Origin of the sequence: Streptomyces sp. NBC_01433 (assembly GCF_026340105.1) — a bacterium.
Classification (GTDB): Bacteria; Actinomycetota; Actinomycetes; order Streptomycetales; family Streptomycetaceae; genus Streptomyces.
This window is the reverse complement of sequence record NZ_JAPEPM010000001.1, coordinates 4,867,728-4,925,254: the sequence shown is the minus strand read 5'-3', so window position 1 is coordinate 4,925,254 and position 57,527 is coordinate 4,867,728. Positions and strand designations below refer to the sequence as shown.

52 protein-coding genes (2 of these 52 cut by a window edge) are annotated in these 57,527 nt (G+C 72.1%); 18 read left to right on the top strand and 34 right to left on the bottom strand.

What is annotated here, in order from left to right; genetic code table 11:
• Positions 1-126 carry the 5' end (the start) of a pyridoxamine 5'-phosphate oxidase family protein gene (locus tag OG413_RS22150; protein WP_266808077.1) on the bottom strand. It extends 432 nt beyond the left edge of the window, so 126 of the gene's 558 nt are visible here — the first part of the coding sequence; the start codon lies at positions 124-126; its stop codon lies off the left edge, out of view.
• Between the two features lie 145 nt (positions 127-271).
• Positions 272-841: a HutD family protein gene (locus OG413_RS22145; protein ID WP_266808075.1), complete on the bottom strand. Its 570-nt coding sequence runs from the start codon at positions 839-841 to the stop codon at positions 272-274.
• A 166-nt stretch (positions 842-1,007) separates the two neighbouring features.
• Here OG413_RS22145 and OG413_RS22140 point away from each other — a divergent pair, with 166 nt between their 5' ends.
• Complete coding sequence (locus OG413_RS22140; RefSeq protein ID WP_266808073.1) at positions 1,008-1,925, top strand: rhomboid family intramembrane serine protease; 918 nt, start codon at positions 1,008-1,010, stop codon at positions 1,923-1,925.
• Positions 1,926-2,106: 181 nt separating this feature from the next.
• On the opposite strand, the gene OG413_RS22135 is transcribed toward OG413_RS22140, so the two are convergent.
• The 3 genes from OG413_RS22135 to OG413_RS22125 form a co-directional block, all read right to left on the bottom strand.
• Positions 2,107-3,585 carry a glutamate synthase subunit beta gene (locus tag OG413_RS22135; protein ID WP_266808071.1) on the bottom strand — a complete coding sequence of 493 codons (1,479 nt, stop codon included), beginning with the start codon at positions 3,583-3,585 and terminating at the stop codon, positions 2,107-2,109.
• The gene (gene gltB, locus OG413_RS22130) at positions 3,578-8,152 is read right to left on the bottom strand and encodes a glutamate synthase large subunit (RefSeq protein ID WP_266808070.1); all 4,575 of its coding nucleotides are present in this window, start codon (positions 8,150-8,152) and stop codon (positions 3,578-3,580) included. The genes OG413_RS22135 and gltB overlap by 8 nt, the downstream gene beginning before the upstream one ends.
• Positions 8,153-8,628: 476 nt before the next feature.
• On the bottom strand, positions 8,629-9,363 hold the full coding sequence (locus tag OG413_RS22125; protein WP_266808068.1) for a VIT1/CCC1 transporter family protein: 735 nt from the start codon (positions 9,361-9,363) through the stop codon (positions 8,629-8,631).
• Positions 9,364-9,641: 278 nt separating this feature from the next.
• Between OG413_RS22125 and OG413_RS22120 the strand changes: the two genes are divergently transcribed.
• The 7 genes from OG413_RS22120 to OG413_RS22090 are packed head-to-tail and all read left to right on the top strand — an operon-like array spanning position 9,642 to position 17,608.
• Positions 9,642-10,799, top strand: coding sequence for an ADP-ribosylglycohydrolase family protein (locus tag OG413_RS22120; protein WP_266808066.1), 1,158 nt, complete (start codon positions 9,642-9,644; stop codon positions 10,797-10,799).
• The gene (locus OG413_RS22115) at positions 10,796-12,187 is read left to right on the top strand and encodes an ADP-ribosylglycohydrolase family protein (protein ID WP_266808064.1); all 1,392 of its coding nucleotides are present in this window, start codon (positions 10,796-10,798) and stop codon (positions 12,185-12,187) included. Before OG413_RS22120 ends, OG413_RS22115 begins: the two co-directional genes overlap by 4 nt.
• Positions 12,132-13,316 (top strand): ADP-ribosylglycohydrolase family protein, encoded by a 1,185-nt coding sequence (locus OG413_RS22110; protein WP_266808063.1) that lies wholly within the window; start codon positions 12,132-12,134, stop codon positions 13,314-13,316. Before OG413_RS22115 ends, OG413_RS22110 begins: the two co-directional genes overlap by 56 nt.
• Positions 13,313-14,680, top strand: coding sequence for an ADP-ribosylglycohydrolase family protein (locus OG413_RS22105; protein WP_266808062.1), 1,368 nt, complete (start codon positions 13,313-13,315; stop codon positions 14,678-14,680). The genes OG413_RS22110 and OG413_RS22105 overlap by 4 nt, the downstream gene beginning before the upstream one ends.
• Positions 14,677-15,561, top strand: coding sequence for a ribokinase (gene rbsK / locus OG413_RS22100; RefSeq protein WP_266808060.1), 885 nt, complete (start codon positions 14,677-14,679; stop codon positions 15,559-15,561). The genes OG413_RS22105 and rbsK overlap by 4 nt, the downstream gene beginning before the upstream one ends.
• The gene (locus OG413_RS22095; protein WP_266808058.1) at positions 15,558-16,757 is read left to right on the top strand and encodes a CaiB/BaiF CoA-transferase family protein; all 1,200 of its coding nucleotides are present in this window, start codon (positions 15,558-15,560) and stop codon (positions 16,755-16,757) included. The genes rbsK and OG413_RS22095 overlap by 4 nt, the downstream gene beginning before the upstream one ends.
• On the top strand, positions 16,754-17,608 hold the full coding sequence (locus tag OG413_RS22090; protein ID WP_266808056.1) for a CoA ester lyase: 855 nt from the start codon (positions 16,754-16,756) through the stop codon (positions 17,606-17,608). The genes OG413_RS22095 and OG413_RS22090 overlap by 4 nt, the downstream gene beginning before the upstream one ends.
• Before the next feature lie 32 nt (positions 17,609-17,640).
• Here OG413_RS22090 and lgt read toward each other — a convergent pair whose 3' ends face one another.
• From lgt to hisI, 11 genes are all read right to left on the bottom strand, one after another.
• Positions 17,641-18,657, bottom strand: a complete 1,017-nt coding sequence (gene lgt, locus OG413_RS22085; RefSeq protein WP_266808054.1) for a prolipoprotein diacylglyceryl transferase — start codon at positions 18,655-18,657, stop codon at positions 17,641-17,643.
• Positions 18,658-18,756: 99 nt separating this feature from the next.
• Positions 18,757-19,590 carry a thioredoxin domain-containing protein gene (locus tag OG413_RS22080; protein WP_266808053.1) on the bottom strand — a complete coding sequence of 278 codons (834 nt, stop codon included), beginning with the start codon at positions 19,588-19,590 and terminating at the stop codon, positions 18,757-18,759.
• Between the two features lie 76 nt (positions 19,591-19,666).
• On the bottom strand, positions 19,667-20,488 hold the full coding sequence (gene trpA / locus OG413_RS22075; protein ID WP_266808052.1) for a tryptophan synthase subunit alpha: 822 nt from the start codon (positions 20,486-20,488) through the stop codon (positions 19,667-19,669).
• Positions 20,485-21,720: a tryptophan synthase subunit beta gene (trpB, locus tag OG413_RS22070; RefSeq protein ID WP_266808051.1), complete on the bottom strand. Its 1,236-nt coding sequence runs from the start codon at positions 21,718-21,720 to the stop codon at positions 20,485-20,487. Before trpB ends, trpA begins: the two co-directional genes overlap by 4 nt.
• Positions 21,721-21,857: 137 nt before the next feature.
• Positions 21,858-22,055, bottom strand: a complete 198-nt coding sequence (gene trpM / locus OG413_RS22065) for a tryptophan biosynthesis modulator TrpM (RefSeq protein ID WP_266808049.1) — start codon at positions 22,053-22,055, stop codon at positions 21,858-21,860.
• A 29-nt stretch (positions 22,056-22,084) separates the two neighbouring features.
• Positions 22,085-22,894, bottom strand: coding sequence for an indole-3-glycerol phosphate synthase TrpC (gene trpC / locus OG413_RS22060; protein ID WP_073725349.1), 810 nt, complete (start codon positions 22,892-22,894; stop codon positions 22,085-22,087).
• A 115-nt stretch (positions 22,895-23,009) separates the two neighbouring features.
• Positions 23,010-23,423, bottom strand: a complete 414-nt coding sequence (locus tag OG413_RS22055; protein ID WP_266810295.1) for a DUF2752 domain-containing protein — start codon at positions 23,421-23,423, stop codon at positions 23,010-23,012.
• Positions 23,424-23,734: 311 nt separating this feature from the next.
• Positions 23,735-23,986: an HGxxPAAW family protein gene (locus OG413_RS22050; RefSeq protein ID WP_266808047.1), complete on the bottom strand. Its 252-nt coding sequence runs from the start codon at positions 23,984-23,986 to the stop codon at positions 23,735-23,737.
• Between the two features lie 107 nt (positions 23,987-24,093).
• Positions 24,094-24,768, bottom strand: a complete 675-nt coding sequence (locus tag OG413_RS22045) for a TIGR02234 family membrane protein (protein ID WP_266808045.1) — start codon at positions 24,766-24,768, stop codon at positions 24,094-24,096.
• The gene (locus OG413_RS22040) at positions 24,768-26,276 is read right to left on the bottom strand and encodes an anthranilate synthase component I (RefSeq protein ID WP_266808043.1); all 1,509 of its coding nucleotides are present in this window, start codon (positions 26,274-26,276) and stop codon (positions 24,768-24,770) included. The genes OG413_RS22045 and OG413_RS22040 overlap by 1 nt, the downstream gene beginning before the upstream one ends.
• Positions 26,277-26,287: 11 nt before the next feature.
• A complete protein-coding gene (hisI, locus tag OG413_RS22035) occupies positions 26,288-26,668 on the bottom strand; it encodes a phosphoribosyl-AMP cyclohydrolase (protein ID WP_266808041.1) in 381 nt (126 codons plus the stop codon).
• Between the two features lie 85 nt (positions 26,669-26,753).
• On the opposite strand from hisI, the gene OG413_RS22030 reads away from it, so the two are divergent.
• Positions 26,754-27,386: a TIGR03085 family metal-binding protein gene (locus tag OG413_RS22030; protein ID WP_266808040.1), complete on the top strand. Its 633-nt coding sequence runs from the start codon at positions 26,754-26,756 to the stop codon at positions 27,384-27,386.
• Positions 27,387-27,695: 309 nt separating this feature from the next.
• Here the strand turns inward: OG413_RS22030 and OG413_RS22025 are convergent, their stop codons facing one another.
• The 11 genes from OG413_RS22025 to hisD all read right to left on the bottom strand — a co-directional run bounded on the left by OG413_RS22025 (position 27,696) and on the right by hisD (position 39,228).
• Positions 27,696-29,084, bottom strand: a complete 1,389-nt coding sequence (locus OG413_RS22025) for a helix-turn-helix domain-containing protein (RefSeq protein ID WP_266808039.1) — start codon at positions 29,082-29,084, stop codon at positions 27,696-27,698.
• Positions 29,085-29,209: 125 nt separating this feature from the next.
• Entirely contained in the window at positions 29,210-32,110 is a 2,901-nt protein-coding gene (locus OG413_RS22020) for a LuxR family transcriptional regulator (protein WP_266808037.1), read from the bottom strand.
• Positions 32,111-32,325: 215 nt separating this feature from the next.
• A complete protein-coding gene (locus tag OG413_RS22015; RefSeq protein ID WP_266808035.1) occupies positions 32,326-33,255 on the bottom strand; it encodes an alpha/beta hydrolase in 930 nt (309 codons plus the stop codon).
• A gap of 188 nt (positions 33,256-33,443) precedes the next feature.
• Positions 33,444-34,199, bottom strand: a complete 756-nt coding sequence (gene hisF, locus OG413_RS22010; RefSeq protein WP_266808033.1) for an imidazole glycerol phosphate synthase subunit HisF — start codon at positions 34,197-34,199, stop codon at positions 33,444-33,446.
• The gene (locus OG413_RS22005) at positions 34,196-34,594 is read right to left on the bottom strand and encodes a RidA family protein (RefSeq protein ID WP_266808031.1); all 399 of its coding nucleotides are present in this window, start codon (positions 34,592-34,594) and stop codon (positions 34,196-34,198) included. Before OG413_RS22005 ends, hisF begins: the two co-directional genes overlap by 4 nt.
• The gene (gene priA, locus OG413_RS22000; RefSeq protein WP_266808029.1) at positions 34,591-35,316 is read right to left on the bottom strand and encodes a bifunctional 1-(5-phosphoribosyl)-5-((5-phosphoribosylamino)methylideneamino)imidazole-4-carboxamide isomerase/phosphoribosylanthranilate isomerase PriA; all 726 of its coding nucleotides are present in this window, start codon (positions 35,314-35,316) and stop codon (positions 34,591-34,593) included. Before priA ends, OG413_RS22005 begins: the two co-directional genes overlap by 4 nt.
• Positions 35,316-35,957 (bottom strand): imidazole glycerol phosphate synthase subunit HisH, encoded by a 642-nt coding sequence (gene hisH, locus OG413_RS21995; RefSeq protein ID WP_266808027.1) that lies wholly within the window; start codon positions 35,955-35,957, stop codon positions 35,316-35,318. The genes priA and hisH overlap by 1 nt, the downstream gene beginning before the upstream one ends.
• A 10-nt stretch (positions 35,958-35,967) precedes the next feature.
• Positions 35,968-36,135, bottom strand: a complete 168-nt coding sequence (locus OG413_RS21990; RefSeq protein WP_266808025.1) for a hypothetical protein — start codon at positions 36,133-36,135, stop codon at positions 35,968-35,970.
• A complete protein-coding gene (gene hisB / locus OG413_RS21985; RefSeq protein ID WP_266808023.1) occupies positions 36,132-36,728 on the bottom strand; it encodes an imidazoleglycerol-phosphate dehydratase HisB in 597 nt (198 codons plus the stop codon). The genes OG413_RS21990 and hisB overlap by 4 nt, the downstream gene beginning before the upstream one ends.
• Positions 36,725-37,900, bottom strand: a complete 1,176-nt coding sequence (locus OG413_RS21980; protein WP_266808021.1) for a histidinol-phosphate transaminase — start codon at positions 37,898-37,900, stop codon at positions 36,725-36,727. The genes hisB and OG413_RS21980 overlap by 4 nt, the downstream gene beginning before the upstream one ends.
• Complete coding sequence (hisD, locus tag OG413_RS21975) at positions 37,897-39,228, bottom strand: histidinol dehydrogenase (RefSeq protein ID WP_266808019.1); 1,332 nt, start codon at positions 39,226-39,228, stop codon at positions 37,897-37,899. The genes OG413_RS21980 and hisD overlap by 4 nt, the downstream gene beginning before the upstream one ends.
• Positions 39,229-39,375: 147 nt before the next feature.
• On the opposite strand from hisD, the gene OG413_RS21970 reads away from it, so the two are divergent.
• From OG413_RS21970 to ybaK, 4 genes are all read left to right on the top strand, one after another.
• Entirely contained in the window at positions 39,376-40,977 is a 1,602-nt protein-coding gene (locus OG413_RS21970) for an oxidoreductase (RefSeq protein ID WP_266808017.1), read from the top strand.
• 222 nt (positions 40,978-41,199) lie between these two features.
• Entirely contained in the window at positions 41,200-42,240 is a 1,041-nt protein-coding gene (locus tag OG413_RS21965) for a hypothetical protein (RefSeq protein WP_266808015.1), read from the top strand.
• A gap of 5 nt (positions 42,241-42,245) precedes the next feature.
• Positions 42,246-42,998: an LON peptidase substrate-binding domain-containing protein gene (locus OG413_RS21960; protein ID WP_266808013.1), complete on the top strand. Its 753-nt coding sequence runs from the start codon at positions 42,246-42,248 to the stop codon at positions 42,996-42,998.
• A 29-nt stretch (positions 42,999-43,027) separates the two neighbouring features.
• The gene (gene ybaK, locus OG413_RS21955) at positions 43,028-43,531 is read left to right on the top strand and encodes a Cys-tRNA(Pro) deacylase (RefSeq protein ID WP_266808011.1); all 504 of its coding nucleotides are present in this window, start codon (positions 43,028-43,030) and stop codon (positions 43,529-43,531) included.
• Positions 43,532-43,875: 344 nt separating this feature from the next.
• Here ybaK and OG413_RS21950 read toward each other — a convergent pair whose 3' ends face one another.
• From OG413_RS21950 to OG413_RS21935, 4 genes are all read right to left on the bottom strand, one after another.
• Positions 43,876-44,547, bottom strand: coding sequence for an ABC transporter permease (locus OG413_RS21950; protein ID WP_266808009.1), 672 nt, complete (start codon positions 44,545-44,547; stop codon positions 43,876-43,878).
• Between the two features lie 147 nt (positions 44,548-44,694).
• On the bottom strand, positions 44,695-45,510 hold the full coding sequence (locus OG413_RS21945) for an ABC transporter permease (protein ID WP_266810293.1): 816 nt from the start codon (positions 45,508-45,510) through the stop codon (positions 44,695-44,697).
• Positions 45,511-45,634: 124 nt separating this feature from the next.
• Positions 45,635-46,654, bottom strand: a complete 1,020-nt coding sequence (locus OG413_RS21940; RefSeq protein WP_266810291.1) for an ABC transporter ATP-binding protein — start codon at positions 46,652-46,654, stop codon at positions 45,635-45,637.
• Positions 46,655-46,756: 102 nt separating this feature from the next.
• Positions 46,757-48,013 (bottom strand): NYN domain-containing protein, encoded by a 1,257-nt coding sequence (locus OG413_RS21935; RefSeq protein ID WP_266808007.1) that lies wholly within the window; start codon positions 48,011-48,013, stop codon positions 46,757-46,759.
• A 225-nt stretch (positions 48,014-48,238) separates the two neighbouring features.
• Here OG413_RS21935 and OG413_RS21930 point away from each other — a divergent pair, with 225 nt between their 5' ends.
• A complete protein-coding gene (locus OG413_RS21930) occupies positions 48,239-48,424 on the top strand; it encodes a hypothetical protein (RefSeq protein WP_266808005.1) in 186 nt (61 codons plus the stop codon).
• A gap of 123 nt (positions 48,425-48,547) precedes the next feature.
• On the opposite strand, the gene dnaE is transcribed toward OG413_RS21930, so the two are convergent.
• Complete coding sequence (gene dnaE, locus OG413_RS21925; protein ID WP_266808003.1) at positions 48,548-52,087, bottom strand: DNA polymerase III subunit alpha; 3,540 nt, start codon at positions 52,085-52,087, stop codon at positions 48,548-48,550.
• Positions 52,088-52,280: 193 nt separating this feature from the next.
• Between dnaE and OG413_RS21920 the strand changes: the two genes are divergently transcribed.
• The 3 genes from OG413_RS21920 to OG413_RS21910 all read left to right on the top strand — a co-directional run bounded on the left by OG413_RS21920 (position 52,281) and on the right by OG413_RS21910 (position 55,314).
• Complete coding sequence (locus tag OG413_RS21920; protein ID WP_266808001.1) at positions 52,281-53,606, top strand: DUF2252 domain-containing protein; 1,326 nt, start codon at positions 52,281-52,283, stop codon at positions 53,604-53,606.
• A 105-nt stretch (positions 53,607-53,711) separates the two neighbouring features.
• Positions 53,712-54,437, top strand: a complete 726-nt coding sequence (locus tag OG413_RS21915; RefSeq protein ID WP_266807999.1) for a hypothetical protein — start codon at positions 53,712-53,714, stop codon at positions 54,435-54,437.
• A 61-nt stretch (positions 54,438-54,498) separates the two neighbouring features.
• Positions 54,499-55,314 (top strand): DsbA family protein, encoded by an 816-nt coding sequence (locus OG413_RS21910; RefSeq protein WP_266807998.1) that lies wholly within the window; start codon positions 54,499-54,501, stop codon positions 55,312-55,314.
• Positions 55,315-55,445: 131 nt separating this feature from the next.
• Here the strand turns inward: OG413_RS21910 and OG413_RS21905 are convergent, their stop codons facing one another.
• Positions 55,446-56,024: a dienelactone hydrolase family protein gene (locus OG413_RS21905; RefSeq protein ID WP_266807996.1), complete on the bottom strand. Its 579-nt coding sequence runs from the start codon at positions 56,022-56,024 to the stop codon at positions 55,446-55,448.
• A 37-nt stretch (positions 56,025-56,061) separates the two neighbouring features.
• Here OG413_RS21905 and OG413_RS21900 point away from each other — a divergent pair, with 37 nt between their 5' ends.
• Positions 56,062-57,222 carry a mechanosensitive ion channel family protein gene (locus tag OG413_RS21900; RefSeq protein WP_266810289.1) on the top strand — a complete coding sequence of 387 codons (1,161 nt, stop codon included), beginning with the start codon at positions 56,062-56,064 and terminating at the stop codon, positions 57,220-57,222.
• A 113-nt stretch (positions 57,223-57,335) separates the two neighbouring features.
• Here the strand turns inward: OG413_RS21900 and OG413_RS21895 are convergent, their stop codons facing one another.
• Positions 57,336-57,527: the 3' portion of a Na+/H+ antiporter gene (locus OG413_RS21895; protein WP_266807994.1), read on the bottom strand. It continues 1,395 nt past the right edge of the window; the window shows 192 of its 1,587 coding nt (coding positions 1,396-1,587); its start codon lies beyond the right edge, outside the window — the gene reads right to left on this strand; its stop codon occupies positions 57,336-57,338.

Genomic DNA, 57,527 nt, shown 5'->3' with positions numbered 1-57,527 from the left:
GCGCAGGGTCGCCAGAACCTGGTGCTTGTACTGCTGGAACCGTGTGCGCACGGTCTCGGCGAAGTCGGGTTGTGCCGCTGCGAAGTCCGCCCAGGGGGCCGGTGGGATCGAGGTCATGGAAGCCATCGAACACCCGAAACCCGACAACCTCTGTCCGGTTTGGCCGGTGATCTCGCCACCCGCGCTGTCACACGCGGTGTCACCCGCCCGTCACGCGGCCTGCCACAACGGGCTGCCACGCGGCCTGCCACACCGCCTGTCACACCGCCTGTCACACGGGCGACAGCGTGATCACGACCGCGTCGCCCATAGTCCGCAGGACGCCCGGTGACTCGCCGGTCGCCAGGACCGCGTCGTAGCGGCCTAGCGCGACCTTGGTGCCGTCGATCACCGCGCCGCCGTCCAGGGCGAGAGCCAGTACCGCGCCGCCGTGCGGCGGAAGCAGCCGGACGGTGCCGCGGACGACCGCCGTCTCCGCCCGCGTACGGCTCCTGCGGTACATCACGTTGAGGTTCACGACGGGGCCGGCCAGCAGAAGGCCCTCCGTCGTCGGATCACCGGGGAAGTCGTAGGGCCAGTACGGCTCGTCGACGATGTGGTGTTCGCCGTCCACGATCAGGTCCATTCCGGCGCCCTCGACCACCGTCAGGGTGCGGTCGACGCCCTCGAACGCGGAGAACGGCCCGTCCGCGTCGACGTCCGCCAGGCTGACCCGCCAGTCGAAGGCGTCCATCGGCGCGCCCGCGGGGTGCGCGGCGATCTCGCGGGTGACTCCCCCGCCGTTCTTCCATGGCACGGCCGTGCGCCCGGCGGCCCTCAGTACGTGCGGCGAACCGGCCATGTCGTCTCCCTGAGTCTCCGGTCCGCGCGTCGCGGACTCCTGAGGGTAGGTCACCGCCCAAGGGCTGTCGGTGACCCGGGCATGGCGCCCCCCGCCGCGTTCGCTATCTTGAGCGCCGCCGTCCCCACCGGCTCGTTTGTCTCAGCCAGCAGTGAAGGAGCCGGTCATGGAGGCCGCCGCCACCACGTGTTTCCGCCATCCGTCGTACGAGACGTATGTGCGCTGCACTCGTTGCGACCGCTACATCTGCCCGGACTGTATGCGTGAGGCTTCGGTCGGCCATCACTGCGTGGAGTGCGTGAAGGAGGGGCAGCGTTCCCTCCGGCAGGCCCGCACGGTCTTCGGCGGCGCCCTCTCCACGGCGGCGAAGCCCGTCGTGACCTGTGTGCTGATGGCGCTGAACGTCCTCGCGTACATCGCGGAGGTGGCCAGGCCCGCGCTCGTGGACCGGTTCTCCGTGCTCGGTGCCGTACTGGAGGACCCGCAGGGCGCTCGGTACTACTACAAGGGCGGGACGTTCCCCGGGTACGAGCTGATCGGCATCGCGGACGGCGAGTGGTACCGGCTGCTGACCGGGGCCTTCCTGCACCTGCCCCCGGACTCCTCGTTCGGTGTGATGCACCTGGTCTTCAACATGCTCGCGCTGTGGAACCTGGGCCGGGTCGTCGAGGGCCAGCTGGGCCGGGCGCGCTACCTGGCGCTGTATCTGCTGTCCGCGCTGGGCGGTTCGGTACTCGTCTATCTGGTCTCCCCCGACACCACGACGGTGGGCGCGTCCGGGGCGATCTTCGGGCTCGCGGCCTCGTTCTACGTCATCAACAGGCGGCTCGGCCGGGACATGCGGGCGGTCAACCGGTTCATGGCCGGGTTTCTGATCTGGATGCTCATCTCGGCGGTGCTCACCTCGTGGCAGGGGCACTTGGGCGGGCTGCTGACCGGAGCCCTGGTGACCTACGGGCTCGCGTACGCCCCGGCGAAGCTGCGTACCTCCCCGGTACAGCTCGGCGGCGGGCTCGTCCTGCTGTGCCTGCTGGCCGTGGTCGTGGCGCTGAAGACGGCGGCGCTGACGGGCGGCGGTGCCTGATGGGGCGCGGTGCCTGATGGGGCGGCCGTGTCTGATGGGCCGGCCGTACGAACCCGTCCCCGGACGCGCCACGGCGCCCGCATGGTCCGGTCGGGGACTGCGCAGGCGCCGCGTTCAGTTCCGTACGCCGTTGTACGGGACGTTTTTGGGGGGATTCCCCCGGAGGGGATTCCCGTGTGGGTCAGACCAGCAGCGACCGGTCCGTCGGGCGGATCGGGGCCGGCAGTGCGCTGGTCCCGGTCAGGAAGCGGTCCACGCCCCGTGCCGCGGAGCGGCCCTCGGCGATGGCCCAGACGATGAGCGACTGGCCGCGGCCCGCGTCACCGGCGACATAGACGCCTTCGACGTTGGTCGCGTAGTCGTCGTCGCGGGCGACATTGCCGCGCTCGTCGAGTTCGAGGCCGAACTGCTGGACCAGACCGTTGGCCTGGTCGGTGCCCGTGAAGCCCATGGCGAGAGTGACGAGCTGGGCGGGGATACGCCGCTCCGTGCCGGGCTTCTGCTCCAGCTTACCGCCCTTGAACTCCACCTCGACCAGGTGGAGGGCCTGGACGTCGCCGACCGTCTGTCCCTCTTCGGGCTCGGAGCCCTCGAAGTGGGTGGTGGAGACGGAGTAGACCCGCTCGCCGCCCTCCTCGTGCGCGGAGGTGACCTTGTAGAGCATGGGGAAGGTCGGCCAGGGCTGGTTGGCGTTACGGTCCTCGCCCGGCTTCGGCATGATCTCCAGCTGGGTGACCGAGGCCGCGCCCTGGCGGTGGGCGGTGCCCACGCAGTCGGCGCCGGTGTCGCCGCCGCCGATGACGACGACGTGCTTGCCCTCCGCGGTGATCGGGGAGACCGTCAGGTCGCCCTCCTGCACCTTGTTGGCGAGCGGGAGGTACTCCATGGCGAAGTGCACGCCGTTCAGCTCGCGGCCCGGAACGGGCAGGTCGCGGGAGACGGTGGCACCGGCGGCGATGACGACCGCGTCGTACCGGCGGCGGAGCTTCGCGGCATCGATGTCCGTGCCGATCTCCACCTCGGTGCGGAACTTGGTGCCCTCCGCGCGCATCTGCTCGATGCGGCGGTTGATGTGCGACTTCTCCATCTTGAACTCGGGGATGCCGTACCGGAGCAGGCCCCCGATGCGGTCCGCGCGCTCGTAGACGACGACCGTGTGACCGGCGCGGGTCAGCTGCTGCGCGGCGGCCAGTCCGGCCGGTCCGGAGCCGATGACGGCGACGGTCTTGCCGGAGAGGCGCTCGGGCGGCTGCGGGGTGACGTCGCCGCTGTCCCACGCCTTGTCGATGATGGCGACTTCGACGTTCTTGATGGTGACGGCCGGCTGGTTGATGCCGAGGACACACGCCGACTCGCAGGGAGCCGGGCACAGCCGCCCGGTGAACTCCGGGAAGTTGTTCGTGGCGTGCAGGCGCTCGGACGCGGCGGTCCAGTCCTCGCGGTAGGCGTAGTCGTTCCACTCGGGGATGAGGTTTCCGAGGGGACAGCCGTTGTGGCAGAACGGGATGCCGCAGTCCATGCAGCGGCCGGCCTGCTTGCTGATGATCGGGAGCAGCGAGCCCGGAACGTAGACCTCGTTCCAGTCCTTGACGCGCTCCTGGACGGGGCGGGTCCTGGCGACCTCGCGTCCGGTGGTCAGGAAGCCCTTGGGGTCAGCCATTGGTCGCCGCCTCCATCATCTTCTCGGTGGTCTCCTGTTCGGAGAGACCGGCGAGCTCAGCGGCGTCCTTGGCGGCGAGCACTGCCTTGTAGGTGGACGGGATGATCTTGCTGAAGCGGGAGACACCGCCGTCGGCGCTGTCCCACTCGGCGAGCAGCGTCTCGGCGACCGTGGAACCGGTCTCCTCCTGGTGGCGGCGCACCACGTCGTGCAGCCACTGCCTGTCGGTGCCGGTCAGCTCCTCGATCGCGCCGAGGTTGCCGATGTTGACGTTGTCCCGGTCCAGGTCGATGACGTACGCGACACCGCCCGACATACCGGCGGCGAAGTTGCGTCCGGTCTCGCCGAGGACGACGGCGTGACCGCCGGTCATGTACTCGCAGCCGTGGTCGCCCACGCCCTCGGAGACGACCGTGGCACCGGAGTTGCGGACGCAGAAGCGCTCACCGGTCCGGCCGCGCAGGAACAGTTCGCCGCCGGTCGCACCGTAGGCGATGGTGTTGCCCGCGATGGTGGAGTACTCGGCGAGGTGGTCGGCGCCGCGGTCCGGGCGGACGACGACGCGGCCGCCGGAGAGGCCCTTGCCGACGTAGTCGTTGGCGTCGCCCTCCAGGCGCAGGGTCACGCCGCTCGGCACGAAGGCGCCGAAGGACTGGCCCGCGGAGCCGGTGAAGGTGATGTCGATGGTGTTCTCGGGCAGGCCCGCACCGCCGAATTTCTTGGTGACCTCGTGGCCGAGCATGGTGCCGACGGTCCGGTTGATGTTGCGGATCGCGACCTGGGCCCGGACGGGCTGGGCGGTCTCGGCGGTGTCCGCGCCGAGCGCGTCGGCGGCGAGCTTGATCAGCTCGATGTCGAGTGCCTTGGCCAGGCCGTGGTCCTGCTCGATGACCTGGTGGCGGACGGCGCCCTCGGGCAGCTCGGGGACGTAGAAGAGCGGGGCCAGGTCCAGGCCCTGGGCCTTCCAGTGGGTGACGGCCCGGTCGGTGTCCAGCAGTTCGGCGTGGCCGACGGCCTCCTCGACGGTCCGGAAGCCCAGCTCGGCGAGGATCTCGCGGACCTCTTCGGCGATGAACTCGAAGAAGTTCACGATGTACTCGGCCTTGCCGGAGAAGCGGTCGCGCAGGACCGGGTTCTGGGTGGCGATGCCGACCGGGCAGGTGTCGAGGTGGCAGACACGCATCATGACGCAGCCGGAGACGACGAGCGGCGCGGTCGCGAAACCGAACTCCTCGGCGCCCAGCAGCGCGGCGATGACGACGTCGCGGCCGGTCTTGAGCTGGCCGTCGGTCTGGACGACGATGCGGTCGCGCAGTCCGTTGAGCAGCAGCGTCTGCTGGGTCTCGGCGAGGCCGAGCTCCCAGGGGCCGCCCGCGTGCTTGAGGCTCGTCAGCGGGGAGGCGCCGGTTCCGCCGTCGTGGCCGGAGATGAGGACGACGTCCGCGTGGGCCTTGGAGACGCCCGCGGCGACCGTGCCGACGCCGACCTCGGAGACCAGCTTCACGTGGATGCGGGCCGCCGGGTTGGCGTTCTTGAGGTCGTGGATCAGCTGAGCCAGGTCCTCGATGGAGTAGATGTCGTGGTGCGGCGGCGGGGAGATCAGACCGACGCCCGGGGTGGAGTGCCGGGTCTTGGCGACCCACGGGTAGACCTTGTGGCCGGGCAGCTGGCCGCCCTCGCCGGGCTTGGCACCCTGCGCCATCTTGATCTGGATGTCGTCCGCGTTGACCAGGTATTCGCTGGTCACACCGAAGCGGCCGGAGGCGACCTGCTTGATGGAGGAGCGGCGTGCCGGGTCGTAGAGGCGGTCGGCGTCCTCGCCGCCCTCACCGGTGTTGGACTTGCCGCCCAGCTGGTTCATGGCGATGGCGAGGGTTTCGTGCGCCTCGCGGGAGATCGAGCCGTAGGACATGGCGCCGGTGGAGAAGCGCTTGACGATGTCGGCGACGGACTCGACCTCGTCGATGGCGACGGGCTCGCGGTCCGAGGTGAAGCCGAACAGGCCGCGGAGCGTCATGAGGCGCTCGGACTGCTCGTTCACCCGGCCCGTGTACATCTTGAAGATGTCGTAGCGCCGGTTGCGGGTGGCGTGCTGGAGGCGGAAGACCGTCTCCGGGTCGAACAGGTGCGGTTCGCCCTCGCGGCGCCACTGGTACTCGCCGCCGATCTCCAGTGCGCGGTGCGAGGCCGCGATGCCGGAGGCGGGGTACGCCTTGGTGTGCCGGGCGGCGACCTCCTTGGCGACGACGTCGATTCCGGCGCCGCCGATCTTGGTGGCGGTGCCGTTGAAGTACGTCGCGACGAAGGTCTCGTCCAGGCCGACGGCCTCGAAGACCTGGGCGCCGCGGTAGGAGGCGACGGTGGAGATGCCCATCTTGGACATGACCTTCAGGACGCCCTTGCCGAGCGCGTAGATCAGGTTGCGGATGGCCTGTTCGGCCTCGATGCCGTCGATGAACGTGCCGGCGCGGACCAGGTCCTCGACGGACTCCATCGCCAGGTACGGGTTGACCGCGGCGGCGCCGTAACCGATCAGCAGCGCGACGTGGTGGACCTCGCGGACGTCTCCGGCCTCGACCAGCAGACCCACCTGGGTGCGCTGCTTGGTACGGATGAGGTGGTGGTGGACGGCCGAGGTGAGCAGCAGCGAGGGGATCGGCGCGTGCTCGGCGTCGGAGTGCCGGTCGGACAGGACGACCAGGCGGGCGCCGTCCTCTATGGCGGCGTCGACCTCCGTACAGATCTCCTCGATCCGGGCGGCCAGCGCGTCGCCGCCGCCGCCGACCCGGTAGAGGCCGGAGAGCGTGGCGGCCTTCAAGCCCGGCATGTCGCCGTCGGCGTTGATGTGGACGAGCTTGGCCAGCTCGTCGTTGTCGATCACCGGGAAGGGCAGCGTGACGCTGCGGCAGGTCGCTGCGGTCGGCTCCAGGATGTTGCCCTGGGGGCCGAGGGAGGAGAGCAGCGAGGTGACGAGCTCCTCGCGGATCGCGTCCAGCGGCGGGTTGGTGACCTGGGCGAAGAGCTGGGTGAAGTAGTCGAAGAGCAGCCGGGGGCGCGCGGAGAGCGCGGCGATCGGCGAGTCCGTGCCCATGGAGCCGAGGGGCTCGCCCGCGGTGCGGGCCATCGGCGCGAGGAGGACGCGGAGCTCTTCCTCGGTGTAGCCGAAGGTCTGCTGGCGGCGGGTGACCGAGGCGTGGGTGTGGACGATGTGCTCGCGCTCGGGGAGGTCACCGAGCTCGATCTCGCCGGTCTCCAGCCACTCCTGGTACGGCTGCTCGGCGGCGAGGGACGCCTTGATCTCGTCGTCCTCGATGATGCGGCCCTCGGCCGTGTCGACGAGGAACATCCTGCCGGGCTGGAGGCGGCCCTTGCGGACGACCTTGGCGGGGTCGATGTCCAGGACGCCGACCTCGGAGGAGAGGACGACGAGGCCGTCGTCGGTGACCCAGTAGCGGCCGGGGCGCAGACCGTTGCGGTCCAGGACCGCGCCGACCTGGGTGCCGTCGGTGAAGGTGACGCAGGCCGGGCCGTCCCAGGGCTCCATCATCGTGGCGTGGTACTGGTAGAACGCGCGCCGGGCGGGGTCCATGGAGTCATGGTTCTCCCACGCCTCGGGGACCATCATCAGCACCGAGTGCGGCAGCGAACGGCCGCCGAGGTGGAGCAGCTCCAGGACCTCGTCGAAGGAGGCCGAGTCGGAGGCGTCCGGGGTGCAGACGGGGAAGATCCGGTCGATCCGCGCGGGGCCGAAGAGGCTGGAGGCGAGCTGGGACTCGCGGGCCTTCATCCAGTTGCGGTTGCCCTTGACCGTGTTGATCTCGCCGTTGTGGGCGACGAAGCGGTACGGGTGGGCGAGCGGCCAGCTGGGGAAGGTGTTGGTGGAGAAGCGGGAGTGGACCAGTGCGACCGTGGTGGCGAAACGGCGGTCGGAGAGATCCGGGAAGAACGGCTCCAGCTGCCCGGTGGTGAGCATGCCCTTGTAGACGATCGTGCGGGCGGAGAGCGAGGGGAAGTACACCCCGGCCTCACGCTCGGCACGCTTGCGCAGGGCGAATGCCTTGCGGTCCAGGACGATGCCGGTCGCCGTGCCGTCGCTGTCCGCGACGAAGATCTGGCGGAACTCGGGCATGGTGGCGCGGGCGCCGTTGCCGAGGAGGTCGGGGGCGACCGGGACCTCGCGCCAGCCGAGGACCGTCAGGCCCTCCTCGCCGGCGATCTTCTCGATCTCGTCGACGGCCTCGGTGGAGTCGTCCGCGGGGAGGAAGGCGATGCCGACGGCGTAGGCGCCGGCCTCGGGGAGGCCGAAGGCGGCCTCTTCGCGGAGGAAGGCGTCCGGGACCTGGAGCAGAATGCCGGCGCCGTCGCCCGAGTCGGGCTCGGATCCGGTGGCGCCGCGGTGTTCGAGGTTGCGCAGAACGGTCAGCGCCTGCTCGACCAGCTCATGGCTGGCCACACCGGTCAGAGTGGCCACGAACCCGACGCCACAGGCGTCGTGCTCGTTACGGGGGTCGTACATCCCCTGCTGGGCGGGGCGACCGTCCATGGGCGACCAGGCGTGAGTACGCATCGGCTCTCCCGTCGTCGTCGTGGCATATGCAAGTGCCGAGGGACGACGTTGGCCCTCTGCGAAATTTCGTGCAGGTTACATGATGGGGCGCTTCTCAAGAAGCGGATAATTCGTTCCAACATACGGACACTGTGGTGACAGTGAGGTGGGGTCGCAGTCGGATGGATCGGCGCCCGGGGATCCGCAGAGAGCAGGCGTCGTTGCCTGCGGTGTCTACGGCTCATGCCCGGCGGCAAGGGAAACGAAACCGCCGGGTAATGGCTACTTATGTGTAGCCCTGCATAGAGTCTCATTTTACGTCCGCCGGGCCCGATCCGCCCAGTGGCGGACGCCAAGACGTACGTCACACGGATTGCGGGGCCGTTTCCGGCCCGGTCCGGACGGCCCGCCCGGTCCGGACGGCCCGGTCCGAGCAGCGAGCAGGGGCCCGGGGAGCGGTCCGTTGCTGCGGCCCGGAGAACAGCGACCCCGGGGCCTCAGCCTCCGACGGCCACGCCGAACAGCGTGCCGAGACCGTACGTGATCGCGGCGGCGGCCCCGCCCAGCGCGAGCTGGCGCAGTCCGCTGAACCACCAGCTGCGGGCCGTCACCCTGGCCACCACCGCGCCGCAGGCGAAGAGACCGATCAGGGCGAGCAGCACGGCGGGCCACATCGCGCTCGCGCCGAGCAGGTACGGCAGGACGGGCAGCAGGGCGCCCAGCGCGAAGGCGCCGAACGAGGACACGGCGGCCACGAGCGGCGAGGGCAGGTCGCCCGGGTCGATGCCGAGCTCCTCACGGGCGTGGATCTCCAGTGCCTGTTCGGGGTCGTGGGACAGCTGGCGGGCGACCTCTGCGGCGAGCGCGGGATCGACGCCGCGGGACTCGTAGAGCGCGGCGAGCTCCGCCATCTCGTCCAGCGGGTGCTTACGCAACTCCCGCCGCTCGACGTCGAGTTCGGCCTCGACGAGTTCACGCTGCGAGGCGACGGAGGTGTATTCACCGGCCGCCATGGAGAACGCGCCCGCGGTCAGGCCCGCCAGACCGGTGATCACGAGGGTCTGGTGGGAAACGGCGCCGCCCGCGACTCCGGTCATCAGCGCCAGGTTGGAGACCAGGCCGTCCATGGCACCGAAGACGGCGGGGCGCAGCCAGCCGCCGTTGACGTCACGGTGGGTGTGATTGTCCCGGTGCGCCTCGTGCAGTACGGCTTCGGTCTCGATGATGGCCACAGTTCTCCCCTTCTCCGGAAGCGGGCTTCCTGCGTCCCGCCCCCGCTCAACACCATCGAAAGTACGCACGAAAATGACCGCCCGCCAGCAAGGCAGGCCGTACTTACCAGGCCCCTGACCAGGGAAGGAAGGCCAGGCTCACCTCCCCTGGCCCGTCATCCGACTGGCCCTTTTATTGCGATTGTCAGCCTTTCCCCTCGCTCCGCGTGGGACAGATCGGACAGGGACGGGAACCGGAACTCCCGGCACGGCCGTCGGCACGAACGAAGGGCGACGCGATGGAACCGATCGCAGGCAATGACCGGGCCCGGGGTGCGCTGCTGGGGCTCGCCGTCGGGGACGCGCTCGGCGCACCGGCGGAGAATCTGCGGCCGTCCGAGATCCGCCGCCGCTGGGGGCGGATCGAAGGCTTCGTGAGCGAGGACCCCGCGGGGACGGACGACACGGAGTACGCGATCTTCTCCGGGCTGCTGCTGGCCCGGCACGGCGCGGCGCTCACCGTGCCGCATGTGGAACGGGCCTGGCACCACTGGATCGCCGACCTCGACGAGGGACCCTTCCGCGGCGCCGGGTTCAGTGAGCGCGGCACGCTGGAGAACCTCCGCCGGGGGCTGGCGGCCCCGATCTCCGCACAGCACCGGCACGCCTGGAGCGACGGTCTCGCGATGCGGGCGGCGCCGTTCGGGGTCTTCGCGGCGGGCCACCCGGCCGAGGCGGCCCGGCTGGTCGCGATCGACGGCCGGGTCAGCCATGACGGCGAGGGCATCTACGGCGGCCAGGCGGTGGCGGCCGGGGTGGCCGCGGCGATGGTGGGGGCGGGGCTCGCCTCCGTGATCGCCGCCGCGCTGTCGGTCGTGCCGATGGACTCCTGGACGGCCCGTTCGCTGCGGCGCGCGGTGGCCGCCGCGCAGCGCCCCTACCCGGACCGCCTCACCATGGAACGCGCGGTGCGTTCGGCCGTCGTGATCGGCGGATACCCGTGGACGGACCTCGCCCCGGAGGCGGTGGGCCTGGCGTTCGGCGCGTTCACGGTGGCGCGCGGCGACTTCCGTACGGCGGTGCTGACGGCCGTCAACATGGGCCGCGACGCGGATACGACGGCGGCGGTGGCGGGGGCGCTGGCCGGTGCGCTGCACGGGGAGAGCGCGATCCCGCCCGACTGGGCGTCGGCGATCGGACCGGTCCGGGGCAGCTGCCTGCCCTCGATGCGGGGCTACCACGTCCTGGACATCGCGGAGCTGCTGACCCCGGAGGAACCGGAACAGCGGGAACAGCCCGAACCGCCGGAACAGCGGGAACAACCGGAGCAGCGGGAGGACAGGGAAGGCGCGGAGGAGCGGGGCGGGGGACGCGGGCCGGGGGTCGCCAGGGAGACGGTGCGTGACATGGCGTACGTGGCGGCGTCCTTCGAGCCGGTGCGGGAGGAGGGCCGATGACCACCTCACGCCCGGCCACCCACGGCACCGGCACACCCCCGCGCCCCGACCAGGACCGAACCGCCGCGGACGTACGGACCACCGGCGACCCCGACCAGGACCGAACCGCCGCGGACGTACGGACCGCCCGCGGCCTTGACCGGAACCTGACGGCCCCCGACCCCGACCAGCCCCCTGCGGACTCCCCCGCCTCCGCCGTCCGTCGGGGCCGGATCGAGGGGTTGCTGATCGGGCTGGCGGCCGGGGACGCCGCCGGATGGCCCGCCGCCCGGCACCGGGCGGCCCGGATGCCCGAGTGGACGCGGCGGCTCACCCGGGAGCTGGACACCTTCGCCGAGCTGAACGCCACCACCACGCTCCCGGTCCCGATCGCCCTCAACCAGCCGCCCGAACCGCTCCGGCTCGGTCCGTCCGACGACGCCGAGTGGGCCGCGTTCGCCGCCCGTACGGTGCTGGCCGGCGCCGCCGACCGGACCGACAGCCTCTCCCCCGGCCGCCGGATGCGCGACGCGGTGGACCGGTCCTGGAACGCGCTGGCCGCGAAGGTCGCCGCGGCAGGTGCCCGAGCGCCCGAGGTCGAGGCCGCCGTACTCCCCCTGCGGGCCCGGATCTCGGTACGGGCCGGGCTCGGCAATCTCGCCGCCGGTCTCCGGCCGCCCGCCACCGGTCACGACAATCCGCACTACTTCGACGACGCCGCCTGTGTACGGGCCGCCGTGCTCGCCGTCGTCCACCCCGGTGACCCGGCCGCCGCCGCCGAACTCGCCGAATTCGATGCCCGATACACACAGGACGGCGACGGTGTGCACGGCGCCCGCGCCGTCGCCGCCGCCGTCGCCGAGGCGCTGGCCGGAGCGGACGTCGACACGGTGGTGAACGCCGCGCTCGCCCAGCTCCCCGAGGGCACCGAGATCGCCCGCAACGCCGAGCACGCCGTGCGGCTCGCCCGCGCCTTCGCGGCCGACCCGCACGGGGCCTTCGCCCTGATCCCGGTGCTGGAGCACCAGATCGTCGACCACGTCTACAGCTACGGAATCGCGGCGGCCGAGACCGTGCCGGTCGCCCTCGCGCTGACCACCGCGGCCCGCGGCGAGATCGCCCAGGCCGTCCCCGCGGCGGCCTGCCTGTCGCGGGTCGCCGACTCCGCGCCCGCCCTCGCCGGGGCGCTGACCGGTGCGCTCGGCGGCATCGGCACCGTACCGGCGGGCTGGCGCGAGGCCTGCCGCACCCTGGCCGGATGTGCGCTGCCCCGCCTCGCGGGCACGGATCTCATCGAACTCGCCGGGCTGCTGGCAGACACGGAACCGGCCTCTGCGGGTGGACAATTCCGGCATGACGCCCACAACGACCGCTCTCCGGACCTCACCCCCCACGCTCGCACTCGATGACCGCGTCACCGGCGCACTCGTCGGCGCCGCCGTGGGCGACGCGCTCGGCGGCCCCGTCGAAGGCTGGACCCCCGAACAGATCACCGAGCGGCACGGCGGCCGGGTGCGCGGCATCGTCGGCCCCTGGCACGGCGAACAGTGGCGCACCGCACGCCCCATCGCCCCGTACCACAAGGGCGACGGGCACGTCACCGACGACACCCTGATGACGCACGCGCTGGTACGGGTCTACGGCACGGTCCGCGACCACCTCGACGCGTACGACATCGCGGACCATCTCGTACCGGACCTGATCTCCCGCCCTCGCTGGATCCCGGAGCTGGAGGCCGAGGCGCTGCCCGTCCAGCGGATCTTCCTGGCCGAGAAGTGGATCGTCGCGCGGCTGCACTACGGCCATGTCGACCCGCGCGAGGCGGGCAGCGGAAACATCGTCAACTGCGGTGCGGCGATGTACATGGCGCCGGTCGGCCTGGTCAACGCCGCCCATCCCGAGGCCGCGTACACCGAGGCGCTGGAGGTGGCGGGGGCCCATCAGTCCTCGTACGGGCGGGAGGCCGCCGCGGTCTTCGCCGCCGCCGTCGCCGCCGCCTGCTCACCGGGCGCCACCCCCACGTCCGTCGTCGAGACCGCCCTGGCGCTGGCCAAGGACGGGACCCGGTCCGCGATCGAGGCGGTCTGCGAAGTGGCGCTGGAACACGGCGACTTCGAGTCGGCGCTGGTTCCGCTGCGCACCGCCGTCGCCCCCTTCGACACGGTCGGCCCGGACTACCGCGCCCCCTCGCTCGGCGCCCGCCGCCCCTCCCGGCTGCACTCCATCGAGGAGCTGCCGATCGCGCTCGGCATGCTGCTCGTCGGTGACGGCGACTACCGCCGCACCGTCCTCGGTTCCGTCAACTACGGCCGCGACTGCGACTCGATCGCCACCATGAGCGGTGCCGTCGCGGGCGCGCTGCACGGTGCGGCGGCGATCCCCGCCGACTGGGCGGCGACGGTCGCCGGGGCCAGTCGCCTCGATCTGCACACCCCGGCGCTGGAGCTGGCGGAGGTGGCCCGCGAGATCTTCGTACGGGACACGGCCCGCCGCCGGGCGCACGAGTCGGCCTTCGCCGCGCTGGCCGGTGAGCGGTGAGCGTCCGGCTGACCTGGGTGCAGCCCGAGGATCTGGTCGGACACGAGCTGCGGCAGGCGGCGCAGGACGGCCGGGACACGCGGGACATCGAGCGGCGCTGGTACGGGGCCGGGGGCGCTCCCGCCCCGGACCGCGCCGGGGCGTCCGAGCCGCCCGCACCGCCCCGGCTGCGCGCACTGGCCGAGCGGCTCCTCGATGAACTGGCCCTGCGGGAATCCCCGTTGGCGGGCGACGAGCCGACGGAACTGGAGGCGATCCGGGCGGCCTGCCCGCGCTGGCCGACGCTCCGCACCGACCGGCCGCCCGTCGACCGGGACCGGCTGCACGCCGCCTGGCTCGGCCGCGCCGCGGGCTGTCTGCTCGGCAAGCCCGTCGAGAAGCTGGAGCTGACCGGCATCCGCGACCTGGCCCGCGCGACCGGCAACTGGCCGCTCACCACCTGGTTCACCGCCCGGGGTGTGCCCGCCGCACTGCTGGAGCGCTACCCCTGGAACCGGCGCTCCGCACCCACCTCACTGGCCGAGAACATCGACGGCATGCCGGAGGACGACGACCTCAACTACCCTCTCCTCACTGTGCTGTTGCTCCGCACTCATGGGCGCGCTTTCACCACGGCCGACCTCGCCCGGCTCTGGCTCGCCGAACTCCCGGCGGGCCGTGTCTTCACCGCCGAGCGCATCGCGTACCGCAATCTGCTGGACGGCATCGAGCCGCCGGAGACGGCCCGCCACCGCAACCCGTTCCGTGAGTGGATCGGCGCACAGATCCGGGCCGACGCGCATGGCTGGACGCATCCGGGCGACCCGGCCGCCGCTGCCGCCCAGGCCCATCGGGACGCGATCCTCACGCACACCGCCAACGGGGTGTACGGGGCGATGTTCACCGCTTCCGCACTCGCCGAGGCCGCCGGTGGCGAGAGCGACGTCCATGGGTGCCTGGCGGCCGGACTCCGTGTGGTGCCGCCGCGTTCCCGGTTCACGCACGCGGTCCGCCTCGGTATCGCGACGGCCCGCGCGGAACGGGACTTCGACACGGTGGTGGACCGGCTGCACGCGGCGTACGCGGGCGTGTACCACTGGGTCCATGTGCTGCCCAACGCGGCGCTGCTGGCCGCCGCCCTCACCCACGCCGACGGTGACTTCACCCGGTCCATCGGCTGCGCGGTGTCCGGCGGCTGGGACACCGACTCCAACGGCGCCACCGCCGGTTCGCTCGCGGGTCTGCTGGCCGGCCGTCCCGCCGCGCTGCCCGACCACTGGACCGCCCCGCTGAAGAACCGTCTCGCCACATCCGTCGCCGGTTTCGACGCGACCGGCTTCGACACCCTCGCCGAACTGACCTACCAGGAGGCAATGCGCCCATGACCGGTATCGCGGTGCTCGGCAGCACCAATATGGATCTCGTCGCCTACGTCGCCAGGGCACCCGAGCGGGGCGAGACCGTCACCGGACGGGAGTTCCGGACGATCCCCGGCGGCAAGGGCGCCAACCAGGCCGTCGCCGCCGCCCGCGCGGGCGGGGACGTGGTGATGATCGGAGCGGTCGGCGCCGACGCCTACGGCGACCAGATCCGCGGCAACCTGTCCGGCTCCGGGGTGGACACCGAGTTCCTGCACACCGTCGACGGCCCGAGCGGCACCGCGCACATCGTCGTGGACGACACCGGGTCCAACGCGATCGTGGTGATCCCCGGCGCCAACGGCACCGTCACCTCGCTCGGCCCCGGAGAGATCACCGCGATCGCCTCCGCCGATCTGCTGCTCCTCCAGCTCGAACTCCCGCTGTCGGCCGTGCTGGAGGGGGCACGGGCCGCCCGCGTCCAGGGCGTACGGACGATCCTCACTCCCTCGCCCGTACAGCCGTTGCCCGACGAACTCCTCGACTGCGTCGACCTGTTGATCCCCAATGAGCACGAGGCGGCCGCGCTGAGCGGCGGCGCCGATCCGTACGCCGCCGCCGAACTGCTGCTCCGCCGGGTCCCGGAGGTCGTCATCACGCTCGGCGCGAAGGGCAGCCTGTACGCGGCCCGGGGCGGCGGACCGGTCCTCTTCCCCGCCCCCGAGGTCACCGCCGTCGACACGACCGGCGCCGGGGACACCTTCGTCGGCACGCTCGCGGTGGCGCTCGGCGAGGGCCGCCCGGTTCCCGAGGCGCTGGCCTGGGCGTCCTCGGCCGCCGCCCTGTGCGTACAGCGGCCCGGCGCCTCCACCTCCATGCCGTACCGAAGCGAGATCGATGCCTCATGAAGCACCCTGCCCAAGGCCCCCTGACCGGTCTGAAGGTCATCGACCTCGCCACGCTCTTCGCCGGACCGCTCGCGGCCACGATGCTCGGTGACTTCGGTGCCGACGTCATCAAGGTCGAGCACCCGCGCAGGCCCGACCCCTCGCGCGGGCACGGCCCCGCCAAGGACGGCGTCGGCCTGTGGTGGAAGCTGCTCGGCCGCAACAAGCGCAATCTGACGCTCGATCTGTCCTCCCCCGGCGGCCGCGACGTCCTGCTGCGGCTGGCCGCCGGCACCGATGTGATCATCGAGAACTTCCGGCCGGGGACGCTGGAGCGCTGGGGCCTCGGCTGGGAGGAGCTGCGGGCCGTGAACCCGCGTCTCGTACTGGCCCGGGTCACCGGCTTCGGCCAGTTCGGCCCGTACGCGCACCGTCCCGGCTTCGGCACCCTCGCCGAGGCGATGAGCGGCTTCGCCGCGATCACCGGGGAGCCGGACGGGCCGCCGACGCTTCCGCCGTTCGGACTCGCCGACTCGATCGCGGCGCTCGCCACCGCGTACGCGGTGATGGCCGCGCTCGCCGGGCGCGACGCCACCGGCGGCGGCCAGGTGGTCGACATGGCGATCATCGAGCCGATCCTGACGGTGCTGGGCCCGCAGCCCCTCTGGTACGACCAGCTCGGCTACGTCCAGCCGCGCACCGGCAACCGCTCGCGCAACAACGCCCCGCGCAACACCTACCGCACCCGCGACGGCCACTGGGTCGCCGTCTCCACCTCCGCGCAGTCGGTGGCCGAGCGCGTCATGCGGCTGGTCGGCCGCCCGGAACTGATCGACGAGCCATGGTTCGCGGCGGGCACCACCCGCGCCGAGCACACCGAGGAGCTGGACGAAGCGGTCGGCAACTGGATCGCCCGGCACACCCGCGAGGAGGCACTGACCGCGTTCGAGAAGGCGGAGGCGGCCATCGCGCCGATCCATGACGTACGGGAGGTGATGGAGGATCCGCAGTACCGGGCGCTGGACACCATCACCGAGGTGGACGACCCGGAGCTGGGGCCTCTGCGGATGCAGAACGTCCTGTTCCGGCTGTCCGAGACGCCGGGGGCGATCCGCTGGGCGGGCCGCCCGCACGGGGCGGACAGCGAGGAGATCCTCACCGGCCTCGGCCTGTCGGCCCCCGAGATCACGGCGCTGCGGGCGCAGGGAGCCCTATGACCCCCCTGTTCGTGCCCCTGACCTGGCTGTACGTTCCCGGGGACCGGCCGGAGGTAGTGCGCAAGGCGCTCGGCTCGGGCGCGGACGTGGTGATCGTCGATCTGGAGGACGCGGTCGCGCCGGACCGCAAGGAGTACGCGCGGGCGGCCACCGCCGAGCTCCTGGCCGACCCGGTCACGACGGCCCCGGGCACGGTGCCGGTCCATGTCCGGGTGCACGGCGAGGACGACGTACGGGCCCTGGCAGGGCTGCCGGGGCTCTCCGGGTTCCGGCTGCCCAAGATCACCCATGCGGTGTCCGTGCACCACGTGGCGGCGGTGGCCCCCGGGGTGCCGCTGTATCCCCTGCTCGAATCGGCGCTCGCGATCGAGCACGCCTACTCGATCGCGACGGCCCATCCCGACGTGCGGGGCATCGCGCTCGGCGAGGCGGACCTCCGGGCCGATCTGGGGGTACGGGAGGACGCCGGGCTGGACTGGCCGCGCAGCCGGACCGTGGTCGCCGCGAGGGCGGCCGGTCTGCCGCCGCCCGCCCAGTCGGTGTTCCCGGACGTCCGGGACCTGGACGGGCTGTGGACGTCCTGCGGGCGGGGGCGGGCGCTGGGGATGCTCGGCCGGGCGGCGATCCACCCCCGGCAGCTGGCGGTGATCGAGCGGGCCTTCCGGCCGACGGCCCGGGAGATCGAGGCGGCCGAGCAGATCGTGGCCGCCTCGTCGGTGGACGCGGGTGCGCTGGCGCTGCCGGACGGGCGGTTCGTGGACGCGGCGGTGGTGGCGTCGGCGCGCAGGACGCTGGCGCTCGGACAGCAGAACGCCGGACCGGCTGGAACTACCAGCCTGTCCGGCGACTGAGGAGATGGGGGGGGTGCCCCCGGGAAACGCGGTCAGATCTTCTTGGCCGCCTCGGGGGCGCCGTTCTTCTCCAGCCGGTCCTTCTCGGCGTCGTCCTTGTCCGAGTCGTCCTTGTCCGCGCTGTCCTGCTCCGCGCTTTCCTTGTCCGCGTCGTCGGTCACGTCGGTGGCGTCAGCGACGGCTTCGGAGTCGCCGTCCTTCGCCTCGGGCTCGCCGTCCTTCGCCTCGGAGTCGGCCGCGGCGGGCTCGACGACCGCCTCGCGTCCGGGGCGCACCTTCGCCGAGATCACGATGTACGTGACGGCGAGGACGAACACGATGATCGCGGTCCAGACGTTGAGGCGCAGGCCGAACACATGGTGGGCCTCGTCGACCCGCATGTACTCGATCCAGGCACGGCCCGTGCAGTACGCCGCGACGTACAGCGCGAACGCCCGGCCGTGGCCGAGCTTGAAGCGGCGGTCGGCCCAGATCACCAGCAGCGCGACGCCGACGCACCACAGCGACTCGTACAGGAAGGTCGGGTGGTAGGTGCCCGCGACCCGGTTCGGGCCCTCGCTGATCTTCAGCGCCCACGGGAGGTCGGTCGGCTTGCCGTACAGCTCCTGGTTGAACCAGTTGCCCCAGCGGCCGATGGCCTGGGCGAAGGCGATGCCGGGGGCCAGGGCGTCGGCCCAGGCGGGCAGCGGGATGCCGCGCCGACGGCAGCCGATCCAGGCGCCGACCGCGCCGAGCGCGATCGCGCCCCAGATACCGAGGCCGCCTTCCCAGATCTTGAAGGCGTCCACCCAGTTCTCACCGTCGCTGAAGTACAGCTGATAGTCGGTGATGACGTGGTAGAGCCGGCCGCCGACGAGGCCGAAGGGCACGGCCCACACGGCGATGTCGGCGACGGTGCCGGCTCTGCCGCCCCGGGCGATCCAGCGCTTGTTGCCGAACCAGACGGCGACAAAGACACCGATGATGATGCAGAACGCGTAGCCGCGGAGCGGGATCGGGCCGAGATCGATCACGCCGGTCGACGGGCTGGGAATGAAGGCAAGGTTCATGACGGGGTCGACGCTACCCTGCCGGGTGGCACGTACGGCAAGCCACCCGGCAACGTCTGGGTAACGAGGCGCCCGCCGGACGCCCGCCCCGCACCCCCGTCAGGACCCCGAGGGGGCCGGGGTGGCCGGAGTGGCCGTGCCCGGCTTCTTGCCCTTGTTGGCCTCGGCGACCCACTTCTTGAGGTTCGCGGCGGAGATCTGCTCGTCGCCCTTCTTCGGGAAGACCGACACCCCGTTGAGCAGCGCGGTCGGCGTGCCCTGGAACCCGCCGTTGCGGAACGCCGTGTCGGACTTGGTCACCCAGCTGTCGTGCTTGCCGCTCTCCACGCAGCTGCGGAAGCCGGGTGTGTCGAGACCCTCGACCTTGCCCGCCAGCTCGATCAGCTTGCTGTTCCTGCCGAAGGCGTCATCGGACTCGGCGGGCTGATTGCTGTAGAGGACGTCGTGGTACGGGGGGAACTTGCCGACGTCCTGGGCACAGGCGGCCGCGTTGGCGGCGCGCAGCGATCCGTCGCCGCCGAGATTGCCGTCGATGATCGTGGCGAGGTGGTACTCCACCTTGATCTGGCCGCTGTCCGCCAGCTCCGCGATCGTGTCCCGGAAGGCGTTCTCGAACTGGGCGCAGACCGGGCAGCGGAAGTCCTCCCAGATCGTGAGCGTGGACGGGGCGTCGGTCGCTCCGACCGGGATCGTGAGCGCGTCCTTGCCGGTGGCGCCCGAGGGTGCGACGGCGGGACCCGCACCACCGCTGCTGCCTCCGTCGCCGCCCGCGTTGGCGGCGATCAGTCCGCCCACGGCCGCCAGGGCCAGCACACCGACCACGGCGGCCGAGACGATCAGCGTGCGCCGGCGGCGCTCGCGCGCCTTGTCCCGCTCGCGCTGCTGGGCAAGGCGCTCACGCGCGGCTCTGTTTCCCTCACGGTTCTCGCTCACACCCGCAGCAACGAACCGGGGAGGCACGTACGCGCCTCCCCGGTCCCAGTTCCACCCATTTGGGTGACGCCTGATATCAGCGCTTTCGAACACCTTCGGCCAGTTCGCCCGCCAGGGCGCGGACCGCGGCGAGACCCGCCGCCTCGTCGGGGGCGTCCAGCATGCCCTTGACGAAGGCCGAGCCGACGATCACTCCGTCGGCGAAGCCCGCGACCTCGGCGGCCTGCTCGGCGTTGGAGACGCCGAGGCCGACGCAGACGGGGAGGTCGGTGGTGGCGCGGGTGCGGCGCACCAGGTCCTGGGCCTCGTCACCGACCGACTCGCGGGTGCCGGTGACGCCCATGAGCGAGGCGGCGTACACGAAGCCGGAGCCCGCCGCCGTGATGGTGGCCAGCCGGGCGTCCTGGCTGCTGGGCGCGACGACGAACACGGTCGCGAGGCCGTGCTTGTCGGCGTGCTCGCGCCAGACGGCGGACTCCTGGACCGGCAGGTCGGGCAGGATGCACCCGGCCCCGCCCGCCGCGGCCAGCTCGGCGGTGAAGCGCTCGATGCCGTACCGGTCGATGGGGTTCCAGTACGTCATGATCAGGATCGGGGCGCCGGTCGCCTCGTACGCCTCGCGGACCGTACGCATCACGTCGGCGATCCGGACGCCGCCGCGCAGGGCGATGTCGTCGGCGGTCTGGATGACCGGGCCGTCGAGCACCGGGTCGCTGTGCGGCAGCCCCACCTCGACGATGTCCGCGCCGCCCGCGACGACCGCCTTGACGGCCTCGATGCCGCCGTCGACGGTCGGGAAGCCGGCCGGGAGATACGCGATCAGCGCCGCCCGGTCCTCCCCCTTGGCCTTCGCCAGCGTCGAGCCCAGCAGGTCCGTGTTTCCGCTGTGCGTAGTCACTTGGCACCCCCGTCGTACAGGCCGAAGTAGCGGGCCGCCGTGTCCATGTCCTTGTCGCCGCGGCCGGAGAGGTTGATCAGGATCAGCCCGTCCTTGCCCAGTTCCTGTCCGACCTCCAGCGCGCCGGCCAGCGCGTGCGCGCTCTCGATGGCCGGGATGATGCCCTCGGTACGGGACAGGAGCAGCAGGGCCTGCATGGCGGCGTCGTCGGTGACCGCGCGGTACTCGCCGCGGCCGATGTCCTTGAGGTAGGAGTGCTCCGGGCCGATGCCCGGGTAGTCCAGCCCCGCCGAGATGGAGTACGGCTCGGTGATCTGGCCCTCGTCGTCCTGGAGGACGTAGGAGCGCGAACCGTGCAGGATGCCGGGCTCGCCCGCGGTCAGGGTGGCCGCGTGCTCGCCGGTCTCCACACCGTGTCCGGCGGGTTCGCAGCCGATCAGGCGGACGTCCGCGTCCGGGATGAAGGCGTGGAAGAGCCCGATGGCGTTGGAGCCGCCGCCGACGCAGGCGACCGCGGCGTCCGGCAGCCGGCCGGCCCGCTCCAGGATCTGACGGCGGGCCTCGACGCCGATCACCCGGTGGAAGTCGCGGACCATCGCCGGGAACGGGTGCGGGCCCGCGACCGTGCCGAAGAGGTAGTGCGTGCGGTCCACATTGGCGACCCAGTCGCGGAACGCCTCGTTGATGGCGTCCTTGAGGGTGCGCGAGCCGGACTTCACGGCGATGACCTCGGCGCCGAGCATCCGCATCCGCGCCACGTTCAGCGCCTGCCGCTCGGTGTCGATCTCGCCCATGTAGATGGTGCATTCGAGGCCGAACAGGGCGCAGGCGGTCGCGGTGGCGACGCCGTGCTGGCCCGCGCCGGTCTCGGCGATGACGCGGGTCTTGCCCATCCGCTTGGTGAGCAGCGCCTGGCCCAGCACGTTGTTGATCTTGTGCGAACCGGTGTGGTTCAGGTCCTCGCGCTTGAGGAAGACCCGGGCCCCGCCCGCGTGCTCGGCGAAGCGCGGGACCTCGGTCAGCGCGCTGGGGCGGCCCGTGTAATTGACCATGAGCTCGTTGAGCTCGGCGGCGAAGGCCGGGTCGGCCTTCGCCTTGTCGTACTCGACGGCGACCTCGTCCACGGCGGCGACGAGCGCCTCCGGGATGAACTTGCCGCCGTAGTCACCGAAATAGCCCTCGGCGCTGGGGATCAGACCCTCGGGGTCCGGAATGAAGAAGTCAGAGGACATCCGACGTGCTCCTTGGCATGGCAACGGGTGGATTCACCGTATGCGCCGTGAGCGGAGCGCCACCGCGACCGGCGGGCGGTCGGGGCGGTGCGGTCGTACGTACGAGTGGGGTGGTGCGGTACGTCGGCCGGGGCTCGCTACGGCGCGGACCCCGTGCGCCATCGCATGCCGTTGACCTGGCCGGGCTCGTCACCGATCACATACCGCACCCGCCGGCCGTGGACACGCCGCGCGGGGGCGCGGCAGCCACGGGGACGGCAGCCGCGCGCCAACGGGGCGTGCGGGTCCCGGGCGCTCGCCCCGGCGGGGCGCAGGCCCGGCCGGACGCGGGACACGGGGCGGCGGTCGGCGGACACGGGCCGGGTCAGCCCCGCCCGTGCCGGAGTGCCGGGTGGGCGCCCGCGGCGACCAGATCGGCGACGGCGGCGCGCGGGTCGCGGCCGGTGACCAGGGACTCGCCGACGAGCACGGCGTCCGCGCCCGCGTTGGCGTAGGCGATGAGGTCGTGCGGGCCGCGGACGCCGGACTCGGCGACCTTGACGATGTGGTCCGGGATCTCGGGGGCGACGCGCTCGAAGGTGGAGCGGTCGACCTTGAGGTCCTTCAGGTTGCGCGCGTTGACACCGATGATCCTGGCTCCGGCGTCCACGGCGCGCTCCGCCTCCTCCTCGTCGTGCGCCTCGACGATCGGCGTCAGGCCGATCGACTCGGCACGCTCGATGAGCGAGACCAGGGCTTCCTGGTCGAGGGCGGCGACGATCAGCAGGGCGAGGTCGGCGCCGTAGGCGCGGGCCTCCCACAGCTGGTAGGAGGTGACGATGAAGTCCTTGCGCAGGACCGGGATGTCGACCTTGGCGCGGACGGCCTCCAGGTCGGCGAGCGAACCGCCGAAGCGGCGCTCCTCGGTGAGGACCGAGATGACGGACGCGCCGCCCGCCTCGTAGTCGGCGGCGAGCGCGGCCGGGTCGGCGATCGCGGCAAGGGCCCCCTTGGAGGGGGACGAGCGCTTGACCTCGCAGATGACGGTGACGCCCTCGCCGCGCAGGGCGGCGACTCCGTCCTTGGCCTGGGGGGCGCGGGCCGCGCGCTCCTTCAGCTCGTCGAGGCTGACGCGCGCCTGCCGCTCCGCGAGGTCGGCGCGTACGCCGTCGATGATCTCGTCGAGCACACTCACGCGAGCGGCCCCCTTCCGAAACGATGATGAGCGAACAGGATCAGCCATCCCGATGGTATCCGCAGGAGGCCACAGGGCTCGCATCCGGCTGGGTTGTGTCCCACTACCTGGGCATTCATGGTGCCAGGGCCGATCCGAACGGCAGATTCCGGACGACGGAGAAGATCAGCAGAGCGGCGCCGATGCCCCACCAGTAGACCGGCGCCAGACCGATCCGCAGGGGCTGCCCCCGACCGGCCCGGACCATCCAGAGCACCCATACGACGGCGAAGAGGAAGTAGCCGACGACGGCGACGGCGTTGGCGCCGAACGCCGCGCCGATGTCGCCGTGGGCGAAGGCGTGGGCGCTGCGGAGCCCGCCGCAGCCGGGACAGTACAGCCCGGTGAGCGCCAGCAGCGGGCAGACCGGGTAGTGGCCGGGCTCATTGGGGTCGACCGTGGCGACGTAACCGAACGCGGCGACGACGACGGCCAGGATGCCCACGGGTGTGACGAGGCGTCGCAGGCGCGAGGCGGGCACGGGGGGCACGGAGGGTGGTCCGGCGGGGCCGCCGGGGGCGTACGGCGGGGGCTCGGTCGCGTACGGGAGGTGCGGGACGGACTGCGGTCCCGGCCCCGGCTGGACGGGCTGCGGTCCCGGTCCCGGCCCCGGCCGGACTGACTGCGGCCCCGGGCCCTGGTGCGGGGCCGGGCGGGCCGCCCCGGGGTCGGGGGGCGGGGCTGCGGCGGGAGAAGGCGAGGCGTCCACCCGCTGATTGTCCCCGCTCATACGGAAAGGCGCAGCCCGTGCCGGGCTGCGCCTCGCGTCGTGTCTCCGGCCGGGGCCGGACATGTCCCGGATCAGTGGGAGATCTGCGCCTGTCCGGCGCGGGCCCTGGCCGCCGCCATCTCGGACGACTCCTTCGGCATGCCGAGACCGGCGGCCTTCATGGCGAGGCCGACGATGCCGCCGACGAAGATGACGGCGATACCGGCCCAGAAGCCGAGCGGGTTGGCCGCGACCATGAAGACGCCTGCGACGCAGAAGCCGATGAACGAGATGATGACACCGGTCCAGGCGGCCGGGGTGTGTCCGTGGCTGCTGCCCGCCATGAGTTGCTCCTCGTTGGTGTTGCGCTGTGGGTATCGCCGTGGCTGTCGCCGCGGGGAAAGCTCACGGCCATTGTCCCGTACGTGCTGGTAGGACGTGAGCTGGGGGGTCATGCCTCGCGCGTCGGGTCCTCGCCGCGGTCCATGGCCTTCCACAGGTCCTCGGGCCGGTCGGGATCCGGAGCGGTGCGGGGCGCCCGGCCGGGGCGCGGGGTGCCGTCGCGCTCGTACCGTCCCGACATGGCGGGCCAGCGGCTGCCGTAGCGCAGGGCGAGCAGTCCGGCGAGCAGGATCAGCACGCCGCCGACGGCGGTGACGTAGGGCCAGGCGGTGTGGCTGAGGGCGCCGACCGTGGCCGAGGCGTCACCGGTGGACCGGGCGGCCTTCGCGTCGAGGGCCGAGCTGTCGAAGGCGCCGGACCAGGCGCTGAGCGCGGCGCCGAGGCCGCTGAGGGCGAGGAGCCCGGCGACGGCCAGGCGTCCGGCGCCGCGCACGGCGAAGACGGCGACGAGCGCGGCCAGGGCGACTATGGCCAGGGCGGCCGGAAGCCCAGTGACGTCCTGGCCGTCCGCGGTCAGCGGCAGGGCGCCGCCGCCCACGGCGGCCTTCCCCTCGGCCCACGTCTGACCGGTGGCGAGGAGGACGACGGCCGCGCCGATCGCGCCGAGGAACAGACCGGCGGCCAGACTGCGGCGGCTTCCCGCGCTGTCGGGGGCGGAGGCGGAGTCGGACGCGACGGCTCGGGCACGGGGCTGGGGTACGGGGACGGCACTCACGCCCTCCACTATCCCTTACCGCTCCGGTGCTCGCGGAGCCGGTTGGCCGTATGGACGGCGCGCAGGACGGCGGCGGCCTTGTTGCGGCATTCGGTGTCCTCGGCGACGGGGTCGGAATCGGCGACGATCCCGGCTCCGGCCTGCACATACGCGGTGCCGTCGCGCAGCAGCGCGGTGCGGATGGCGATGGCGGTGTCGGAGTCCCCGGCGAAGTCGAGGTAGCCGACGCAGCCTCCGTACAGCCCGCGGCGGGTGGGTTCGAGCTCCTCGATGATCTGCATCGCCCGCGGCTTGGGGGCGCCGGAGAGGGTGCCCGCCGGGAAGCAGGCGGTGAGGACGTCGAAGGCGGTGCGGTCCTCGGTGACGCGGCCGGTGACGGTGGAGACGATGTGCATCACGTGCGAGTACCGCTCGACCGACATGAAGTCGACGACCTCGACACTGCCGGGTTCGCAGACGCGCCCGAGGTCGTTGCGGCCGAGGTCGACGAGCATCAGGTGCTCGGCGCGTTCCTTCGGGTCGGCGAGCAGTTCCTCGGCGAGCGCCTGGTCCTCCTGCGGGGTGGCACCGCGGTGCCGGGTCCCGGCGATCGGATGGAGCATGGCGTGCCCGTCCTCGACCTTGACGAGGGCTTCGGGGCTGGAGCCGACGACGTCGAACCCGTCGAAGCGGAAGAGGTACATGTACGGCGACGGGTTGGTGGCGCGCAGCACCCGGTAGACGTCCAACGCACTTGCCGTGCACGGGGTTTCGAAGCGCTGGGAGGGGACGACCTGGAAGGCCTCACCGGCCCTGATGCGTTCCTTGACGTCCTCGACGGCGTCCTGGAACTCCTCGCCGCCCCACAGGGCGGTGTACGGCGGCAGCTCGGACGGGGGCAGGACGGCGGGGGCGTTCTCGACGGGGCTGCGCAGGTCCTGCTCCATGGCGTCGAGCCGGGCGACGGCGTCCGTGTACGCCTCGTCGACGCCGGTGGCCAGGTCGTTGTGGTTGATCGCGTTGGCGATCAGCAGGACCGTGCCGTCCCAGTGGTCGAGGACGGCGAGGTCCGAGGTGAGGAGCATGGTCAGCTCGGGGAGCTCCAGGTCGTCCCCGCCGTGCTCGCCGATCTTCTCCAGGCGGCGCACGATGTCGTACCCGAGATAGCCGACCATGCCGCCGGTGAAGGGCGGCAGCCCCTCGTCGGCGACCAGGTCGCGCGGGGTGTGCAGGGTCTCGACGGTGGCGCGCAGCGCCTGGAGCGGGTCCCCGGCCGCTGGGACGCCGACGGGCGGGGTGCCGAGCCAGTGGGCCTGCCCGTCGCGCGCGGTGAGGGTGGCGTCGCTGCGTACGCCGATGAAGGAGTAGCGGGACCAGGTGCGGCCGTTCTCCGCGGATTCGAGGAGGAAGGTGCCGGTCCGCTCGGCCGCGAGCTTGCGGTACAGCCCGACCGGGGTGTCGCCGTCCGCGAGGAGCCGGCGGCTGACGGGGATGACGCGCCGGTCGACGGCCAGCTTGCGGAAGGTGTCGAGATCCATGGCCGGTGACCTTACTGCGTCGCGAGGGGGAGGACGTCGGCGTCGAAACAGGTGCGGTCCCCCGTGTGGCAGGCGGCACCCGTCTGGTCGACCTTCACCAGGACGGTGTCGGCGTCGCAGTCCAGGGCGACGGACCTGACCCGCTGGACGTGCCCGGAGGTGTCGCCCTTGACCCAGTACTCCTGGCGGCTGCGCGACCAGTAGGTGCAGCGGCCGGTGGTGAGGGTGCGGTGCAGCGCCTCGTCGTCCATCCAGCCGAGCATCAGCACCTCGCCGGTGTCGTACTGCTGGGCGATGGCGGGCACCAGGCCGTCGGCGCCGCGCTTGAGGCGGGCGGCGATGGCGGGGTCGAGGCTGCTGGCGGGCGGCGGGGGGCCGGGCGTGCTGGTCATACGGTCCATTGTGCCGTGGTGGCGGGCACCGGCCGGGCGGGCGTCCACTGGGCGGACCGCGGGGACCGGCCGTACGCTGGCGGTCATGTCGACCCATGCGAAGCGTGAACGTCTTCTGCTTGCCGACCTGTTGGAGGCGGCAGGCCCCGAGGCCCCGACCCTGTGCGACGGGTGGAACGCCCGTGACCTGGCCGCCCATGTGGTGGTGCGCGAGCGGCGGCCGGACGCGGCGGGCGGGCTGCTCCTGGGCGCGCTGCGGAGCCGGCTGGAGCGGGTGCAGGCCGAATTCGCCGCGAAGCCGTACGAGGAGCTGATCCAGCTGATCCGTACGGGTCCGCCGCGATTCTCCCCGTACTCCCTCAAGCAGATCGACGAGGTGGCCAACACCATCGAGTTCTACGTCCATACGGAGGACGTGCGCCGGGCCCAGTCCGACTGGTCCCGGCGGGAGCTGGACCCGGTCTTCGCCGATGTGCTGTGGGCGCGCACCGAGAGGACGGCCCGGCTGCTGGGCCGCAAATCCCCGGTGGGGATGGTGCTGCGCCGGCCGGACGGCCAGACGGCGGTGGCGCACAAGGGCACCCCGGTGGTGACGGTGACCGGGGAGCCGGGCGAGCTGCTGCTGTTCGCGTTCGGGCGGCAGGACGCGGCGGCGGTGGAGCTGGACGGCGACAAGGAGGCGGTGACCCGGCTGCACACGGCCCAGCTGGGGATGTAAGGCCCTCCGGCCGGTACGGGGCCGGGCCGGCCCGGCGAGGGGGCGTACGCGAGGGGACCGACGCCGCCCGCGCCGATACCGAGAGCGACGACGGTCCGGACCCATGCCGGTGGTGCCCCGGTCACGCTGCCGGGCGAGCGGGATCGGTCGACTACCGGGCGACGATCCGGCGAGTCCGGCGGGTCCGGCGAGTCCGGCAGGTCCGGCGGGTCCGGCGAGTCCGGCAGGTCCGGCGGGTCCGGCGAGTCCGGCAGGTCCGGCGGGTCCGGCGGGTCCGGCGGGTCCGGCGGGTCCGACGTTCCGGGCCCCTCAGCCGCCCAGCAACCGTCGCGCGGCCAGCGCCAGGGACACCTCGACCGCGTCCGAGGGCCGGGTGAGGCACCGCCCCGTGAGCTGCTCGAACCGCCGGAGCCGGTTGAGCACGGTGTTGCGGTGGCAGTACAGCCGCGCCCCGGCCCGCTGCGCCGACCCGTCCGAGTCCAGCCACGCCGTGAGGGTCGCGATGAGGACGTCCCGGTCGGCGGGGTCCAGTCGGCCGAGCGGCCCCAGCACCCGGGCGGCGAGCGCGGTGCCGAGGTCCGGGGAGGAGACGACGAGGGCGGTCGGCAGGTGGTCGTCGAGCAGGACCACTCCCCCGGCCGCCGGGCAGGCCCGGAGCGCGGTCCGCGCCAGCCTCCTCGCGTCGCCGAGCCCGGCAAGCCCCTCCACGACCGAACTGATCCCGGTCCGGGTACCGTCGGGAGCCGACAACTCAGCTGCTATCAGGGCGAGTTCGCCCAAGGCCGCAGCAGCGGCGTCGGTGTCGGCGTCACTGCCGCCGTCCGGGCCCGTGCCGTCCTCGACCGACCCGCGCTCCACCGCCGTGCGCGCCGACGCGGCCCCGTCCAGCGGCAGGATCGCCAGCTCGGCCTCCGGGGCCGAGTGCCAGAGCACCGGCGTGCCTGCGGGCAGGGTCAGCGGCGGCAGGGCCGCGACGTGCGGAGCGCGGTGGGCAACGGGGACTGCCGGGACGGCCTGGACGGCGAGCACCGCGTACCGGCCGTGCTCCGGGATGCCCAGCATCGCCGCCGCGTCCGGCAGATCCGCGATCCGGGCCGTGCCGTCCAGCAGCGCGGCCGTCATCAGCCGCTGCCGGTTCTCGCGGCGCCAGGTCAGCCGCCGTTCGGCCTGACGGTAGGCGTCCGCCACCACCCCGCAGTGCTCGTCCACGAAGTTCCAGACATCGGCGGCGACATGGACGAGCAGCCGGACGTCGTCGGGGTTCCGGCGGGCGGTCTCGGCGACGAGGTCCTGCCAGACCATCGCCCCGCCCATCCGGAAGGCGTGCAGGACGGCGTCGAGCGGCACACCCTGCCCGGCGCGGATCTCGCCGATCCGCCGCGAGGTGCGGTGGGCGGCCTCCCGGAACTCCCGTGGCTGGATCAGCGAGCCGACGTTGTGCCGCAGCGAACGGTGGACCTCCTGCCAGACCTCGGACCGGTCGGCCTCGATCGCCGGGCGGTAGCCGGGTTCCTGTTCGTACAGGGCGTCGACGAGCCGCTCCGTGAGCTCCGGCAGCGCCGCGACGAGGACCCGCGCGGCCCGGTGCAGCACCTCGACGGCCTCGCGGTCGGCCAGCGAACGGAAGCGCCGCGGCGACGGCGCCACGGAGGGCGGACCGTGCGGCGCCCCGATCCGCGAACGTACGACCTGTGGCATGGCGGCCTCCACCGGGAATCGGCCGGCTCCGGGTGCGGCCGGCTCGGGCACCCCGCCCGGCGTTGGGCGCGAGCACAACCGAATGATCCTGACGGTCGCAGAATGGCATACCGCCCGGTCGGTACCTAGAGGCCGGCGGGATACTTCTCATCACGGTCCGGCAACCTCCCGGACACATAAGGGACTTGCGACCGGCTACCGGTGAACAGCCGGGCCAGTTCGGTCCGGGAGCGGACGCCCAGCGCGGCGAAGACATTGCGCAGATGGTGGTCGACGGTCCGGGGGCTCAGGGAGAGCCGCACCGCCACTTCGCGGTTGGTGGCCCCCTCGGCCACACAGCGGGCGATGCGCCGCTGCTGCGGGGTGAGCCCGGCCGACGGCCCGGTCCCCCCGGTCTCCGGTACGTCCACCGCCTCGCCCGCCGCGCGCAGCTCCCCGCCCGCCCGGACCGCCCAGGCGCGTGCGGAGCAGCGTTCGAAGGCGACGAGGGCGTCGCGCAGCGGGCCGCGGGCCTCCCTGGTACGGCGTCGGCGGCGGAGCCACTGCCCGTACAGCAGCTGGGTGCGGGCCCGTTCGAAGCCGCCGTCGGCCCGGTCGTGGTGGGCCAGGGCTTCCGCGTACCGGGCGGCGGCCTCCTCCGGGGGTGCCAGCAGGGCCCGGCAGCGGGCGAGCTGGGCGGGGGCCTGCGGGTCGGCTGTGTTCGCGCTCCACCGCGCGAACTCGGCGACGGCCGCGGCGAGTCCGGCCGCCGTCGCACCGTCGCCGTCCGTGGCGGCGGCCCGCCCGGACAGCGTGGCCGCCTCGATGTAGCAGGGCACGGCGAGCATCCGGGCGGCGAAGTGGCCCTGGTGCGGTCCCGGCCGCACCAGGGGGGCGAGCCGGGCGGCGGCCTCACCGGGGCGCCCGCAGGCCAGGTCCGCGCGGGCGACCGCCCAGGTGGCGAGGGTCACCGCCTGGACGAGCCCGTGCGGACCCGCCGCGGCCAGGGCGGCGTCGTGGTGGGCGGCGCAGACCTCCGCGGGGCCCTCCACCGACGCGGCGAGGGCCAGCACGGCGTGCAGGTGGGCGGAGGCGTTGGGCTGTCCGGTGCGGCGTGCGGCGTGCAGGCCCTCCAGCGCGTGGGCGCGGGCCCCGGCGTGCCGTCCGGCCCGCAGTTCGGCGTAGGCGAGGTGCTCCAGGGCCTGCGGCAGCAGCTCGTCGGGCCCCTTCGTGCGTACGGCGGCGAGCGCCCGCGCCCCGGCCCGGCAGGCGGCGTCGACCTCGCCGAGCACCAGGGCCGCGACCCCGGCCCGCAGCAGGGCGGGCGGGTCCTCGGTGCGGTCGGCGGAGTCGAGGCACCGGCGCAGCAGGGCGTGTCCTTCGGCGGTACGTGAGCCCAGCACGGCGCACATTCCGGCGCGGTACCGGTCCAGGGCGCGGTCGGGTGACGCGACGGGGACGCGGTTCATCGCGTCCAGGTAGGCACGGGCGTCGCCCATCGCCCAGGCGGCCTCGGCCGCGCCGAGCAGGGCGTCGAGGGTGCGGCGCGGGTCGTGCGGGGCGAGCAGCACGGCCGCGGCGAGGAGCGCTTCCCTGGCGTCGGCCGCGGGTCCGGCGCGCAGCGCGAGCATGCCGTGCACATAGGGGCCGAGGCCGCTCTCCGGGGCACCGGCCGGACCGCGGCGGGCCAGCAGCGCGCGGGTCCGGGCCGGGTCGCCCGCGAGCCGGGCGTGGTCGGCGGCTTCGGCGAACCGCGCGGCGCGCAGGGTGGCGTCGGTGGAGAGCACGGCCGCGCGGACCAGCGCGGCGGACCGTTCGGCGGGCGGGCACGGGGCGACGGCGGCCACCGCCAGCAGCCCGGCGAGCATGGCGTCCGGGCCCGGGGCGGCGCAGGCCCGCTGGACGAGCGCGGGCAGCGACGGCCGCTGCGGCGAGGCACCCGCCAGCAGGGTGGCGAGCAGTTCATGGGCGACGCGGCGGCGCTCCGGCGGTGCGTGGTGCAGGACGGCGCGGCCCAGCAGCGGGACGCGGAAGTGGACGCGGCTGCCCGTACGTTGGAGTGCGCTCACGGTTCCGGCGGGCCCGAACAGCGCACGGTCCAGAACCGCGGGGGCCAGGCCCGCCCGGTCGCCCGCCCGCAGCAGCAGGGCGGTGTCCGCCCCGGTGCCCTCGGGTTCGTGTTCCTGGGCCGCCGCGGCGAGCAGGAGCAGGGTGCGGGTGTCGGGCGGGAGTCCGTCGAGGTGGGCGGCGTGGGCGGCCAGCACGCTCTCGCCGCCGGGCAGCGGGTACGGCAACGGGGTGCGCCCGGTCAGCTGGCCGGCGGTGAGACGGCCCGCGAGTCCGGCGAGCAGGCGCGGGTTCCCGGCCGCTTCCCGCAGCAGCTCGCTCCGTACGACCGGGTCGGGCTCACCGGCGTCGGCGGTCAGCCGGTCCAGGAGCGCCGAGGCCGCGTCCTCGTCGAGGGGGCCGAGCCGAAGGGCGGGCAGTCCGGCGAAGCCGGTCTTCACACCGGCACCGGCCTCATCGACGGCACCCGTCCCTTCGGCGGCACCGGTCCCGTCGACGGCGGCGATCAGCACGGCGACCCGGCTGCCCGCACCGAGTCTGCGGGCCGCGAAGGCCAGGGCGGCCCGGGAGGCGGGGTCCCAGGCGTGGGCGTCGTCCACGCAGACGAGCAGCGGCCGTTCGGCGCCGAGTTCCCGCAGCATGGCGAGCAGTGCGCCGGGAGTGATGCCGTTGCGCAGTACGAGGTCGGGAGGTACGGGCAGGGGGCCCGGCGCGGAACAGAGCAGGGCGTGCAGCCCGCTGTACGGCAGATGGTGTTCGGCGGGGGCCGCGGTGGCCTGGAGCAGGGGCCCCGCGCCGCGGTCCCGGTGGGCGGCGGCGGCCTGCCGCAGGAGGGCGGTGCGGCCGAGGCCCGGGGGCGCGGTCAGCACGAGCGCACCGCCACCGCCCCGGCGCAGCCGGGTCAACAGGGTTTCCAGGATGGCGAGTTCACCGCCGCGGCCGTACAGCCGGGGCGGACTGTGCACGGTCGATGGGGTCACACCCGCACGTTACTTCCGCGTAACGGGTCCCGGAAGGTCCGCGCCCACCGTCCCGCCCGGCGCGGCCCGGTGCGGTGCGGACTCACAGGGCGGGGGCGGAGGCGCTGTGCACGGGCACACACGAAGAGCGGTCGGGAGCACACGCACGGAGCGGCCGGGAGCCCGCGCGCAAAAGGGCCGGACCGTCCGCGCCGGTCCGGCCCCTCTCCCCCCGACTACGAGGTGTGCGGGCAGTTGCCCCGGTATTCGGCGATGGTCAGGCTCGCCTGCGGGATCGGGCAGAGGAACTGCTCGTAGCGGGTGTCATTGTCGATGAAGCGCTTCAGCCACGAAATGCTGTACTTGGCGATCGTGGTGTTGGCGGTGTTCGGGGTGAGGTGCGTGGCGCCCCGCAGCTCCAGGTACGCCTTGTCCAGCGAGCCGGGGAGCGACCCGTAGAACGGCTCGGAGTGCGTGGCGACGGGGGCGATCGTGTCGCCGTCGGCTCCCACCACCAGGGTGGGGGTGCGCAGTTCGGGCCAGGTCGTGTCGAGGTTCCAGCCGGTCAGCGGGATCGCCGCCTTGAGCGAGGTACGGCTCTTCGCGGCCTCCAGTGTGCCGCCGCCGCCCATGGAGTGACCCATCACTCCGAGCCGGGTGGCGTCGACCCGGCCGCGCACCGAGCTGCCCTTGGTCAAGTAGTCGAGGGCTGCCAGGAGTTGACGGCCACGGCTGTCGGGCTGGTCCAGCGTGGTGTTGGTGTCGATGGTGAAGACGACGAAGCCCTGCGAGGCCAGGCGCGGGCCCAGCCAGGCTATGGAGGACTGGTAGGCGGTGAAGCCGGGCGAGATGACGACCGCGCCGAAGGTGCCGTCGGCGGTGGACGTCGGGTAGTAGATGGTGCCGCCGCCGAAGCCGCTGACACTCAGCGAGGAGACCGAGGTCTGCGAGGTGGCGTAGGAGCCGCGGCTCGCCTCGATGCTGGAGACGGTCGGTGCCGGTCCGCGCTCGTAGGGGTTGTCGGCGGCCTGGGCGCCGGGGACCAGCGCGGTCATCAGACCCGCGGTCGCGACCGTGGCGGCCAGCAGGCCCTTGAGGGTACGGGAGCGGCTCTTGGCCGTCCGGTGGCGCGGGGAGGTGTCGCCGGAGGGGAGGTGCTGCTGCACGAGGGGGGTCCTCTCGGTTGTGGCGGAACCACACCGCACGGGACCGAGAACCCGTCGTCCGGGGCTGTCGGGGTGCGCCGCGTGGGTACCGCCGTTGTTCGTCGGCGGTCGTCACTCTCGCGGCGCACCCCAGGGGTGCGCATCGGCGAGATCGCCGGTCCTGACGACCGGCCTCCTCGCCACTCCTGTCAGCGGACCGGGTGCCCGGCTTCCCGCAGAGCGCCCTTGACCTGGGAGATCCGCAGGTCACCGAAGTGGAAGACGGACGCGGCGAGCACCGCGTCGGCGCCCGCCTCGATGGCCGGCGCGAAGTCCGCGAGCCGGCCTGCGCCACCGGAGGCGATGACGGGGACGGTGACGTGTGCGCGTACCGCCGTGATCATCTCGGTGTCGTAGCCGTCCTTGGTGCCGTCGGCGTCCATCGAGTTGAGCAGGATCTCGCCCGCGCCCAGCTCGGCGGCCCGGTGCGCCCATTCGACGGCGTCGATGCCGGTGCCCTTGCGGCCGCCGTGCGTGGTGACCTCGAAGGTGCCCGCCGCGGTGCGCCGGGCGTCGACGGAGAGCACGAGCACCTGGCGCCCGAAGCGTTCGGCGATCTCGCGGATCAGGTCGGGGCGGGCGATGGCGGCGGTGTTGACGCCGACCTTGTCGGCCCCGGCGCGCAGCAGCTTGTCGACGTCGTCCGGGGTGCGGACGCCGCCGCCGACGGTGAGCGGGATGAAGACCTGCTCGGCGGTGCGGCGCACCACGTCGTAGGTCGTCTCGCGGTCGCCGCTGGAGGCGGTGATGTCGAGGAAGGTCAGCTCGTCGGCGCCCTCGGCGTCGTACAGCTTGGCCATCTCGACGGGGTCACCGGCGTCGCGCAGGTTCTGGAAGTTGACGCCCTTGACGACCCGGCCGTTGTCGACGTCCAGGCAGGGGATGACGCGTACCGCGAGGGTCACCGCGCACCTGCCCGGAAGGCCTCGACCTCGACCTCGACGACCAGGCTCGGATCGACGAAGCCGGACACGATGATCATGGAAGCGGCGGGGCGTACGGCGTCGAACAGCTCCTTGTGGGCGCGGCCGACGTCGTCCACGTCGCGGGCGTGGGTGAGGTACATCCGGGTACGGACGACGTCCTCGCGGCCGAGGCCCGCCTCGTTCAGCGCCTCGAACGCGACTTCGAAGGAGGTGATGGTCTGCTCGTACGGGCTGCCCGCCGAGATCTGGCCGTTGACCACGGAGGTGCAGCCGGACACCAGGACCAGGCCGCCCGGCAGTTCCACGGCGCGGGAGTAGCCGAACTTCTCCTCCCACGGGGCGCCCGAGGCGAAGCGGCGTACGGAGTCGCTCATGCCGAGACCGCCCTCAGCGCCTCTTCCAGGGTGAACGCCTTGGCATACAGCGCCTTGCCGACGATCGCGCCCTCGACGCCGTCCGGGACGAGCGAGGAGATGGCCCGCAGGTCGTCCAGCGAGGAGACGCCGCCGGAGGCGACGACGGGCTTGTCGGTGGCGGCGCAGACGTTCTTCAGGAGTTCCAGGTTGGGGCCCTGGAGGGTGCCGTCCTTGGCGATGTCGGTGACGACGTAGCGGGCGCAGCCCTCGGAGTCGAGGCGGGCGAGCGTCTCGTAGAGGTCGCCGCCGTCGCGGGTCCAGCCGCGCCCGCGCAGCGTCGTGCCGCGTACGTCCAGACCCACCGCGATCTTGTCGCCGTGCTCGGCGATGACCTTGGCGACCCACTCGGGGGTCTCCAGGGCGGCGGTGCCGAGGTTGACCCGGCGGCAGCCGGTGGCGAGGGCCGCGGCGAGCGAGGCGTCGTCGCGGATGCCGCCGGACAGCTCGACCTTGATGTCCATGGCGTCGGCCACTTCGGCGATCAGCTTCCGGTTGTCGCCGGTGCCGAAGGCGGCGTCCAGGTCGACGAGGTGCAGCCACTCGGCACCGGCGCGCTGCCAGGCGAGGGCGGCCTCCAGCGGGGAGCCGTAGGAGGTCTCGGAGCCGGACTCGCCGTGGACGAGGCGGACGGCCTGGCCGTCGCGGACGTCGACGGCGGGGAGCAGTTCAAGCTTCGGCATTACAGCGTCTCGATCCAGTTGGTCAGCAGCTGGGCGCCGGCGTCGCCGGACTTCTCGGGGTGGAACTGGGTGGCCCACAGCGCGCCGTTCTCCACGGCCGCGACGAACCGTTCGCCGTGCGTGGCCCAGGTGACCCTGGGGGCGCGGATCTTGGCGTTGGTGACTTCCAGGGACCAGTCGTGCGCGGCGTAGGAGTGCACGAAGTAGTACCGGGCGTCGGCGTCGAGACCGGCGAAGAGCCGGGAGCCCTCGGGTGCCTCGACGGTGTTCCAGCCCATGTGCGGTACGACGTCGGCCTTGAGCGGGCCGACGGTGCCGGGCCACTCGTCCAGGCCCTCCGTCTCCACACCGTGCTCGATGCCGCGCTCGAACAGGATCTGCATGCCGACGCAGATGCCCATGACGGGTCGTCCGCCGGAGAGCCGGCGGCCGATGATCCAGTCGCCCCGGGCCCGCTTCAGCCCGTCCATGCAGGCGGAGAAGGCACCGACGCCGGGCACCAGCAGCCCGTCGGCGTTCATCGCCCGGTCGTAGTCGCGGGTGATCTCGACGTCCGCGCCGACGTGGGCCAGGGCCCGCTCGGCGGAACGGACGTTGCCGAAGCCGTAGTCGAAGACGACGACCTTCTTGTTGTCGCTCACAGCTCGTTCCTCAGTCCCAGAGTCCCTGGATCCGCAGAATGCCTGCCAGCAGGCACATCACGGAGGCGATCGAGAGCAGGACGATGACGCCCTTGGGCAGGCCCTGCTTCACGAAGGAGTAGACGCCACCGGCCAGGAAGAGGCCGACGACGATCAGGATGGTGTTGAGGCCGGTCACAGCGCGCCCTTCGTGGAGGGGAGGATTCCGGCGGCACGCGGATCATGCTCGCAGGCATAGCGCAGAGCGCGGGCGAGTGCCTTGAACTGGCACTCGACGATGTGGTGGGCGTTGCGCCCGTACGGTACGTGGACGTGCAGGGCGATCTGCGCCTGGGCGACGAAGGACTCCAGGATGTGCCGGGTCATCGTCGTGTCGTACTCGCCGATCATCGGCGCCATCTTCTCGGGCTCGGTGTGCACCAGGTAGGGGCGGCCGGAGAGGTCGACGGTGACCTGGGCGAGCGACTCGTCCAGCGGGACGGTGCAGTTGCCGAAGCGGTAGATGCCGACCTTGTCGCCGAGCGCCTGCTTGAAGGCGGCGCCGAGGGCGAGGGCGGTGTCCTCGATGGTGTGGTGGCTGTCGATGTGCAGGTCGCCGTCGGTCTTGACCGTGAGGTCGAACAGGCCGTGGCGGCCGAGCTGGTCGAGCATGTGGTCGTAGAAGCCGACTCCGGTGGCGACATCGACCTTGCCGGTGCCGTCGAGGTTGATCTCGACGAGCACGGATGTTTCCTTCGTGGTGCGTTCCACGCGGCCTACGCGGGGGCTCATGCGTCGTGCTCCTTCTTCATTTCGCGCACCGCATCGAGGAACGCGTCGTTCTCTGCCGGGGTGCCCGCGGAGACCCGCAGCCATCCCGGTACGCCGTTGTCCCGGACCAGGACGCCCCGGTCGAGGATCTGCTGCCAGGCGGTGTGACTGTCGGCGAAGCGGCCGAACTGGACGAAGTTGGCGTCCGAGTCGGTCACGTCGAAACCGAGCGCGCGCAGTTCGTCCACGATCCGGTCGCGCTCGCTCTTGAGCCGGCCGACGTACCCCAGCAGCGTATCGGTGTGCTCCAGGGCGGCGAGCGCGGTGGCCTGGGTGATGGAGGACAGGTGGTACGGCAGCCGCACCAGCTGGACGGCGTCGACCACCGCCGGGTCGGCCGCGAGGTAGCCCAGGCGCAGTCCGGCGGCGCCGAACGCCTTGGACATCGTGCGCGAGAGGACCAGGTTGCGGCGGCCCTCGATCAGCGGGAGCAGCGAGGGGTGGTGGCTGAACTCGCCGTACGCCTCGTCGACGACGACCATCGAGGGCCGGGCCGCCTGGGCGGCCTCGTACAGCGCGAGGACGGTGCCGGCGTCGACGGCGGTGCCGGTGGGGTTGTTGGGCGAGGTGATGAAGACGACGTCGGGGCGGTGCTCGGCGATGGCCTCGCGGGCCGCCGCGACGTCGATGGTGAAGTCCTCGCGGCGGGGGCCGGAGATCCAGCCGGTGCCGGTGCCGCGCGAGATGAGGGCGTGCATCGAGTACGAGGGCTCGAAGCCGATGGCCGTACGCCCCGGTCCGCCGAAGGTCTGCAGCAGCTGCTGGAGGACCTCGTTGGAGCCGTTGGCCGCCCAGACGTTGGCGAAGCCGACCTCGTGCCCGGCGGTGCGGGTGAGGTAGCGGGCCAGCTCGGTACGGAGTTCGACGGCGTCCCGGTCCGGGTAGCGGTTGAGGTCGCGGGCGGCCTCGCGCACGCGCTCGGCGATCCGGTCGACGAGGGCCTCGGGCAGCGGGTAGGGGTTCTCGTTGGTGTTCAGCCGGACCGGTACGTCGAGCTGGGGCGCCCCGTACGGCGACTGGCCCCGCAGCTCGTCGCGGATCGGGAGCTCGTCCCAGGCATTACCGGTGCTGTTGCTGTTGCCGGTGCTGTTGCCGGTGCTGTTGCTGTTGCTGTTGGAGCTGTCGTTCGTCACCGCTGCGGAACCTTCCAGCCGAACCGTGCCTTGAGCGCGGCGCCGTGGGCGGGGAGGTCCTCCGCCTCGGCGAGGGTCACGACATGGTGGGTGACCTCGGCGAGCGCGTCGCGCGTGTAGTCGACGATGTGGATGCCGCGCAGGAAGGACTGCACGGACAGGCCCGAGGAGTGGCAGGCGCAGCCGCCGGTGGGCAGGACGTGGTTGGAGCCCGCGCAGTAGTCGCCTAGGGAGACCGGGGACCAGGGGCCGACGAAGATCGCTCCGGCGTTGCGGACCCGGTCGGCGACGGCCGCGGCGTCCGCGGTCTGGATCTCCAGGTGCTCGGCGCCGTAGGCGTCGACGACCTTGAGGCCGTCGTCGAGGCCGGAGACCAGGACGATCGCGGACTGACGGCCGGCCAGGGCGGGCTCGATCCGGTCCGTGACGTGCTTGGACGCGGCGACCTGCGAGGCCAGCTCGGCCTCGGTGGCGGCGGCCAGCTCCGCGGAGTCGGTGACGAGGACGGCGGCGGCCATCGGGTCGTGCTCGGCCTGGCTGATCAGGTCGGCGGCCACGTGCGCCGGGTCGGCGGTGGAGTCCGCGAGGATCGCGATCTCGGTGGGGCCCGCCTCGGCGTCGATGCCGATACGGCCCTTGAGCAGGCGCTTGGCGGCGGCGACGTAGATGTTGCCGGGGCCGGTGACCAGGTTGACGGGAGCGCAGCCGCCCGGTTCCGGGGTCCCGTACGCGAACATCGCGATGGCCTGGGCGCCGCCCGCCGCGTACACCTCGTCGACGCCGAGCAGGGCGCAGGCGGCGAGGATGGTGGGGTGCGGCAGTCCGCCGAAATTCTTCTGCGGCGGGGAGGCGACGGCGATGCCCTCGACGCCCGCTTCCTGGGCGGGCACGACGTTCATGACGACGGACGAGGGGTAGACGGAGCGCCCGCCGGGGACGTACAGCCCGACCCGCTCGACCGGGACCCACTTCTCGGTGACCGTGCCGCCGGGGACGACCTGGGTGGTGTGCGTGGTGCGGCGCTGCTCGCGGTGGACCAGGCGGGCGCGGCGGATCGACTCCTCCAGCGCGGCGCGAACGGCCGGATCGAGCCCCTCCAGCGCGGCGGTGATGGCGGCGGCCGGTACCCGGATCGAGTCGATCCGTACTCCGTCGAACTTTTCTCCCCATTCGATCACTGCCGCGGCGCCTCGATGGCGTACGTCCTCGCAGATGGGCCGCACCGTCTCCAGGGCGGCTTCCACGTCGAACTCGGCACGGGGCAGCAGGTCGCGCAGGGCGGCACCCTCGGGAAGGGCCTCGCCGCGCAGATCGATTCGAGAGATCACACCGCAATTCTCGCAGACCGCCTCGGACGTCCGGTCGCCCGTATCACTGGCTGATACCAGCCACGTCTGTCACTGCTGACCATTAGCGTTCACGCCGTCACACAACGGGAAGAACAGTTGTACGGCATGTGCACAGAGGGGACGGCAGTGACCGAGCCGCAGGATGGCGAAATCCCGGACGGCCTCAGCGCAGCGGAGCTGGGCATGTGGCAATCCTTCCGTAACGGAACCACCTACGATCTGCGCACCCATGACCCGGCGCGCGACGATCCTTTCGCACCGCACATCTGGGGACCCGAGCGGAGCGTCGGCGCGCGCACGGTGGCGCGGCTGCTGCTGAGCGGGCCGCCCGCGCGGCCGGGCCGGGTGGCGGCACTGAAGCTCCGGGGCGTCCGGATCACCGGAAAGCTGGACCTGGCGGGCGGCCGGGTGGCTCCGTACGTGGAGCTGACGGGGTGCCGGTTCGAGCAGGAAGTGGTGCTGCCCGAGTGCCACTTCACGACCTTGCGGATGGTCGGCTGCGCGCTGCCGAGGCTGGAGGCGGCCCGGCTGCACACGGAGGGCGATCTGCATCTGCCGCGCTGCCGGGTCGAGCGCGGCATCCGGCTCACCGATGCGCAGATCGGCACCGATCTGCTGATCAACCAGATCAGCGTCGGCGCCGACCGGCGCGGGCGCGCGCTGGTCGGGGACGGGATGAGCGTCGCGCAGGACCTCCAGGCGGAGATGGTCGAGACCCACGGCGAGCTGAGCCTGCGCGGGGCGAAGGTGGGCGGTTCGCTGAGCCTGCGGGGCAGCCGGCTGCGCGCCAAGGACGGGCGGCGGGCCCTGAACGCACCGCAGTTGACGGTGGAGCGCACGCTCTACATGACCGAGGCGTGGGTGAGCGTCGACACCGGGAACCAGGGCACCACTCCCCCGTACGGCATCGTGTTCGGGCCCACGCCGGCGCGTGGGACCCGGGCGCAGATCTTCGAGTGCCGGGGGGCCGTACGGCTGGACGACGGGCGCTTCGGGGACGCGGTGGACCTGCACAAGGCGCGGTTCGTGCTGTCCCGGCACGAGGAGCTGTCACTGCGCAGGATCGTCACGCCCGAACTGCGGTTCAACGCGGAGCGCCCGGAGGAGGGCCGGGTCGTACTGAACGGCGCGAAGGTGGTCACGCTGATCGATGTGTCGTCCAGCTGGCCGGGCCCCGGCGGTCTGGCGATGGGCGGTTTCGTGTACGAGAACCTCGTCCCGTACGGGCACTTCCCGCTCTCCCGGCGGCTGGAGTGGGTGCTGGCGGCGACCCCGGAGTACGTCCCGGAGCCGTACGAACGGCTCGCCGCGGTCCTGCGCAGCTGCGGCGAGGACGCGGACGCCCGTGAGGTGCTGCTCGCCAAGCAGCGGCGGCGCCGGGAGACGCTGCCGCTCGCCGCGAAGCTGTGGGGTTACCTCCAGGACTGGACGGTGGCGTACGGGTACCGGCCGGGACGGGCCGCCGTGTGGATGGCGGTGCTGTGGGCGGCGGGTGCGGTGGCCTTCGCGCAGTACGAACCGGCGGCGATCAAGCGGGACGAGCATCCGCAGTGGAACGCCGCGCTGTACGCCCTCGATCTGCTGGTGCCGGTGATCAACCTCGGCCAGGACGGTTACTGGCGGATGGAGGGCGGCTGGCAGTGGACGGCGGCCGTCCTCGTGCTCCTCGGGTGGATACTGGCCACCACGGTGGCGGCGGGCGCCTCCCGGCTGCTGCGCCGCGGCTGATACCGGGGCGGCGCGGGCCGGGCGGAATCCCTTCGGACAGCGCGGTCGAACGGGTTGCCGAGGCGCGACCGAAGTGACGAACGGGGTCGGTGGGAAAAGGCGGAATCAAGCCAGCTCCGCCCTTTTCCTTTGCCCTTTCTTGACCGGCCCCAGTACAACCCATTCACTCGGCACAGAAGCTTCACAGCGCACCCCTGGCGCCGCCCTCACCAGCGCTTTTCAATGGTCTGCACCATGCCATTGCTTCGCGTTCTGCTCAGTACCGCGCGCAGGTTCCGGCACAGCCCCCGGCTGTCCGCCGGACTGCCCGCGGACGACGCGGTGCTGCTCGACGCCCCCGACGAGCGGCTCTCCCCCGCGCTGGTGGCCGCTGCCCTGGGGGAGTACGAACCCGCCGCCAAACTCCTGGCCACCACCCGCGACGCCGCCGAGTGGGAGGACCGCGACCGGTATCTCGGCCGCCTCGTCACGTTCGCCCACAGCCGGGAGGGCTGGCTCATCGACTGGCTGGCCGCCGCCCCGCGCGACCCGGACGCGCTGCTCGTCAAGGCCCAGCTGGCCGTCCACCGGGCGTGGGAGTCGCCCGCCAGGGCCGAGCGGCTGCGCGAGGTGGGCCCCCTGATCACCGCGGCGGCCGACGCGGACCCACGCGATCCGGTGCCATGGCGGCTCGCCCTCGACCACGCCCGCGGCACGCACGCCACGCACACCGCGTTCGAGGCCCTGTGGGAGCAGGCCGTACGCCGCTCCGCGCACCACTACGGCTGCCACGTCGCGGCGCTGCGGTACCTCTCCGCCGCCTGGTACGGCTCGCACCGCGAGTGCTTCGACTTCGCCGAGCAGGCCGCCGAGGACGCCCTGCCCGGCTCACTGGTGCAGGCGCTGCCCGTGCGGGCCGCCTTCGCGCTGCTGCTCGACACACAGCTCGCCGGGCGGACCACCTCCGTACTGGAGGAGCGGATCGACACGGCGGCCGATCTGGCGATCAGGCTCTCCGCCTCCTACCGCGCGGGCGACCCGTGGCCCGCGGAGGTCCGCAACCTCCTCGCGTACGTCCTGGTGGCCAGGGGCCGCTGGGCGGAGGCACTGGAGCAGTTCGAGCTGATCGGGCCCCACTCGACGTCGTTCCCGTGGTCGTCGGTGTCCGACGACGCCCTGGGTCATTTCCTCGACGCGAGGGACCGCGCACGGCTCCGGGTGGCCTCCGCGACCCCCTTGCGGAACCGGGCAGGCGGCGCCCGGCCGCGCGGCCATTACGCTTGACCGTTGTGACCACCGCCCGTCTGCCCCTCTTTCCGCTCAACGCGGTGCTGTTCCCCGGCCTCGTGCTGCCGCTCAACGTCTTCGAGGAGCGCTATCGCGCCATGATGCGCGAGCTGCTGAAGACCGACGAGGACGAACCGCGGCGCTTCGTCGTGGTCGCGATCCGCGACGGCCGCGAGACCGCCCCGACGGCCACCGGCATGCCGGACACGGTCGCGGCGGCACCCGTCATGGAGCGCGCCCCGGCCGAGGGCTTCGGCCCCGACCCGATCCAGACCTTCCACCGGGTCGGCTGCGTCGCGGACGCGGCGACGATCCGCGAGCGCTCCGACGGCAGCTTCGAGGTCCTGGCCACCGGCACCACCCGGGTCAAGCTGCTCTCCGTCGACGCCGACGGCCCCTATCTGACGGCCGAGGTGGAAGAGCTGGACGAGGAGGCGAAGGACGACGAGGCCGGTGCGCTGGCCGAGGGCGTCCTGCGGGCCTTCCGCGCCTACCAGAAGCGGCTGGCCGGAGCGAGCGAACGTTCCCTGACGACGGGCGCGGACCTGCCGGACGACCCGTCCGTGGTCTCGTACCTGGTCGCGGCGGCGTCCGTCCTGGACGTCCCGACGAAGCAGCGGCTGCTCCAGGCACCGGACACCGCGACCCGGCTGCGCGAGGAGCTGACGCTCCTGCGGAAGGAGACCGCCGTCATCCGGCATCTGCCGTCGCTGCCCGCCGTGGAACTGACCCGCGCCCCCACGCACCCGAACTGAACCCCTCACCGAACAAGGACCCCGGCCCGGTGGCGAAGAAGTCGAAGAAGCAGCAGTCCGGCGGCACCCCCGCCACGGTCGCACTGACCGCGGCGGGCACCGCCTTCACGGTGCACGCCTACGACCACGACCCGGCCTCCCCGTCCTACGGCGAGGAGGCCGCCGAGGCCCTCGGCGTCTCCCCCGACCGGGTGTTCAAGACCCTGGTCGCCGACGTGGACGGCGAACTGACCGTCGCGGTCGTCCCGGTAGCCGGCTCCCTGGACCTGAAGGCCCTGGCCTCGGCAGTGGGCGGCAAGCGCGCGGCGATGGCCGACCCCGCATCGGCCGAACGCACGACCGGCTACGTCCGGGGCGGCATCTCCCCCCTGGGCCAGCGCAAGCGGCTCCGCACGGTACTGGACACATCCGCACGGTCCCACCCCACCATCTGCGTCTCGGCGGGCCGCCGGGGCCTGGAGGTAGAACTCCCCGCGACGGACCTGGCAACCCTGACGAACGCGACATTCGCCAACATCGCCCGAGCAACGTAACCCCCACACCCCCAAAGCCCGTCCGGCACTCTTGAAGCCCGTCCGACACTCTTCAAGCCCCTCCAGCGCTCTTCAAGCCCCTCCGGCGCTTGAGGAGCGGGGCCCGGGGCAGAGCCCCGAATCTCCACCCCGTCCGGCACTTGAGCACTCCCCCACCCCGCCCCGGCACTTGAACGCAACTCAAGCCCCTCCGGCGCTTGAGGAGCGGGGTCCGGGGCAGAGCCCCGAGTCTTCAGCCCGTCCGGCGTTTGAGGACACACCGGGGCCCGGGGCACCGCCCCGGTTTCGGGAAGGGACGGGTAGGGGACAAGCCCGCCGCAGGCACCCCACCCGCACCACCCCCGCTAGGACGACACCGCCCCCGGCCCAGCCCCGTCCCCCGGCCCCACTCCCCCGTAAGGAACACCCCACTCCGGCTCAGGATCCCGCGGCCCGAACACCGCTGTCAGCCCCAAGTGCACGACCATCGCCGCGATCGGCCACGCCAGCACCGCCCCCACCGCGTGCAGCTCCAGCGGCGCGTCGAAGACCACGCCCTTGCCGACCTCCCGCGCATGGGCGACCACGTCCGACGTGGGCCCGAACCAGACGCCGATGCCCCACGCCAGCAGGGAGCCGAGCAGCCCGCCGAGCGCCAGCCCCACGACCAGCCAGATGCCCCCGCGGCGGCGGAAGAAGACCACGGCCCCGGCTGTCACCGCCCCGAACAGGAGCGCGAGCAGCACAAACGTTCCGTCGGCCCCGATCGCCTCCTCGCCCTCGCTGTTCTTGAGGAAGACGGCCGTGTCGTCGGAGATCAGCGGAACCCGCGGCGCCAGCCACAGCCACAGCAGCCCGAGCACCAGGCCGGTGAGGGCCACGAGCACCATGATCACGGCGGCGGGACGGAGCTCCGCCGCCAGATCCGTGGCGTCGTCCGGCGACTCGTGGCCGGGCGCGGGATGGGAACCCGTCGGCGGAGTCTGCCAGGGATCATGGGACGGAGGCTGGTGAGGCGGCGTCAAAGGTGCGTTCACTCAGCCATCGTGCCAGGCGCCCCTGTGCGGCGCCTCACCGGACCGCTACCGCACCGCACCCGCACCGCGGCCGAACGGCCACCGCACCACACCCGCACCCCGGCTTGCACCGCAGCCCGCACCGCAGCCCGCACCGCACCCGAACGACTACCGCACCGCCGCACGCCGGTACGCCCACGTCGCGACGGCCAGCGACAGCACGCCCACGACCGCGCAGACGGCGAGGTCGAGTGCGACGACCGCCCAGTCCGGCCGGGCGTCGAAGGAACGGGCCAGCGCCTCGACCCCGTACGTCGACGGCAGCAGATCACGCGCCCATCCCACCGGCTCCGGCATCCGGTCGGCCGGCAGCACACCCAGCAGCAGCGCGGCGGACATGCCCAGCTGCCCGAGCAGCGTGGCCAGTTCCTGGCGCGGCGCCAGGAGGCCGAACGCGGCTCCCAGGCCCGCCAGCGCCGCCCCGGCGAGCGGGATCACGGCGACCAGGACCCACAGATGCGTCATCGGCAGCTGGAAGAGCACGCTGCCGGTGATGGCCGTGAAGAGCGTGCCGGGCACGGTGAAGGAGGCGTACGCCCCGGCCGCGCCCAGCACCACCGCGGCGGGCGGCACCGGCAGCGTGGCGTAGTGGTCGAGGCCGCCGCCGGCCCGGAGCTGCCCGAAGTACTGGGCGAGCAGGTTCAGCGCGACGAACGCCACGACCAGCACGCTGGATCCGGCGACGACGGCACGGGCCTCGGAGCCGCCGTCGACGACTCCGCGCATCAGGATCATGATCCCGACGGACTGGAAGGTCGCCACGAACAGCAGCGGGATCCGGGCGACCCGGGCCCGGGAGAGCTGTGCGCGGTACACGGCGGCCAGCGAGGGCAGCAGCCGGGCGCGCGGCGCGAGCGGCGCCGGAAGGGTGCGGGGCGCGCCGGAGGGGCCGTGCGCCGTCCTCTCCCGAACATGCGAGGACACCGCCTCGGCGGGAACGATGCTCGTCACCTGAGGCCGCTCCCCTTCACCGCGCGTACCCTCACGAGCACCCGCCCCCGGCCCCGTACGCCTGCCCACGCGTCTGCGCGCACCCGTCCGTGGTTGTTCACGCCTTCACCAGTCCCTCGTTCGCCTTGGCCGCATCCCCGCCGAGGGCCAGATAGACATCCTCCAGGCTGGGCGTGGCCAGGGTGAAATCGTCGAGCGCGGCGAAGGCCGCGCCACCGGTCACCGCGGCGACCGCGGCCCGTGCCTCGTCCGGTCCCAGCCGCAGTACCCAGCGCCGTCCGGACTCCTGCGCCGAGGCCCGCAGCGCGGCGACCTCCGGGACGTCCAGCGGTGCCCGCTCGCGCCACACCAGCTCGACGCGGACCTCCCCGGCCACCTGTTGCTTGAGCCCGGCGGGAGTGTCGCAGGCGATGACCTTGCCGCGTTCGATGACGGCGACCCGGTCGAGGACGGTCTCGGCCTCGATCACGTTGTGGGTGACCAGTAGCACCGTGGCCCCGCGCTCGGCCCTGCGCCGGTCGACGGCGGCCCAGACGGCCCGCCGGGCGACGGGGTCCATGCCGGTCGTCGGCTCGTCCAGGACCAGGACGGGGCGGTCCCCGACCAGGGTGGCCGCGAAGCAGGCGAGCCGGCGCTGTCCGCCGGAGAGCTTCTTCAGGGGGCGCCCGGCGAGTTCGGTGAGCCCCAGTTCCTCCAGCACGGCGTCGCGCTCGGCGCGGGCCTCGCGCACGGGGAGGCCGCGCAGCCGGCCGGTGGTCTCGGCGGCGAGGGACACTGTCAGTTCGTCGAGGGCGGTGGATTCCTGCCCGAGGTAGCCGATGAGCCGGGAGGCCCGCTCCGGATAGCGGACGAGATCGTGTCCCAGCACTTCGACGCTGCCGGAGTCGGGGCGCATCAGTCCGGTGAGCTGCCGGACCAGGGTGGTCTTGCCCGCGCCGTTGGGGCCGAGCAGACCGAAGATCTCCCCGCGCCCCACATCGAGGCTGATGCCGTCGGTGGCGCGTACCTCGGGGGTGGCGGGCGCGCCGCGTCGGCCCCGGACCGCGGGATGGGTCTTGACCAGATCACGCACCGCGCACACGGTTCCGCCGGCCCTCTGCGCCTGTGCTGTGCCCATACTCACGAGGTATGAGGGTACGGGGTCGAATGCCCCGGATCGCGTCCGGGGCCGCAACCCGGGCGGCCCGGAAGGGTGTGGCCGATTCCGGCCGCCGAACGGCTACTCCGCCGCGGGTACGTGCTCCGCCGCGGCCCGTACGTCGATCTCGCGCCAGAACCCGGCCCGGATGGCATAGCGGTCGTGCTCGTCGATCTGGTCGTCCTTGTGCGCGAGGAGCCCGAAGCGTGCCGCGTACCGCAGCAGCTCGCCGTCGATACGGTGCGGGATGCGCGGGTACATGGTGGACAGTTTCTGCAGGTGCGCGGTCTCCGGCAGACGTTCCATCCAGCGCCGGGCGAAGACCTGGCCCACTTCGAAGGGGTCGCCGCCGACGGTGGTGATGTCCTCCTCCCGGTCCGCCCAGCGCTGCTCGGCGCTGGTGAGCTGGGCCAGGGTCGGCAGGGACGCGGTCTCCGGCGGTTCGCCGAGCGGTCCGCCGCGCTCCACCCAGCCCTTGTCCGAGGACCAGCGCAGGGTCGCGTTGGCGGGCGGCGGCGCGGGGTTCCGGTCGGCCTGCGCGCCGGGGGCGCGGAGGGCGGCCAGGTCCTTGGGGGTGGGGACGCTCCTTTGGCCGGGGGCGGGCGGCGCGTCGGCGGTGGCCTCGTCGGCCGGTGCCAGGGTGCCGTTGCGGGCGGCGGCGGCCTGCGCCTCCGAGGCGCGCTCGGCGGACGCGGCGAGGGCCGCCTCCGGCAGCGGAGCCGAGAGGATCGCCTGGATCTCGGGGCGCGGGGCGGGCGGCGGGGCGCAGATGCCGCCGGTCTCCTTGGCCCGTACGGCCTTGGTGATCCAGGCCCGGTCGAGCACACGGCGTTCGTCGGCCTCGGCGACCAGGTCCTCGGACTGGTTGTAGTCGCCGTCGGCGGCCTGGACGGCCCACAGGTGGACGGCGACCCCGTGTTCCTTGGCGGACATCAGGCCGGGCAGCAGGTCGCCGTCACCGGTTACCAGGACCACATCGGAGCAGGCCCGGTTTCTGGCCAGTTCGGTGAGTTCGGCGTGCATGGCGGCATCGACGCCCTTCTGCGCCCACCGTCCGTCACTGCGGGTGAGTGCACCCAGTCGTACGGTCACCCGGGGCATCACCCGGAGCCTGCGGTGCTCCGGCTGCGGTACCCGGTCGGGGGCGCCGTCGAACCAGTAGATCCGGAGCAGGGGCTGTTCCGTATCGATTTCTGCGCGTTCCCGCAGTCCCTGGATCAGGGCCGCGTGGTCGACGGTGATGCGGGAACGGGCGGGCTCTCCGGCCAGCAGACTCGCGGCTGCGCCCAGCAAGTAGCCGGCGTCCACCAGGACGACGCAACGGTCCACGCGTTCCACCCTCTTCCAGGATTTCGGGAACGGGTTTGCTCAGGGTTTCCTTCGAGTCTGCCCGACCGTGCGGGGGTTAACGTCCGGAACTCGATCATCGGCGTGGCGGATCCGGAAATCGGCCGACTGCGGATACTGCTACGCACGGTAATGATCCAACATGCGGCCTTTGCGGTGCTATGTGAGTCTGACAGCGGTCCTGGCCCACAGGATTCCCCACAGGAGGCATTCACCATGGCCAAGCACAAGAACCGTAAGCAGGGCAGCCAGCAGGATCGCGCGTCCGCCTCGGAGCGCGGCGAGGAGCAGGCGAAGTCGACGGCTTTCGAGTCGCAGAACGAGAACCAGCCTCAGTCGCAGGCCCAGGGCAGCCCCGCCGATGTCGCGCGTAAGCACCAGCGGCGCTTCGGCCACAACTGACCGGTCGCTTCCGGTCCGGCCGCAGGGCTGTAGACCGAGAGGGGCGCCCCGCGGCCGCGGGGCGCCCCTCTCGTCGTTCGTCGGCGGCGGCCGTCAGCCCGTCGTTCGCCGGTGGCGGTCCCGTCAGCCGGCCAGGCAGGACGGGCCGAGCAGCACCTTCAGGTCTCCGAAGAGCGCCGGGTCGGGCTTGACCCGGTGCCGGTCGAGCCGGAGCACCGTGGTCTTGCGGGGTCCCTGGAGCCTGATCCGTACCTCGGTGTCGCCCCGGTGGCTGCTCAGGACCTCGCCGAGCCGGCTGACCATGGGCGGGGTGATCTTCACCGTGGGGATGGTGAGGACGACCGGGGCGTTGGTCCCGGCGTTGGAAATGTCGGGGACCTGCATCTCCATGGCGACCAGGCGCGGCACGTCCTCGCGCTTGTCCAGGCGGCCCTTGACGAAGACGACGGTGTCCTCGACGAGCTGGGTGGAGACCAGCTGGTAGGTGGCCGGGAAGAACATGCACTCGATGGAGCCGGCGAGGTCCTCCACGGTGGCGATGGCCCAGGCGTTGCCCTGCTTGGTCATCTTGCGCTGGAGGCCGGAGATGATGCCGCCGACGGTCACGATGGCACCGTCCCCGTGCTCCCCGCCGGTCAGCTGGGAGATCGTGGCGTCGGCCTTGTCGGACAGGACGTGTTCCAGGCCGAAGAGCGGGTGGTCGGAGACGTACAGTCCGAGCATTTCGCGTTCCTGCGCGAGCAGGTAGGACTTCTCCCACTCGATGTCGGAGAACTCCACGTCCAGCCCGAAGCCGGGCTCGTCGCTCTCCTCCTCGCCCATGCCGCCGAAGAGGTCGAACTGTCCCTCGGCCTCCTTGCGCTTGACCTGCACCACGTTGTCGATCATCGGCTCGTGGTGGGCGACGAGGCCCTTGCGGGTGTGGCCCATCTCGTCGAAGGCCCCGGCCTTGATGAGTGATTCCACGGTGCGCTTGTTGCAGACGACCGCTTCGACCTTGTCGAGGAAGTCGGGGAAGGTGCTGTACTTCCCCTTCGCCTTGCGGCTGCGGATGATCGAGTCGACGACGTTCTGGCCGACGTTGCGCACGGCGGTCAGCCCGAAGAGGATCACGTCGTCACCCTGGGCGGCGAAGTTGGACAGCGACTCGTTGACGTTGGGCGGCAGCACCTTGATGCCCATGCGGCGGCACTCGTTCAGATAGACCGCGGACTTGTCCTTGTCGTCCTTGACCGAGGTCAGCAGGGCCGCCATGTACTCGGCGGGATAGTTCGCCTTGAGGTACGCGGTCCAGTAGGTGACCAGGCCGTACGCGGAGGAGTGCGCCTTGTTGAACGCGTATCCGGCGAACGGCACCAGGACGTCCCACAGCGCCTTGATCGCCGCGTCGGAGAAGCCGTTCTTCTTGGCGCCGGCCTCGAAGAGGACGAAGTTCTTCGCCAGCTCGTCGGGCTTCTTCTTACCCATCACGCGGCGCAGGATGTCGGCCTCGCCGAGCGAGTATCCGGCGACGATCTGGGCGGCCTTCTGGACCTGCTCCTGGTAGACGATCAGGCCGTAGGTGAGGCCGAGGACCTCCTTGAGAGGCTCCTCCAGCTCCGGGTGGATCGGGGTGATCTCCTGGCGGGCGTTCTTGCGCTCCGCGTAGTTCGTGTGGGAGTTCATTCCCATCGGGCCCGGCCGGTAGAGGGCCGAGACGGCGGAAATGTCCTCGAAGTTGTCGGGCTGCATCTGGCGCAGCAGGGAGCGCATCGGGCCGCCGTCGAACTGGAAGACGCCGAGCGTGTCACCGCGGCACAGCAGCTCGTACGTCTTGGGGTCGTCCAGCGACAGGGCGAGCATCTCCAGCTCGATGCCCTTGTTGGACTTCACCATCTTGATGGCGTCGTCCATGATCGTCAGGTTGCGCAGGCCCAGGAAGTCCATCTTCAGCAGGCCGAGCGACTCGCACTGCGGGTAGTCCCACTGCGTGATGGTGACGCCGTCGGTGTGCCGGACCCAGACCGGGGCGTGGTCGACGATCGGCTCGCTGGACATGATCACGCCCGCGGCGTGCACGCCCATCTGCCGGACCAGGCCCTCGACGCCCTTCGCGGTGTCGATGACCTTCCGTACGTCCGGCTCGTTCTCGTACATCCCCCGGATCTCGCCCGCCTCGCTGTAGCGCGGGTGCTTGGGGTCGGTGATGCCGTTGAGGTCGATGCCCTTGCCGAGGACGTCGGCGGGCATGGCCTTGGTGAGCCGGTCGCCCATCGCGTACGGGTAGCCGAGGACACGGGCGGAGTCCTTGATGGCGTTCTTCGCCTTGATCTTGCCGTAGGTGCCGATCATGGCGACCTTGTCGGCGCCGTACTTCTCGGTCACGTACCTGATCACTTCGACGCGCCTGCGCTCGTCGAAGTCGATGTCGACGTCGGGCATGGAGACACGCTCGGGGTTCAGGAACCGCTCGAAGATCAGCCCGTGTGTGATGGGGTCGAGGTCGGTGATGCCCATCGCGTACGCCACGATCGAACCGGCGGCGCTGCCTCGCCCGGGGCCGACCGCGATGCCGTTGTTCTTGGCCCACATGATGAAGTCGGCGACGACCAGGAAGTACCCCGGGAACCCCATCTGGATGATGATGCCCAGCTCGTACTCGACCTGCCTCTGCCGGTCGTCGGGGACACCGCCCGGGAAGCGGCGCTGCATGCCGGCCCGGACCTCTTCCTGGAACCAGGTGACCTCGGTGAAACCGTCCGGGATCTCGAACTTCGGCATGAGGTTCTTCGCCTCGAACATGCCGGTGGTGTCGATCTGCTCCGCGACCAGGAGGGTGTTGGCGCAGCCCTCCTGCCAGGCGTCGGAGGAGTCGACGGCGTACATCTCGTCGGTCGTCTTGAGGTAGTAGCCGGTGCCGTCGAAGCGGAAGCGGTCGGGGTCCGAGAGGTTCTTGCCGGTCTGGATGCACAGCAGGGCGTCGTGCGCCGTGGCCTCGCCCGCGTAGGTGTAGTGCGAGTCGTTCGTCACGAGCGGCGGGATGTTCAGCTTCTTGCCGACCGCGAGGAGCCCGTCACGGACCCGGCGCTCGATCTCGATGCCGTGGTCCATCAGCTCCAGGAAGTACTTGCCCTCGCCGAAGATGTCCTTGTAGTCGGAGGCCGCCTGGACCGCCTCGTCGAACTGCCCGAGCCGCAGCCGGGTCTGCACCTCGCCGGAGGGGCACCCGGTGGACGCGATGAGACCCTCGGACCACTTCGCGATGGTCTCCTTGTCCATACGCGGCCACTTCTGCAGCCAGCCCTCGGCGTACGCGTCCGAGGAGAGCCGGAAGAGGTTGTGCAGCCCGGTCCTGTTCGACGCCCAGATCGTCTTGTGGGTGTACCCACCGGATCCGGACACGTCGTCGCGCTTCTGGTGCGGCTGTCCCCACTGGACCTTGCGCTTGTGCTTGCGCGACTCCGGGGCCACGTACGCCTCGATGCCGATGATCGGCGTCACACCCGCCTTGGTCGCGGAGTGGAAGAAGTCGTACGCCCCGTGCAGGTTGCCGTGGTCCGTCATCGCGATGTGCGACATGCCCATCTCGTTGCACGCCTCGAACATGTCCTTGAGCCGCGCGGCACCGTCCAGCAGCGAGTACTGGGTGTGGACGTGAAGGTGCGTGAAGGGCGGCTTGGTCACGGCGTCGGGCCTCCGGGAAAACTGGGGATGACGGACTGGGGGGACAGCGTGGAAGTCTACGTCCTGGTGGTGACGGACGAGGGGCACTCCCGGGTACGGTCGCGCGTTGTAGAGGCTGGGACGCCTGTCCTTTTTGTCATGTCCTCAGTCACGCTTTCAGTCATGTACGTCCGGTACCAGGAGGCACCAAGAAATGTCGGAAACGCAGACCGGCGCAGCGCGGCGCGGGGAGCAGATTCTCGCCGTTTTCGACACCGCATTCGGTGAGCTGCTGGCCGCCGACCCCGCGGCCTTCCGGGTCAAGTTCCGCAAGATGGCGGGCTCGGCCTTCGCCTTCTACCGGGGCACGGCATGCCTGTTCTACGGCGACCTGGAGCGCGAGCAGCACAGCGGCCAGTACCTCGACGAGCGCACCGGACGGGTCTGGATCCACGGCGATCTGCACGCGGAGAACTTCGGTACGTACATGGACGCCAACGGCCGGCTGGTCTTCAACGTGAACGACTTCGACGAGGCGTATGTGGGCCCCTTCACCTGGGACCTCAAGCGCTTCGCCGCCTCCGTCGCCCTGATCGGTTACGCGAAGGCGCTGGGCGACGACCAGATCAGCGAGCTGGTACGGATATACGCCGCCGCCTACCGGGAGCGGATCCACGCCCTGGCGACCGGCGCGAAGAATGACGAGCTGCCGCCGTTCACGCTGGACACCGCCGACGGTCCGCTGCTGGACGCGCTGCGTGACGCCCGCTCGCTGACCCGGTTCTCGCTGCTGGACTCGATGACGGAGATCCGGGACTTCGAGCGGCGGTTCGCCGCCGGTGGCGGGGCGATCGACCTGGACGCGGCGACCCGCTACAAGGTGCTGTCCGCGTTCGACGGCTATCTGGAGACGCTGCCGGAGTCGAGCCTGACCCGCCCCGACTCCTACCGGGTGAAGGACGTCGTGGGCCGGCGGGGCATCGGGATCGGCTCGGCCGGACTGCCCTCGTACAACATCCTTCTGGAGGGCACCAGCGACGCCCTGGAGAACGATGTGGTGATCTACCTCAAGCAGGCGCAGACCCCGGCGGTCTCCCGGCACATCACCGACGCGGCCGTGCGGGACTACTTCCAGCACGAGGGGCACCGCACCGTCATCTCGCAGCGCGCGCTCCAGGCACACGCCGACCCGTGGCTCGGCTGGACCGAGCTGGACGGCGCGGGCCAGCTGGTCGCCGAGGTGTCGCCGTACGCGGTCGATCTGGACTGGTCCGACATCGACGAGCCGGAGGAGATCGCGGCGGTCGTCGCGGATCTCGGCCGGGCGACGGCGACGATGCACTCGGCGGCGGACGACGAGAGCGGGCACTCGCTGGTGCCGTTCTCCACGGAGCGGGCGATCGACGCGGCCATCGCGGCCGACGAGGAGGGCTTCGCGGAGCTGCTGGTCGACTTCGCCCACAGTTACGGGGCCCGCACCCGCGCCGACCACCAGATCTTCGTGGACCTCTTCCGCAACGGCCGCATCCCCGGCCTGTAGGCCGGGCCCCCGGACCGCCGCGCCGGGCCGGGCCGGTCCGTCCAGTCGGGCCGGTCCAGCCCGTTTAGGGGTCGTTTACAGGTACACATGACACACTCTCGGGCGATGGACATCTCAGGGACGCAATTCAGGGTGGTGCGCGCGGCACTTTTCACCGCGCTCGTCGTCACCCTGTCCTCGGCGTCCCATGTGCTGCTCTCCCGGGTCCCGCTGCCGCTGAGCGTGGTCGCGATGCTGGCCTGCCTCGTCTTCGCCACGGCATACGCGCTGGCGGGCCGGGAGCGCGGCTTCGGGGCGATCGCGGGGCTGCTCGTGCCGCTGGAGCTGGCCGCCGACACCGTCTTCACCACCGGTCAGCACCTCTGTTACGGGGCGGCCGGCGGGCCCATCGCGGGCCCGCTGCGCTCCGTGGGCGTCGATGTGCTGTGCGGTGGCGAAAGCGGCGCGGGCGGCGCGCAGCTGGCCGGTGTCGGCGCGGTGGGCACCCCGCTGGCCGGGGTGACCGGTGCCGGGGACCGGGCGGCCGCCCTGCTGGCGCAGCCGGGACCCGCGGTGCCGTGGCTCCTGCTCGCCGCCCATGTGACCGTCGGGCTGCTCGCCGCGGCCTGGCTGCGGCACGGAGAGGCGGCGCTCGCGGGGCTGCTGCGCGCGGTGGCCGCCCTGGCGTTCCGGCCGCTGCTGACCGCCGTCGCCGTGGTGGGACACGCGGGCCGCCCCGCGGCCCGGGGCCCGCGCCCCGTCGGGCGCCCGCATCCGCTCTTCCCGGCCCGCCTCCTCGTGCACTCCGTGGGACGGAGGGGACCGCCGCTGCCGGCCCGTGTCACCGCTTGAGCATGTGACACGTACCCGCACAGCGCCCCCACACGTCACCACGTATCCACGGAGAACGATCATGAGCAATCGCAACACCCAGGCCAACAAGGCAGCGGCCCGCGACCGGCTGCGTGCCGAGCGGGAACGCCAGGCGAAGAAGGACAGGGCCCGCAAGCAGATCGTCGTCGGTGTGTCGGTGGTCGCCGCCCTGGCGGTCATCGGCGGCATCAGCTACGGCGTGATGCAGCTGAACAAGCCCGACGGCTGGAAGGCCGCGGCGGACGCGAAGAATGTGACCGCCCCGAAGAACACCTCGGGCGACGACGGCACGACCGTGGTCATCGGCAAGTCGACCGCCAAGAAGACCCTTGAGCTGTACGAGGACTCGCGCTGCCCGATCTGCGCCACGTTCGAGCAGGCGGTCGGCGAGACCGTCGCGAAGGACGTCGACGCGGGCAAGTACAAGATCAAGTACATCGGTGCGACCTTCATCGACAACTCCGACAACGGTGAGGGCTCCAAGAACGCCCTGAGCGCCCTGGGTGCCGCGCTCGACGTGAGCCCCGAGGCGTTCCTGGACTACAAGGCCGCGCTCTACTCCGCGAAGTTCCACCCGGAGGAGCGCGTCGACAAGTTCGCCAAGGACAGCTTCCTGATCGAGGTGGCGAACTCGGTGGACGCGCTGAAGGGCAACAAGGCGTTCCAGAAGAACGTCGAGGACGGCACGTACGACGCCTGGGCGATGAAGATGTCCAAGACGTTCGACAAGAGCGGGGTCAAGGGCACGCCCACGCTGAAGATGGACGGCAAGCCGGTCACCGCCGAGGGCAGCGAGAACGCCCCGATGACCGTGGCCGACTTCACGACCGCGGTCGACAAGGCGCTCAAGGCGTAACCGCGTCACCGCCTCACCGCGTCACGGATGACAGCAGGGCCCCGCACCGAAGTGCGGGGCCCTGCCGCATGTCCGGCGCGTCCGGGATGTCCGGCCCGTCCGGCGCGTCAACAGCGGGGCGGGAAACGCGTCTACAGCGTGGCGAGAAAACCGAGCGCGACCTTCCAGGTCTGCTCCGCCGCCACCTCGTCGTAGTCGTGCAGATCCGGGTCGGTGAACAGGTGCCCGGCGCCCGGGTAGCGGTAGACCTCCACATCGGCGCCGGTCCGCCGCATCTGGAGGTACCAGCTGTTCAGCCAGTCGTGCGACTCGAACGGGTCGGGGTCGGCGACATGCAGCTGTACGGGCAGCTCGTCCACGGAAGCGTTCTCCGCGATGTCCGACGTGCCGTGCAGGAGCAGCAGTCCGCGCGCCTTCTCGTCGCCGAGGGCCAGGGTCTGCGCGGTGGCCGCCCCCAGGGAGAAGCCCGCGTACACGAGCCCCTGGTCGGAATAGGGCGCCGCGGCCAGCACCGCGCGCCTGAGCAGCTCGTCCTTGCCCACCTGCTCCTTGAAAGCCATGCCTTCCTCCACCGTGTCAAAGGTGTGCCCCTCGAACAGATCGGGCACCCGCACCTCATGGCCGGCGGCCCGGAGCCGGTCGGCCGCGGCGTGCACAGCGGGCCGCAGCCCGTAGGTCGAGTGGAAAAGCATGATGTTCATGAGGCCCATGGTGCCAGCTATGTCCCAGAGCTTGGAGGACGAGGCAATGGAGTACGTCCTGCGCCCGCTGATCGTCGTCGGCGGTTCCGTGGTGATCACCCTGCTGGTCGGCTGGCTGGTCGATCTGCTGCTGCGGCGGGCCGACAGCCGCCATCACGACACCCCCCTGTGGGGTCTGTTGCGCCGCTGCCGGCTCCCCGTGCAGCTGGTGCTCTGCACCGCCCTGCTGAGAGCCACCTTCGGTCACGCCCGGCTCGGCCTGGTGAACGATCATCGGGCCGGTATCGGCCAGGTCCTCACCCTCGCGCTGATCGCCGCGTCGGCGTGGCTGGTGGTGCGGGTCGCGGCGACGGTCATCGAGGCGTCGTACGCGCGCTACACGGCGGCGACCCGTGATCCGGCCCGGGTGCGCCGGGTGCGTACGCAGGTGACGCTGATCCAGCGCGTGGTCACCGCCGTCGTGGCGACCGTCGCCGTCGCGGCGATGCTGCTGACGTTCCCCGCGATGCGGACGGTCGGCACCTCGATGCTCGCCTCCGCGGGTGTGCTGGGCATCGTCGCGGGTGTCGCCGCCCAGTCCACGCTCGGCAACCTCTTCGCCGGGCTGCAGATCGCGTTCGGGGACATGGTGCGGATCGGCGACACGGTGGTGGTGGACGGCGAGTGGGGCACCGTCGAGGAGATCACGCTGACCTTCCTCGCGGTACGGACCTGGGACGAGCGGCGGATCACGATGCCCGTCTCGTACTTCACCAGCAAGCCGTTCGAGAACTGGTCGCGCGGCGGGGTCCAGATGACCGGCACGGTCTTCCTCCACCTCGACCACTCGGCGCCGGTGGCCGCGATGCGTGAGCGGCTGCGCGACATCCTCGGCGAGTGCGCCGCGTGGGACGGCCGTGACTGGTCGCTCGCGGTCACCGACACCACCCCGTCGACGATCCAGGTGCGGGCCGTGGTCACGGCGAAGGACGCGGACGACATCTGGACGGTGCGCTGCGCGGTACGGGAGCAGCTGGTCGGCTGGCTGCGGGATCACCATCCGTACGCGCTGCCGCGGATCGCCACCTCGCCCGCGGTGCTTCCGCCGGGCGAGCGGTGGGCGGAGCTGACCGGGGCCGCCTGGGCCGCCGGGGAGACCGGCCGCAACGGCAGCGGTCCCGGTGCGGGGACCGGCGACAGCAGGGCTCCGCGGACGGGGCGCGGCTGACACCGCGCGGGCCACGCCCGCTCACACCCCGTGCCCCGCGTACGTCTCCGTCATGCGCCGCGCGCCCCGCGCCTCCCGCACCCTCCCGTGCCCTTCCCGCGCTCCGGCGTGCCTCAGCGCAGGCTGCGTACGTCCAGGTAGCGCAGCACCCGGTCGACCACCTCGGGGTCGGCGCCCGGTTCGCTGCGCGCGGAGAGCACCGCGTGGCGGGCGGCCGACATCATCTCGCGCTGGACGCGGCTGACCGCCCTGAACCGGTCCGCGCGCTTCGCGTACGCCTCGCGCCGCTCCTCGTCGACCATGTC

Bases quoted from the DNA above. Each gene is read 5' to 3' on its own strand.
- OG413_RS22040 (WP_266808043.1), bottom strand. From the start codon at position 26,276: ATGGATCTCGACACCTTCCGCAAGCTGGCCGTCGACCGGCGCGTCATC.
- OG413_RS21920 (WP_266808001.1), top strand. From the start codon at position 52,281: ATGTCGGAAACGCAGACCGGCGCAGCGCGGCGCGGGGAGCAGATTCTC.
- priA (WP_266808029.1), bottom strand. From the start codon at position 35,316: ATGCCGAAGCTTGAACTGCTCCCCGCCGTCGACGTCCGCGACGGCCAG.
- OG413_RS21930 (WP_266808005.1), top strand. From the start codon at position 48,239: ATGGCCAAGCACAAGAACCGTAAGCAGGGCAGCCAGCAGGATCGCGCG.
- OG413_RS22030 (WP_266808040.1), top strand. From the start codon at position 26,754: ATGTCGACCCATGCGAAGCGTGAACGTCTTCTGCTTGCCGACCTGTTG.
- hisI (WP_266808041.1), bottom strand. From the start codon at position 26,668: ATGACCAGCACGCCCGGCCCCCCGCCGCCCGCCAGCAGCCTCGACCCC.
- trpB (WP_266808051.1), bottom strand. From the start codon at position 21,720: ATGTCCTCTGACTTCTTCATTCCGGACCCCGAGGGTCTGATCCCCAGC.
- rbsK (WP_266808060.1), top strand. From the start codon at position 14,677: ATGACCGGTATCGCGGTGCTCGGCAGCACCAATATGGATCTCGTCGCC.
- OG413_RS21905 (WP_266807996.1), bottom strand. From the start codon at position 56,024: ATGGGCCTCATGAACATCATGCTTTTCCACTCGACCTACGGGCTGCGG.
- OG413_RS21915 (WP_266807999.1), top strand. From the start codon at position 53,712: ATGGACATCTCAGGGACGCAATTCAGGGTGGTGCGCGCGGCACTTTTC.
- OG413_RS21910 (WP_266807998.1), top strand. From the start codon at position 54,499: ATGAGCAATCGCAACACCCAGGCCAACAAGGCAGCGGCCCGCGACCGG.
- hisB (WP_266808023.1), bottom strand. From the start codon at position 36,728: ATGAGCCCCCGCGTAGGCCGCGTGGAACGCACCACGAAGGAAACATCC.
- OG413_RS22050 (WP_266808047.1), bottom strand. From the start codon at position 23,986: ATGGCGGGCAGCAGCCACGGACACACCCCGGCCGCCTGGACCGGTGTC.
- OG413_RS22005 (WP_266808031.1), bottom strand. From the start codon at position 34,594: ATGAGCGACTCCGTACGCCGCTTCGCCTCGGGCGCCCCGTGGGAGGAG.
- OG413_RS22095 (WP_266808058.1), top strand. From the start codon at position 15,558: ATGAAGCACCCTGCCCAAGGCCCCCTGACCGGTCTGAAGGTCATCGAC.
- OG413_RS22145 (WP_266808075.1), bottom strand. From the start codon at position 841: ATGGCCGGTTCGCCGCACGTACTGAGGGCCGCCGGGCGCACGGCCGTG.
- OG413_RS21940 (WP_266810291.1), bottom strand. From the start codon at position 46,654: ATGGGCACAGCACAGGCGCAGAGGGCCGGCGGAACCGTGTGCGCGGTG.
- OG413_RS22140 (WP_266808073.1), top strand. From the start codon at position 1,008: ATGGAGGCCGCCGCCACCACGTGTTTCCGCCATCCGTCGTACGAGACG.
- OG413_RS22090 (WP_266808056.1), top strand. From the start codon at position 16,754: ATGACCCCCCTGTTCGTGCCCCTGACCTGGCTGTACGTTCCCGGGGAC.
- lgt (WP_266808054.1), bottom strand. From the start codon at position 18,657: ATGAACCTTGCCTTCATTCCCAGCCCGTCGACCGGCGTGATCGATCTC.
- OG413_RS22115 (WP_266808064.1), top strand. From the start codon at position 10,796: ATGACCACCTCACGCCCGGCCACCCACGGCACCGGCACACCCCCGCGC.
- gltB (WP_266808070.1), bottom strand. From the start codon at position 8,152: ATGCGTACTCACGCCTGGTCGCCCATGGACGGTCGCCCCGCCCAGCAG.
- OG413_RS22025 (WP_266808039.1), bottom strand. From the start codon at position 29,084: ATGCCACAGGTCGTACGTTCGCGGATCGGGGCGCCGCACGGTCCGCCC.
- OG413_RS22110 (WP_266808063.1), top strand. From the start codon at position 12,132: ATGACGCCCACAACGACCGCTCTCCGGACCTCACCCCCCACGCTCGCA.
- OG413_RS22135 (WP_266808071.1), bottom strand. From the start codon at position 3,585: ATGGCTGACCCCAAGGGCTTCCTGACCACCGGACGCGAGGTCGCCAGG.
- OG413_RS21965 (WP_266808015.1), top strand. From the start codon at position 41,200: ATGGTCTGCACCATGCCATTGCTTCGCGTTCTGCTCAGTACCGCGCGC.
- OG413_RS22120 (WP_266808066.1), top strand. From the start codon at position 9,642: ATGGAACCGATCGCAGGCAATGACCGGGCCCGGGGTGCGCTGCTGGGG.
- OG413_RS21900 (WP_266810289.1), top strand. From the start codon at position 56,062: ATGGAGTACGTCCTGCGCCCGCTGATCGTCGTCGGCGGTTCCGTGGTG.